This is a genomic window from Streptomyces sp. NPDC045998 (assembly GCF_056430285.1).
Genome location: NZ_JBWKLJ010000006.1, coordinates 115,344 through 170,395 on the forward strand (window position 1 = coordinate 115,344; position 55,052 = coordinate 170,395).

The 55,052-nt window shown below is 74.0% G+C and carries 54 protein-coding genes (2 of these 54 cut by a window edge); 23 read left to right on the plus strand and 31 right to left on the minus strand.

Going from position 1 to position 55,052, the window contains the following annotated elements:
• The 3 genes from AC07FJ_RS19190 to AC07FJ_RS19200 all read left to right on the plus strand — a co-directional run.
• Positions 1-35: the 3' portion of a class I SAM-dependent methyltransferase gene (locus AC07FJ_RS19190; RefSeq protein ID WP_479050376.1), read on the plus strand. 691 nt of this gene lie to the left of the window's left edge; the window shows 35 of its 726 coding nt (coding positions 692-726); the start codon falls outside the window, past its left edge; its stop codon occupies positions 33-35.
• A 35-nt stretch (positions 36-70) separates the two neighbouring features.
• Positions 71-916: an ATP-grasp domain-containing protein gene (locus AC07FJ_RS19195; protein WP_479050378.1), complete on the plus strand. Its 846-nt coding sequence runs from the start codon at positions 71-73 to the stop codon at positions 914-916.
• Positions 917-1,028: 112 nt separating this feature from the next.
• Complete coding sequence (locus AC07FJ_RS19200) at positions 1,029-2,609, plus strand: DUF6056 family protein (protein ID WP_479050380.1); 1,581 nt, start codon at positions 1,029-1,031, stop codon at positions 2,607-2,609.
• Here the strand turns inward: AC07FJ_RS19200 and AC07FJ_RS19205 are convergent.
• From AC07FJ_RS19205 to AC07FJ_RS19215, 3 genes are all read right to left on the minus strand, one after another.
• Positions 2,584-3,087 (minus strand): GtrA family protein, encoded by a 504-nt coding sequence (locus AC07FJ_RS19205; protein ID WP_479050382.1) that lies wholly within the window; start codon positions 3,085-3,087, stop codon positions 2,584-2,586. The genes AC07FJ_RS19200 and AC07FJ_RS19205 overlap by 26 nt on opposite strands.
• Positions 3,084-4,019 carry a glycosyltransferase family 2 protein gene (locus tag AC07FJ_RS19210; RefSeq protein WP_361423495.1) on the minus strand — a complete coding sequence of 312 codons (936 nt, stop codon included), beginning with the start codon at positions 4,017-4,019 and terminating at the stop codon, positions 3,084-3,086. Before AC07FJ_RS19210 ends, AC07FJ_RS19205 begins: the two co-directional genes overlap by 4 nt.
• Positions 4,020-4,337: 318 nt before the next feature.
• On the minus strand, positions 4,338-4,529 hold the full coding sequence (locus AC07FJ_RS19215; RefSeq protein WP_479050384.1) for a DUF2795 domain-containing protein: 192 nt from the start codon (positions 4,527-4,529) through the stop codon (positions 4,338-4,340).
• Between the two features lie 241 nt (positions 4,530-4,770).
• On the opposite strand from AC07FJ_RS19215, the gene AC07FJ_RS19220 reads away from it, so the two are divergent.
• Positions 4,771-5,013, plus strand: coding sequence for a DUF5133 domain-containing protein (locus tag AC07FJ_RS19220; RefSeq protein ID WP_479050386.1), 243 nt, complete (start codon positions 4,771-4,773; stop codon positions 5,011-5,013).
• A 306-nt stretch (positions 5,014-5,319) separates the two neighbouring features.
• Here the strand turns inward: AC07FJ_RS19220 and AC07FJ_RS19225 are convergent, their stop codons facing one another.
• Complete coding sequence (locus tag AC07FJ_RS19225) at positions 5,320-6,360, minus strand: MurR/RpiR family transcriptional regulator (RefSeq protein WP_479050388.1); 1,041 nt, start codon at positions 6,358-6,360, stop codon at positions 5,320-5,322.
• Between the two features lie 201 nt (positions 6,361-6,561).
• Here AC07FJ_RS19225 and AC07FJ_RS19230 point away from each other — a divergent pair, with 201 nt between their 5' ends.
• The 4 genes from AC07FJ_RS19230 (at position 6,562) to AC07FJ_RS19245 (ending at position 13,734) form a co-directional block, all read left to right on the plus strand.
• The gene (locus AC07FJ_RS19230) at positions 6,562-9,624 is read left to right on the plus strand and encodes a SpoIIE family protein phosphatase (protein ID WP_479050390.1); all 3,063 of its coding nucleotides are present in this window, start codon (positions 6,562-6,564) and stop codon (positions 9,622-9,624) included.
• A 171-nt stretch (positions 9,625-9,795) separates the two neighbouring features.
• Entirely contained in the window at positions 9,796-12,216 is a 2,421-nt protein-coding gene (locus AC07FJ_RS19235; protein WP_479050392.1) for a SpoIIE family protein phosphatase, read from the plus strand.
• A gap of 80 nt (positions 12,217-12,296) precedes the next feature.
• A complete protein-coding gene (locus AC07FJ_RS19240; protein WP_479050394.1) occupies positions 12,297-12,635 on the plus strand; it encodes a DUF3140 domain-containing protein in 339 nt (112 codons plus the stop codon).
• Positions 12,636-12,702: 67 nt separating this feature from the next.
• Positions 12,703-13,734: a DNA topoisomerase IB gene (locus AC07FJ_RS19245; RefSeq protein ID WP_479050396.1), complete on the plus strand. Its 1,032-nt coding sequence runs from the start codon at positions 12,703-12,705 to the stop codon at positions 13,732-13,734.
• Between the two features lie 84 nt (positions 13,735-13,818).
• Here the strand turns inward: AC07FJ_RS19245 and AC07FJ_RS19250 are convergent, their stop codons facing one another.
• The gene (locus AC07FJ_RS19250; RefSeq protein WP_479050398.1) at positions 13,819-14,547 is read right to left on the minus strand and encodes an SDR family oxidoreductase; all 729 of its coding nucleotides are present in this window, start codon (positions 14,545-14,547) and stop codon (positions 13,819-13,821) included.
• A gap of 191 nt (positions 14,548-14,738) precedes the next feature.
• Between AC07FJ_RS19250 and AC07FJ_RS19255 the strand changes: the two genes are divergently transcribed.
• Together AC07FJ_RS19255 and AC07FJ_RS19260 are read left to right on the plus strand one after the other, a co-directional pair.
• Positions 14,739-16,205, plus strand: a complete 1,467-nt coding sequence (locus AC07FJ_RS19255) for an MFS transporter (RefSeq protein ID WP_479050400.1) — start codon at positions 14,739-14,741, stop codon at positions 16,203-16,205.
• Between the two features lie 169 nt (positions 16,206-16,374).
• Complete coding sequence (locus AC07FJ_RS19260) at positions 16,375-16,551, plus strand: hypothetical protein (RefSeq protein WP_479050402.1); 177 nt, start codon at positions 16,375-16,377, stop codon at positions 16,549-16,551.
• A 287-nt stretch (positions 16,552-16,838) separates the two neighbouring features.
• Here AC07FJ_RS19260 and AC07FJ_RS19265 read toward each other — a convergent pair whose 3' ends face one another.
• Together AC07FJ_RS19265 and AC07FJ_RS19270 are read right to left on the minus strand one after the other, a co-directional pair.
• Entirely contained in the window at positions 16,839-17,249 is a 411-nt protein-coding gene (locus tag AC07FJ_RS19265; RefSeq protein WP_479050404.1) for a HEAT repeat domain-containing protein, read from the minus strand.
• Positions 17,246-17,680: a glutamate synthase central domain-containing protein gene (locus tag AC07FJ_RS19270; RefSeq protein WP_479050850.1), complete on the minus strand. Its 435-nt coding sequence runs from the start codon at positions 17,678-17,680 to the stop codon at positions 17,246-17,248. The genes AC07FJ_RS19265 and AC07FJ_RS19270 overlap by 4 nt, the downstream gene beginning before the upstream one ends.
• A 456-nt stretch (positions 17,681-18,136) precedes the next feature.
• Between AC07FJ_RS19270 and AC07FJ_RS19275 the strand changes: the two genes are divergently transcribed.
• The 3 genes from AC07FJ_RS19275 to AC07FJ_RS19285 all read left to right on the plus strand — a co-directional run bounded on the left by AC07FJ_RS19275 (position 18,137) and on the right by AC07FJ_RS19285 (position 20,772).
• Positions 18,137-18,847 carry a hypothetical protein gene (locus AC07FJ_RS19275; RefSeq protein WP_479050405.1) on the plus strand — a complete coding sequence of 237 codons (711 nt, stop codon included), beginning with the start codon at positions 18,137-18,139 and terminating at the stop codon, positions 18,845-18,847.
• Between the two features lie 728 nt (positions 18,848-19,575).
• On the plus strand, positions 19,576-20,160 hold the full coding sequence (locus AC07FJ_RS19280; protein WP_479050407.1) for a hypothetical protein: 585 nt from the start codon (positions 19,576-19,578) through the stop codon (positions 20,158-20,160).
• 252 nt (positions 20,161-20,412) lie between these two features.
• Positions 20,413-20,772, plus strand: coding sequence for an RICIN domain-containing protein (locus tag AC07FJ_RS19285; protein WP_479050408.1), 360 nt, complete (start codon positions 20,413-20,415; stop codon positions 20,770-20,772).
• A 73-nt stretch (positions 20,773-20,845) separates the two neighbouring features.
• Here the strand turns inward: AC07FJ_RS19285 and AC07FJ_RS19290 are convergent, their stop codons facing one another.
• A complete protein-coding gene (locus AC07FJ_RS19290) occupies positions 20,846-21,688 on the minus strand; it encodes an alpha/beta fold hydrolase (RefSeq protein ID WP_479050410.1) in 843 nt (280 codons plus the stop codon).
• Positions 21,689-21,830: 142 nt separating this feature from the next.
• On the opposite strand from AC07FJ_RS19290, the gene AC07FJ_RS19295 reads away from it, so the two are divergent.
• Complete coding sequence (locus AC07FJ_RS19295; RefSeq protein WP_479050412.1) at positions 21,831-22,064, plus strand: hypothetical protein; 234 nt, start codon at positions 21,831-21,833, stop codon at positions 22,062-22,064.
• Positions 22,065-22,172: 108 nt separating this feature from the next.
• Here AC07FJ_RS19295 and rfaE2 read toward each other — a convergent pair whose 3' ends face one another.
• The 16 genes from rfaE2 to AC07FJ_RS19375 form a co-directional block, all read right to left on the minus strand.
• Positions 22,173-23,573 carry a D-glycero-beta-D-manno-heptose 1-phosphate adenylyltransferase gene (gene rfaE2 / locus AC07FJ_RS19300; protein ID WP_479050851.1) on the minus strand — a complete coding sequence of 467 codons (1,401 nt, stop codon included), beginning with the start codon at positions 23,571-23,573 and terminating at the stop codon, positions 22,173-22,175.
• Between the two features lie 5 nt (positions 23,574-23,578).
• Positions 23,579-24,256 carry a D-sedoheptulose-7-phosphate isomerase gene (locus AC07FJ_RS19305; RefSeq protein ID WP_479050414.1) on the minus strand — a complete coding sequence of 226 codons (678 nt, stop codon included), beginning with the start codon at positions 24,254-24,256 and terminating at the stop codon, positions 23,579-23,581.
• 81 nt (positions 24,257-24,337) lie between these two features.
• Entirely contained in the window at positions 24,338-25,621 is a 1,284-nt protein-coding gene (locus AC07FJ_RS19310; RefSeq protein ID WP_479050415.1) for a glycosyltransferase, read from the minus strand.
• A complete protein-coding gene (locus AC07FJ_RS19315) occupies positions 25,618-26,595 on the minus strand; it encodes a glycosyltransferase (RefSeq protein WP_479050417.1) in 978 nt (325 codons plus the stop codon). Before AC07FJ_RS19315 ends, AC07FJ_RS19310 begins: the two co-directional genes overlap by 4 nt.
• Before the next feature lie 16 nt (positions 26,596-26,611).
• On the minus strand, positions 26,612-28,279 hold the full coding sequence (locus tag AC07FJ_RS19320; protein WP_479050419.1) for a carbamoyltransferase family protein: 1,668 nt from the start codon (positions 28,277-28,279) through the stop codon (positions 26,612-26,614).
• Positions 28,280-28,374: 95 nt separating this feature from the next.
• Entirely contained in the window at positions 28,375-29,358 is a 984-nt protein-coding gene (locus AC07FJ_RS19325; RefSeq protein WP_479050420.1) for an NAD-dependent epimerase/dehydratase family protein, read from the minus strand.
• Positions 29,359-29,543: 185 nt separating this feature from the next.
• Positions 29,544-30,638 (minus strand): carboxylate-amine ligase, encoded by a 1,095-nt coding sequence (locus AC07FJ_RS19330; protein ID WP_479050422.1) that lies wholly within the window; start codon positions 30,636-30,638, stop codon positions 29,544-29,546.
• 22 nt (positions 30,639-30,660) lie between these two features.
• Positions 30,661-31,557 (minus strand): glycosyltransferase family 2 protein, encoded by an 897-nt coding sequence (locus AC07FJ_RS19335; protein WP_479050424.1) that lies wholly within the window; start codon positions 31,555-31,557, stop codon positions 30,661-30,663.
• The gene (locus tag AC07FJ_RS19340; RefSeq protein WP_479050426.1) at positions 31,554-32,420 is read right to left on the minus strand and encodes a glycosyltransferase family 2 protein; all 867 of its coding nucleotides are present in this window, start codon (positions 32,418-32,420) and stop codon (positions 31,554-31,556) included. The genes AC07FJ_RS19335 and AC07FJ_RS19340 overlap by 4 nt, the downstream gene beginning before the upstream one ends.
• Positions 32,417-33,367, minus strand: coding sequence for a glycosyltransferase family 9 protein (locus tag AC07FJ_RS19345; RefSeq protein WP_479050427.1), 951 nt, complete (start codon positions 33,365-33,367; stop codon positions 32,417-32,419). The genes AC07FJ_RS19340 and AC07FJ_RS19345 overlap by 4 nt, the downstream gene beginning before the upstream one ends.
• Entirely contained in the window at positions 33,364-34,374 is a 1,011-nt protein-coding gene (locus AC07FJ_RS19350) for a glycosyltransferase family 9 protein (RefSeq protein ID WP_479050429.1), read from the minus strand. Before AC07FJ_RS19350 ends, AC07FJ_RS19345 begins: the two co-directional genes overlap by 4 nt.
• On the minus strand, positions 34,371-34,919 hold the full coding sequence (locus AC07FJ_RS19355; RefSeq protein ID WP_361423565.1) for a D-glycero-alpha-D-manno-heptose-1,7-bisphosphate 7-phosphatase: 549 nt from the start codon (positions 34,917-34,919) through the stop codon (positions 34,371-34,373). Before AC07FJ_RS19355 ends, AC07FJ_RS19350 begins: the two co-directional genes overlap by 4 nt.
• A complete protein-coding gene (locus AC07FJ_RS19360; protein ID WP_361423568.1) occupies positions 34,916-35,917 on the minus strand; it encodes a glycosyltransferase family 2 protein in 1,002 nt (333 codons plus the stop codon). Before AC07FJ_RS19360 ends, AC07FJ_RS19355 begins: the two co-directional genes overlap by 4 nt.
• Positions 35,918-36,100: 183 nt before the next feature.
• Positions 36,101-38,149, minus strand: coding sequence for a S9 family peptidase (locus tag AC07FJ_RS19365; RefSeq protein ID WP_479050431.1), 2,049 nt, complete (start codon positions 38,147-38,149; stop codon positions 36,101-36,103).
• Entirely contained in the window at positions 38,122-39,906 is a 1,785-nt protein-coding gene (locus AC07FJ_RS19370; RefSeq protein WP_479050433.1) for an N-acetylglutaminylglutamine amidotransferase, read from the minus strand. The genes AC07FJ_RS19365 and AC07FJ_RS19370 overlap by 28 nt, the downstream gene beginning before the upstream one ends.
• A gap of 68 nt (positions 39,907-39,974) precedes the next feature.
• Positions 39,975-41,288 carry an MFS transporter gene (locus tag AC07FJ_RS19375; protein ID WP_479050435.1) on the minus strand — a complete coding sequence of 438 codons (1,314 nt, stop codon included), beginning with the start codon at positions 41,286-41,288 and terminating at the stop codon, positions 39,975-39,977.
• A gap of 174 nt (positions 41,289-41,462) precedes the next feature.
• Between AC07FJ_RS19375 and AC07FJ_RS19380 the strand changes: the two genes are divergently transcribed.
• Both AC07FJ_RS19380 and AC07FJ_RS19385 read left to right on the plus strand, forming a co-directional pair.
• On the plus strand, positions 41,463-42,464 hold the full coding sequence (locus tag AC07FJ_RS19380) for a sigma-70 family RNA polymerase sigma factor (protein WP_479050437.1): 1,002 nt from the start codon (positions 41,463-41,465) through the stop codon (positions 42,462-42,464).
• Positions 42,465-42,475: 11 nt separating this feature from the next.
• The gene (locus AC07FJ_RS19385; protein ID WP_479050439.1) at positions 42,476-43,075 is read left to right on the plus strand and encodes a hypothetical protein; all 600 of its coding nucleotides are present in this window, start codon (positions 42,476-42,478) and stop codon (positions 43,073-43,075) included.
• 221 nt (positions 43,076-43,296) lie between these two features.
• Here the strand turns inward: AC07FJ_RS19385 and AC07FJ_RS19390 are convergent, their stop codons facing one another.
• The 3 genes from AC07FJ_RS19390 to AC07FJ_RS19400 form a co-directional block, all read right to left on the minus strand.
• Positions 43,297-43,719 carry an acyl-CoA thioesterase gene (locus tag AC07FJ_RS19390; protein ID WP_479050440.1) on the minus strand — a complete coding sequence of 141 codons (423 nt, stop codon included), beginning with the start codon at positions 43,717-43,719 and terminating at the stop codon, positions 43,297-43,299.
• Between the two features lie 91 nt (positions 43,720-43,810).
• Positions 43,811-44,245 carry a cytidine/deoxycytidylate deaminase family protein gene (locus tag AC07FJ_RS19395; protein WP_479050442.1) on the minus strand — a complete coding sequence of 145 codons (435 nt, stop codon included), beginning with the start codon at positions 44,243-44,245 and terminating at the stop codon, positions 43,811-43,813.
• A gap of 135 nt (positions 44,246-44,380) precedes the next feature.
• Positions 44,381-44,698 carry an ArsR/SmtB family transcription factor gene (locus tag AC07FJ_RS19400; RefSeq protein ID WP_479050444.1) on the minus strand — a complete coding sequence of 106 codons (318 nt, stop codon included), beginning with the start codon at positions 44,696-44,698 and terminating at the stop codon, positions 44,381-44,383.
• Positions 44,699-44,787: 89 nt separating this feature from the next.
• On the opposite strand from AC07FJ_RS19400, the gene AC07FJ_RS19405 reads away from it, so the two are divergent.
• On the plus strand, positions 44,788-45,786 hold the full coding sequence (locus AC07FJ_RS19405) for a zinc-dependent alcohol dehydrogenase family protein (RefSeq protein ID WP_479050446.1): 999 nt from the start codon (positions 44,788-44,790) through the stop codon (positions 45,784-45,786).
• 72 nt (positions 45,787-45,858) lie between these two features.
• Here AC07FJ_RS19405 and AC07FJ_RS19410 read toward each other — a convergent pair whose 3' ends face one another.
• From AC07FJ_RS19410 to AC07FJ_RS19420, 3 genes are all read right to left on the minus strand, one after another.
• Entirely contained in the window at positions 45,859-46,029 is a 171-nt protein-coding gene (locus AC07FJ_RS19410) for a hypothetical protein (protein ID WP_361423612.1), read from the minus strand.
• Positions 46,022-47,377 carry an MFS transporter gene (locus tag AC07FJ_RS19415; RefSeq protein ID WP_479050448.1) on the minus strand — a complete coding sequence of 452 codons (1,356 nt, stop codon included), beginning with the start codon at positions 47,375-47,377 and terminating at the stop codon, positions 46,022-46,024. Before AC07FJ_RS19415 ends, AC07FJ_RS19410 begins: the two co-directional genes overlap by 8 nt.
• 372 nt (positions 47,378-47,749) lie before the next feature.
• Positions 47,750-48,541: a DeoR/GlpR family DNA-binding transcription regulator gene (locus tag AC07FJ_RS19420; RefSeq protein WP_479050450.1), complete on the minus strand. Its 792-nt coding sequence runs from the start codon at positions 48,539-48,541 to the stop codon at positions 47,750-47,752.
• Between the two features lie 259 nt (positions 48,542-48,800).
• Here AC07FJ_RS19420 and AC07FJ_RS19425 point away from each other — a divergent pair, with 259 nt between their 5' ends.
• From AC07FJ_RS19425 to AC07FJ_RS19450, 6 genes are all read left to right on the plus strand, one after another.
• Positions 48,801-50,312 carry an FGGY family carbohydrate kinase gene (locus AC07FJ_RS19425; RefSeq protein WP_479050452.1) on the plus strand — a complete coding sequence of 504 codons (1,512 nt, stop codon included), beginning with the start codon at positions 48,801-48,803 and terminating at the stop codon, positions 50,310-50,312.
• Entirely contained in the window at positions 50,305-51,789 is a 1,485-nt protein-coding gene (locus tag AC07FJ_RS19430) for an FGGY-family carbohydrate kinase (protein ID WP_479050453.1), read from the plus strand. The genes AC07FJ_RS19425 and AC07FJ_RS19430 overlap by 8 nt, the downstream gene beginning before the upstream one ends.
• Complete coding sequence (locus tag AC07FJ_RS19435) at positions 51,786-52,409, plus strand: histidine phosphatase family protein (RefSeq protein ID WP_361423621.1); 624 nt, start codon at positions 51,786-51,788, stop codon at positions 52,407-52,409. The genes AC07FJ_RS19430 and AC07FJ_RS19435 overlap by 4 nt, the downstream gene beginning before the upstream one ends.
• A 21-nt stretch (positions 52,410-52,430) precedes the next feature.
• The gene (locus AC07FJ_RS19440; protein ID WP_479050455.1) at positions 52,431-53,474 is read left to right on the plus strand and encodes a 2-hydroxyacid dehydrogenase; all 1,044 of its coding nucleotides are present in this window, start codon (positions 52,431-52,433) and stop codon (positions 53,472-53,474) included.
• A 111-nt stretch (positions 53,475-53,585) separates the two neighbouring features.
• Positions 53,586-54,041, plus strand: coding sequence for a YybH family protein (locus AC07FJ_RS19445; protein ID WP_479050457.1), 456 nt, complete (start codon positions 53,586-53,588; stop codon positions 54,039-54,041).
• Between the two features lie 101 nt (positions 54,042-54,142).
• A complete protein-coding gene (locus AC07FJ_RS19450; RefSeq protein ID WP_479050458.1) occupies positions 54,143-54,607 on the plus strand; it encodes an allene oxide cyclase barrel-like domain-containing protein in 465 nt (154 codons plus the stop codon).
• Here AC07FJ_RS19450 and AC07FJ_RS19455 read toward each other — a convergent pair.
• Positions 54,604-55,052, minus strand: the 3' portion of a protein-coding gene (locus AC07FJ_RS19455; RefSeq protein WP_479050459.1) for an SDR family NAD(P)-dependent oxidoreductase. The gene runs 406 nt beyond the window's last position; the window shows 449 of its 855 coding nt (coding positions 407-855); its start codon lies beyond the right edge, outside the window — the gene reads right to left on this strand; it ends in the stop codon at positions 54,604-54,606. The two genes, AC07FJ_RS19450 and AC07FJ_RS19455, sit on opposite strands and share 4 nt — an antisense overlap.

Here is a 55,052-nt window from a genome sequence, read left to right on the forward strand (position 1 = left end):
CGCCCCGCTGCCGACTGGTGGTCGCACGCCGGTAGGTTGGGTCCTCCACCCCGACCCGACCAGGAGAAACGTGCCCGCCGCCGTGCCCCGCCCCCGCCTGCTGTACGTCACCGACCTCGCCTACCAGGCCCGCGGCCGACGCTACTGCGACGAGGACGTCTTCCTGACCTCCCGGCTCCGCGAGACGTTCGACCTCGCCCTGTGCCACCCGCGCGACGCCGCCGCTCTCATGGGCGCCTTCGACGCGGTCGTCGTCCGCAACAGCGGCCCCGTCCTCCACTACCAGGACGCGTACGACGCCTTCCGCGCCCGCGCGCTCGCCGAGGGCGTGCCCGTCTACAACCAGCTCACCGGCAAGGGCGACATGGCCGGCAAGCAGTACCTCCTCGACCTGACCGCCGCCGGATACCCCGTCATCCCCACCGCCGACCGCCCCGAAGACCTGCACCGCCTGCCCGAGGCGGACGCGTACGCGGTCAAGCCCCGGCTCGGCGCGGACTCCATCGGCCTGGAGTTCGTCCCCCGCGAGCGGCTGCCCCACCTCGCCTACGGCGACATCCTCGTCCAGCCGCGCGTCGACTTCGCCTACGAGGTGTCGTTCTACTTCGTCGACCGCGCCTTCCAGTACGCCCTGTACGCGCCGCGCACCGACCGGCGCTGGGAGCTCGCCCCGTACCGGCCCACCGACGCCGACCTGGCCTTCGCCCAGCGGTTCGTCGACTGGAACGCCATCGACCACGGCATCCAGCGCGTCGACGCCTGCCGCGCCCCCGACGGCGGCCTCCTCCTGGTCGAACTGGAGGACCTCAATCCGTACCTCTCCCTCGACCTCGTCGGGGAGGAGACGCGCGACTCCTTCGTCACGGAGGTGACGGTGTCCCTGCGCCGCCTCCTCGGCGCAACCTCGTCCGTCTGACCCCGCCTGAGGTTGCGCTCCCCGAATCCGTCCGGGCGAATGGAAACGGCACCGTGAGAAATCCCCTCTTGGGTGTCGCACCAGTAGTTTTTCGAGAGGCAGTGAACACAGCATGTCCGTCGGCGCAACGAGTGTCACCATCCCGGGCGACCCGGGCGACAGCCCGGGACCGGGCCGGGAGAAGGACGGAGGAAGACCGCCCCGGCCCTGGACCACGCTCTGGGCGACGGGCCTCGCGCTGCTGCCCCTCGGCCTGCTGGCCGTCGCCTCCTACCTCGGCCGCTACGTCCGCCCCAGCGCCGACGAGTGGTGCTTCCTGCCCGTCGTACGCGACGGGGGCGTCTGGGGCCTCGTCGAGAAGTTCTACGTCACCGACAACGGGCGCATCGCCAACGGCCTGCTCGTCGGGGCGTACGCCAAGGCCCCGGTCGCCGGCCACCAGTGGTACGCCGTGGTCAGCGGCGTCCTCATGCTGGTCCTGCTGTGGGCCGTCACCGTGTACGCGCTGCGCGCCACCGGCCGCACCGCGCCGCGCGGCGTGCCGCTGCTGGCCGCCTCGATGATCACGGCGGCCTTCCTCTTCGCCACGCCCAACACGTACAAGACCTTCTACTGGCCGGCCGCCTCCGTGTCGCACACGCTGGCTCCGGTGCTGGCCGCGGCGGCCGCCCTGCCGCTGCTGCGGTACGGCGCCGGGAGCCGCCGGAGCCGGATCACCGCGCTCGCCGTGGTGCTGGTGGCGGGCGTCTTCATGGGCACGCTCTCCGAGGAGGCGTCGGTCGTCGCCCTGGTGGTCCTCGCGGTGGCCGTGCTGTTCGCCCCGCTCCTGTTCGCCGAGCGGATCCGCCGCTACGTGCGCGTCTGGGCGCTGACCGGCATGGCGGGCGTCGCCATCGGCACGATCCTGCTCGTGACCTCGCCCGGCTCGCGCAACCGCCGCCAGCGCTACGACGCCGAGACCGTCTCCATGCTCGCCCCCGAGTCGCTGATCGCCTCACTGCGCGCGTACGTCCGCATCCTGGAGACCATCCTGACGACCTGGGAGTACGTGGGCGTCGTCGCGGCCGGCGTGCTGCTGGGCCTGCTGGCCCGGCGCCGGGCGGGCCACCGGCCGGCCCTGATGCCGTGCCGCCCGCTGCTGCTGACCGCGCTCGGCGCGCTCACCTTCCTCGCCTGCGGCTACTTGTGCACCGTCATCACCTACCCCGCCTTCGGCGAGCGGGTGGTGCGCACCGAGCGGACCTGGAACGACTACCTGCTGGTGTATGTCCTGCTGCTGGCCGGCGCCGGCGCGCTGGTCGGCCGCGCGCTGCGTCTGCGCGGTGACGCGGGCGTCGACGGCGGCGACGGCGGCGAGGGCGGCGAGGGCGGCGAGAGCCACCGGGGCCCGGGCCGCAACGGCCTGGTGATGGCCCTGGCCGCCGCCGTCTGCGCCGTCTCCGTGGCGGGGATGGCCGTGCCGCTGTACCACCTGGGCCACGACATGAAGGTGCGGGCGCAGAAGTGGGACCACCAGGACCGCTACCTGCGCGAGCAGGCCGCGAGCGGCGCCAGGACGGCCCCGTACACCCCGCTGTCGGTCGGCAAGATGCTGGAGCCGTTCGGCGACCACGGGCGCAAGACCTGGCCCGCCAACTGCGTCGCCGACTACTACCACCTCGACAAGGTCACTTACGCGCCGCGGCTTCCGTGACCCCGGCCTCCGGCGGCGGCTGCGGCCCGGCCCGGTGCCCGGCCCGACGGGTCGCGGCCGCCCCGGAGGTGATGGCCCACCGGGCCAGTACGAAGGAGAGCGGGGTGACGGCGACCCCCGCCGCGAGCGCCGCGAGGTTCTCGTCCATGCCGAGCCGGCTCACGGCCAGGTGCAGCAGGACGCCGCTGCCCACGACGTTCGCCGCGCCGGAGAGCGGGTAGCGGGCGAACGCCCGCCAGGTGGGCTTCGTACGCAGCGTGACGTACGAGTTGAGCAGGAACGAGCCGACGACGCTGACCGCGTACCCCACGACGTGCGCCGCGAGGTAGGGCAGCCAGAGGTTCAGCGTGGCGTACACGGCGTAGTAGACGGCCGTGTTGGCCAGCCCGATCGCGGCGAAGGTGGCGAACTGGCGCAGGGCGGCGCCGCGCCCGCTCGGGGAGCGGCGCCGCCCCGGGTGACCCGTGCTCCGCTTCACGTCTCCTGCCGGGCGCGGCCGGCGGTTTCCAGCGGGGCCGCGGCGCGCGCGGCGGCGGGCTCGTTCGTCTCCCGCACGACGTAGTGCGGCCGGCGCTTGGACTCGTGGTAGATCCGCCCCACGTACTCGCCGATGACGCCGAGCGTGGCGAGCTGGATGCCGCTGAGGGCGACGATGGCGGTGATGAGCGTCGCGTAACCGGGGGTGTCGACGCCGTCCAGGAGGACGTTGGCGATGATCCACAGCGCGTACGCGAACGCCGAGAGGAACAGCCACAGGCCGGTGTGGATGGCCAGGCGCAGCGGGCGGCTGTTGAAGGAGAGCAGGCCGTCGATGCCGTAGTTGAGCAGGCGCCGGCCGCCCCACTTGGACTGGCCCGCGGCCCGCTCGACGTTCTGGTAGGTGAAGCTGACGGTGTCGAAGCCGATCCAGGAGAAGAGCCCCTTGGAGAAACGATTGCTCTCCGGCAGCGAGAGGATCGCCTCCACCGCGCGCCGCGACAGGAGGCGGAAGTCGCCCGCGCCGTCCGCGATCTCGACGTCCATGAAGCGGCGCACCAGGCGGTAGTAGGTGCGGCTGAACGCCTTGCGCACCGCGCCCTCGCCGGTGCGGTCGCGCTGCGCGATGACCTGGTCGTAGCCGTGCCGGTGCAGCTCCAGCATGCGGGGGACGAGCTCCGGCGGGTGCTGGAGGTCGGCGTCCATGAGGACGACGGCGTCGCCGCGCGACATGCGCATGCCGGCGAGCATCGCGGACTCCTTGCCGAAGTTGCGGCTGAAGGAGGTGTAGCGCACGCGGGGGTCCGTCGCCGCGAGCGCGCGCAGCCGGTCCAGGGTCTCGTCGCCGCTCCCGTCGTCGACGTAACACACCTCGAAGGTGGCGTCGGCGGGTTCGAGAGCCGCGGCCAGCGCGGTGTGGAAGGTGTCGATCACCTCACTCTCGTTGAAACACGGAACGACGATTGAAATATGGACCATTACCTACTCACTCCATGCACCGGTGTGCGGCCGGCGGGCCGCATGATCCGTGCCCACCGTTCAGGAAAGATGACAACCGGCTCGTCGTGGTTGCCTGGCCGTGCGGGCGACTTCGGCACGCGCCGGGTCCAGTGCATCGCGGCCGCGCCGCCCGGACAGCCCCACGCCGTCCACTCGGGTGAGGGCGGTGGAGGCCGGGGCTCGGACATGCCTCCGCCCCGCTCCCCCGGGGCGGGGACGGCGGGGCGGAGGTCTTCCCTTGCTCAGGCCCGTTCAGGATTCCTTGCCCACCTCCTTGTTGATGGCGGCCGGCGAGTCGTAGTCCTTCTCCGGCAGCGATTTCAGCGCGTCCATGACCTCCCGGCTGGCCTTGTGCTTCTGCGCCGTGCCGACGATGTCCTTCTTCGACGCGGGGTAGTGCACGCCGCCGAGGGCCTTCTGCATTTCGATGGGGTTCACGTTCATGTGCGACGAATACCCGCCTAAAGGGGAAACATCACCGGAAATCGGACCATCACCTTGTGTGTCCACGCTGCGCGGATCTGTCACGGTTGCATCACAATGTCGGTTGAGGAGCGGACGGCGCGGGCACATCCAAGTGCGGGGATGGCGTCCCGGTCGCGGGACTGGCGCACCCGGCCTCGGGAGGCCGGCATCGGCATCCCTCCCTCTGTGTGCTGTGTGGCGTGGAAAGGCAGGTACGTTCATGCTGTTGGCGCATCCCGCGGTGCTTCAGGAGCTCGTCGCCCGTTACGAATCCCTGTGTGCCGCCGCTCAGGGGCTGTCGATCGCCCCCGACCTCAAACGCCGGCTCGACGACGTGACGTACACGCTCTGCGTGACGACCGGCACCCGGCAGCTCGACCAGGCGCTGGCCGCGGCCCGCGCGAGGCTCGCCGCCACGGCCGCGAGCGCCACGGTCGCCAGTGCCGCGGCCGCAAGTACCTGACCGGCCGAATTAAGGCGGCCCCGGTCCAGGGGTTGACCGGGGCCGCCACGGGCATCCGAGGGGAGACGGAGTGCCCGGCGGGACACCGCGGGACCGGCGCGAGGAGGGAGCGCCGATCGAGGGTGTCCGGCCCAAGGCCCTGTCAGAGGCCTTGAGAGGGGTGTACCGGATGACCGACGTGCTCGGTCCCGGCCGTTCGAGCAGTAAATATATTTACCGTCGAGTAAGCAAGTGCATGAAAAATTTCATGCGAGCCGGTGGCGTGAAAACACCCCCGGCGATGTGTCCGTCGGACGTCGGCGGGGGTCAGTCGTCCAGGAAGAAACTGTGCTGTTCGGCGGCCTGTTCGTACCCTTCCAGCCGCAATTGCGTCCGCTCCGGATGCGCGTCCGCCATCGCCTGGAGCACGGACGCCGCCACCACCCCGGGCGCCGCGTACGAATCGAAGACGAGGCGTGATCCGGTCCCGGCCGTCAGCGTCACCTCCGCCTCGTCGACCAGCGGCCCCAGCGTCAGGTCCGTGATCAGCGCGATCCGCAGTCCCGTGCGGCGCGCCGCGCGCAGGGCGGCCAGCGTCTCCTTGGCGTGCCGCGGCATCGCGAACGCCAGCACCCAGGTGCCCCCCGCCTCCTTCGACTGCAGCAGCGCGTCATAGGCGACGCTGCCGCCCCGGGTCACCAGGCGTACGTCGGGGTGGATGCGCCGCGCCGCGTACGCGAAGTACTCCGCCAGCGACACCGAGATGCGCAGGCCCAGCACCGTCAGCGGTACGGATCCGGCCAGCTCCCGGCCGACGTCGAGGATCTGGCCCGGGTCCGCCACCGCACGGCGCAGCGCCTCCAGGTTCTCGATCTCCGCGTCGATGGCCGCCTGCAGCTCGTTGCGCCGGACCTCGTCGTCGGTGTCCTGCACCCCGGCGACCGCGCCCAGGGCGATGGGCTGCAGCGCCTCGCGCAGCGCCGGGAACCCGCTGTAGCCGAGGGAGGTGGCGAACCGGGTCACCGACGGCTGGCTGACCCCGACCCGCTCCGCGAGATCCGTGATCGACAGGAACGCGGCCTCGGTGACGTGGTCGATCATGTACTGGGCGATGCGCCGCTGGGCGGGGGAGAGGCGGTGGCCGCCGAAGAGCGCCAGCACCCGGTCCGAGGGCGCCTGCCGCTCGTCCCGTTCCGGCCGCGCGTCCCGCCGGTCCGGCCCGGCCGGTTCCGCCGGCTCGCCCGGCCCGGACGACGTCGCCGACCCGCCCGGCTGGGCCGCCTCCGCCGGGCCCTTCCGGCCGCCGGTGGGTCGCCGCCCCGGCCTGATCGCGGCCGCCTGTGCGCGTGCCTGCTGCCCTGATGGCACCGGCGTGCCTCCTTCCAGTCCCGATCGTCCTCAACATACTTCACCTCCCTCGACGCCCTCCGGCCGCCGGAGCGCCCACCGATGTGCACGACCGGGCCCGGCGGGAGCATCCTGGGGGTGTCCCGTGTGTCCCCCCGGTACGGCGCGGGGTCGCGGCGCCGCGACCCCGCGGGCCGGCTCCCGCTGAGAGGTGGGACGACGATGGCAGACGGCCCGCACGGCGAGCCTCGCTCCCGGCTCCGGCCCGACGGGGAAGCCCCCGCCCGGCCGCCGGACGCCCCGCCCCGGCTGCGCGCCCCCGAGACCGGCGGCCCGGCTCCGCGCCCCGCGCACCGCCCGGCCGACGCGGAGGCGCGGCCGGGCGGGGCACCGGCCGCCGGGGGCGCGCCCGCGGTGGGCGACGGGCACGCGGGCGGAGCCGAGGACACCACTGGGAGCGGCCGCGCGTCCGGCGGGCCGGGTGGCGGTCAGACGGCCGACGCGGGACGCGGCCGGGACGCCGGGCCCCCGGCCACCGGGCGGCCCGTCGACGAGCTGTCCCTGGTCGCCGCGCAGGCCGTCGTCGGTGCCGTCGAGGCCGCGGGCGGGTACGCCGGCGCCGTCTATCTGCGCTCGCGGACGGCCGGACTGCTGCGGCTCGCGGTGCTGTGCGGGCTGCCGGGCCCGCTCTTCCGGCCCTGGTGGCGCATGCACGTGAACCGCCCCTTCCCCATCGCCGAGGCGTACCGCTCCGGCCGGACCGTCGCCCTCTCCGACGCCGAGGACGCCATGCGCCGCTTCCCGCAGCTGATGGCGGGGCTGCCGTTCCCCTTCGGGTCGCTGTACGCGCCCGTCGCCGTCGGCCGCGAGAAGTTCGGGGTGCTGGTGGTGCTGCGCGCCGCCACACCGGGCCGCCCCGTCGACGCGGCCGACCGCCACCGGACCGAAAGCGTCGCGCGGCGCCTCGGCGCCCGCCTCGCGGACCTCGCGCGGCGGGGCGCCGACGTCGCGTGGGACCACGAGCCCGTCTGCGTACAGCCGCCCGCCGAGACGACGGCACCGGTGCGCGTCGGCCGGCTCGACTGGGACATCGGCAGCGGAGCCGTCACGGCCGACGCGGGGCTGCGCGCCCTCCTGGGCGGCGAGGGACCCGACGGCTTCCCCGGCACCATCGAGGCCCTGGCGGGACGGCTGTCGCCGGAGGACGCGTACGGACTGTGGGCGCTCGCGGCACAGACGGCAGGGACGGCACAGACGGGGGAGACGGGGGAGAGGGGGGCGGCGGGGGAGACGGAGGCGACGAGTGGGGCGGGGGAGACGGCACAGAGGGCGAAGACAGCAGGGCCGGCACACATGGCGAGGAGGGGAGAGACGGCGGAGACGGGGGAGAGGGCGGAGACGGGGAAGGCGGGTGGGACGGAGGAGACCGGGAAAGCGGCGGAGGCCGAGAACGCGGCGGAGGCCGAGAACGCAGCGGAGACGGAAGAGACCGGGAACGCGGCGGAGACCGGGAACGCGAGGGACGCGGGGGAGCGGCAAGGGCCCGCGACCCGTGGCATCTGGTTGCGCGGGCCCGACGGGCGGCCCTGCCTCCTGGAGCTGTCCGCCCACGGCGGCCCGGCGGGCGGCCGCCGCCTCTCCGGCACCCTGGTCGACGCCGGCACCGGACCACTCGTCGCCGCGGCGGCCGACCGGCTGCCCCGGGGCATGCTCGCCGTCGACCGGCTCGGCCGGGTCACGTACGCAAGCCGCACCGCAGAGACCCTGCTCGGCCTGGACCGCGGCCGGTTGGTCGGACGGGTCCTGTGGGAGGAGGTGGCGTGGCTGGGGCAGCCCGCGCACGAGGACCACTTCCGGGCCGCGCTCCTGTCGGACGAGCCCGTGCACTTCATGGCCCACCGCGCCCCGGACCGCTGGCTGGCGGTCTCCCTCCACCCCGGGCGCGACGGACTGACGATCACCCTCACCGCCGAGGAGCAGCCCGTGTACACACCGGGCTCCGTCACCGCGCCGGGCGCCGGTCTGGGCGCGGGCCTGGGCGGCGCGGGCGCGGCCCTGGGCGCCGGGCTCGGTTCGCCGGCCGACCGGGCCTCCGTCCTCTACCGCCCGGTCGCCCTCGCCATCGCGCTGACCGAGGCCGTCACCATCCGCCAGGTCTCCGCCGTGGTCACCGAGGAGCTGCTGCCCGCCTTCGGCGGCCGCCAGCTCGCGATCTACCTCCTGGGCGAGCGCCACCTCCACCTGGCCTGGGAGACCGGCTTCCCGCAGGGCTTCCTCGACCGGTTCGACGGCGTCGGCCTCGACGCGCGGCTGCCCGGCGTGGAGACCCTCACCTCCGGGCGGCCCCTCTTCTTCGAGTCGATGCAGCGCCTGGCCCACGCCTACCCCGGCATCCCCCTCGACGCCCACGTCGGCGCCCGCGCCTTCCTGCCGCTGATCGCCTCCGGCCGCCCCATCGGCTCCTGCATCCTCGGGTTCGACCAGCCCCGCGGCTTCAGCCCCGAGGAGCGCACGGTCCTCACGGCGCTCGCGGGCCTCATCGCCCAGGCACTCAAGCGGGCCCAGCGCTACGACTCCGAGGCGGCCCTCGCCCGCGGCCTCCAGGGCGCCCTGCTGCCGCACCGCCTGCCGCGGCTGCGGAACGTCGAGATCACCGCCCGCTACCTGCCCGGCACCCAGGGCATGGAGGTCGGCGGCGACTGGTACGACGTCACCGAGACCGGCCGGAGCGTCGCCCTCGTGATCGGCGACGTCCAGGGCCACGGGGTCGCCGCCGCCGCGACCATGGGCCAGCTGCGCAGCGCCGTACGCGCCTTCGCGCTCAGCGGGCACGACCCGCAGGAGATCATGAGCGGTACCAACCGGCTCCTCATCGACCTCGACCCCGGCCAGTTCGCCACCTGCTGCTACGTCGACCTCGACCCGGATACCGGCGCCGCCCGCGCCGTACGGGCCGGACACCCGCAGCCGCTGCTGCGCCACCCCGACGGCCGGGTCGAGGTCCTCGACCTGCCCGGCGGCGTCGTCCTCGGTGTCGCCCCGGACGCCACGTACCCGGTGACCGAACTGTGCCTGCCGCCGGGAGCGGTCCTCGCGCTGTTCACCGACGGGCTGGTGGAGCAGCCCGGCACCGACATCGACCTCGGCATCGAGCGTCTCTGCGGCGTCCTCGCATCGGTCTCCACCGGCTCGCTGGACGACGTGGCGGACCGGCTGGTCCGCGAGGCGACGACGGCCGCCGACCGTCCCGACGACATCGCCCTGCTCCTGGCCTCCCGCCCGTAGGCCTCTTCCGGCGCTCACTCCCCTGGGGGCAGGGGCGGCGCGGCCGGCCGGAGACGGGCCCACCAGGCGACGAGGGCCGTCGGAGAGCCGGGCCGAGCCCCGTGTGGAGTGAGCGCGGTTGTGCGCTCCCCGGGGCCGGGCGAGCATGAGGAGACGACGAAGGCAGGTGCCATGAGCGCGGTGAACGCAGCCGAGGGTGCCGACTTCCGGGGCCCCCTCGACGTCACGAGAGCGGCGACCGCCGTCCTGGACGCCGACGGCACGGTCGTCGGCTGGAGCCCGGCGGCCCAGGCGCTGCTGGGCCACCCGGCCCGGGAAGCGGTGGGCCGCCCCATCGGCAACCTCGTCGTGGACCGCGCCGGGGCGTACCGGATGGCCGCGCGGCTGCCCGGCGCCTCCGAGGCACGCCGCCAGATCCTGCACATGCGCCACTACGACGGCCGCATCATCCGCGTCACCACCGCGACCCTCCCGCTGTTCCACACGAGCGAGGGCCCGGGCGCCGACACCGGCCCCGCCCGGCTCCTCGCGCTGGCCGACGCCGACGAGACCGAGCACTGGGAGGCCCTCCAGTCGATGCTGCGCGGCCTCGCCACCCAGTCGCCCGTCGGCCTGGCCATCTACGACACCGACCTGAGGGTCGTCTGGACCAACCACGCCCTGTTCAAGGAGATGGGCACCGCCCAGTACGCGGGCCTGCGCCCCGACGACATGGTCGCCGACGGCGAGATCCTCTCCCTGGGCTATCCGCCCACGCTGGAGGAGACCATGCGGCGGGTCCTCGGCACTGGAGAGCCCGTCATCGAGCTCCACTACCGCGGCCGCCCGCCCGTCGACCCCCTCCACGACCACGTGTGGTCGTGCTCGTACTACCGCCTCCAGGACGCGACCGGCGCCACCCTCGGGGTGTGCGAGGAGACCGTCGACATCACCGACCGCTACCTCGCCCAGCAGCGCCTCGACCTGCTCGTACGCGCCGGAGGCCGCGTCGGCACCACCCTCGACATGGTCCACACGGCGCAGGAGCTGTCCGCGGTGACCGTCCCGCAGTTCGCCGACGCCGTCACCGTCGACCTCCTCGACGCCGTCCTCGAGGGCGACCACCCCAGCCCCGGCACCGCGCCCGCCCGGCGGGTCGTCCGCGTCTGGGGCGGCCCCGTCGACGGCACGCCCCCGCCCTCGCCGGGCGCACGCCACCCGGTCGACTACCCGCCCGACTCGCCCCAGGCACGCTGCCTGGCCACCGGCCGCCCCGTCCTGGACACCCCGCCGGACGCGGACCCGGCCGCCTCCCGGCTCGTCGTACCGCTGCGCACCGAGGGCACCCCGCTCGGCGTCGTCACCTTCACCCGGGACCGCCACCCCGACCCGTTCGGCGCGGCCGACCTGCCCGTCGCCGACGAACTCGTCGCCCGCGCCGCCGTCTGCATCGACAACGCCCGCCGCTACACCCGCGAGCACACCGCCGCCCTCATGCTCCAGCGCAGCCTGCTGCCCCGCAGCCTGCCCCGGCTCACCGGCGTGGAGCTGGCCTACCGCTACCTGCCCGCCGACATCAAGGCGGGCGTCGGCGGCGACTGGTTCGACGTCATCTCCCTCTCCGGCAAGCGCGTCGGGCTCGTCGTCGGCGACGTCGTCGGCCACGGGCTGCGCGCCGCCGCCACCATGGGCCGGCTGCGCACCAGCGTCCGCGTCCTCGCCCAGCTGGACCTCCCGCCCGACGAGCTCCTCACCCGGCTGGACGACCTCATCACCCAGAGCGCCCACGAACAGATGGCCGTCCCGCACGGCCGCGAGGAGGCGCCCGACGACGCCGCCCTCGGCGTCACCTGCCTGTACGCCGTCTACGACCCGGTCACCGGACGGTGCAGCATGGCCCGCGCCGGCCACCCGCTGCCCGCCCTCGTGGACCCCACCACCGGCACCGTCACCTACCCCGACCTGCCCGCCGGGCCGCCCCTCGGCCTCGGCGGCCTGCCCTTCGAGGGCGCGGAGTTCACCCTCCCCGAAGGGTCCCTCCTGGCCCTCTTCACCGACGGCCTCGTCCAGGGCCGCGAACGGGACCGCGACACCGAGCTCGGCGCCCTGCGCACCGTCCTCGCCGACCACCGCCGCCCGCTGGAGGACCTGTGCGACCGGGCCGTCGCCACGCTGCTGCCCGGCCCCGTCGACGACGACGCCGCGCTCCTCCTCGTACGCACCCACCTCCTCGACGCGCACCAGGTCGTCACCTGGGAGCTGTCCGACAGCCCCGAGATGGTGGGCCGCGCCCGCGCCCTGGCCACCGGCCAGCTCGGGGCCTGGGGCTACGACGGCGACGTCGCCTTCACCACCGAGCTGGTCGTCAGCGAACTCGTCACCAACGCCATCCGGTACGCCGCCGGGCCCGTCCAGCTGCGCCTCATCCGCGACCGCACCCTCATCTGCGAGGTCTCCGACACCGGCCACACCTCGCCCCACCTGCGCCGGGCCGGCAGCGAGGACGAGGGCGGGCGCGGCCTCTTCCTCGTCGCCCAGATGAGCCAGCAGTGGGGCACCCGCTACACCGCCACGGGGAAGACGATCTGGGCCGAGCAGACGCTCCCGCCCTGACGCGGTGACGTTTGTGTCCGGTCGGCACCGGAAACCCGGGAGTCGTCCGCAACGTCGGGAGGAACGCCAGGAGGTACGTCATGGCAGCGTCCGATCAGATCAGCGCGGAACTGTGGGACGAGTTCCACACCGTCGTCAACATGACCTCGCGCGAGCTGCAGGAGTGGCTGAACGTCGCATCGGCCGGCGAGGAGACCGAAGTCGTGCCCGACCAGTCGGGGAAGACCATGGGTCGGCGGGTCCTGGAGATCCTCGGCAAGCGGCGTACCGACCTGACCGAGGACGACGTCGAGGTCATGCGGCGGGTCTGCGAGATCGTCCGCTCCCAGCGCGGCCCGGACATGGAGCCCACGGCCGGCGGCGAGGGATGGCGCCACGGCCTGATGGACATCGGCCACGACCCGCTGAAGCCCGTGTAGCGCCCCACCCCCGCCCTGCTTCACACCGGCGCCCGCGGGTCCTCCGGCGGCGTACGAGGAGGTGCCCTTGCGTCTTCACCACAGCCGGCCCACCGACCCCGGCTACACCCGCGTCCGCCGCGGGCGCGGTTTCCGTTACCTCGACGCGCACGGCGCCCCGCTGCGCGACCCCGCCGAACTGGCCCGGATCAAAGCGCTCGTCATCCCGCCCGCCTGGCGGGACGTGTGGATCTGCGCCCGCCCCAACGGCCACCTCCAGGCCGTCGGCACCGACGCCGCGGGTCGCCGCCAGTACCTGTACCACCCCCGGTTCCGTGCCGAGCAGGAGCAGGCCAAACACGAACACGTCCTCGACGTGGCCGAGGCCCTGCCCGCCGTACGCGAGGCCGTCGAGGGCCACCTGGGGGACCGCGGGCTCACCCGGCGGCGGGTCCTTGCCACCGCCGTCCGCCTGCTCGACCTCGGCTTCTTCCGCATCGGCAGCGACCGCTACGTCGAACTCAACAACAGCTACGGCCTGACCACCCTGCTGCGTGAGCACTCCCGCTGCCAGAGCGGCGCGGTCGTCTTCACCTACCCCGGCAAACACGGCCGCGAGCTCATCCAGACCGTCGCCGACCCCGCCACCTGCCGCAGCCTGACCGCCCTGATGCGGCGGCGCGGCGGCGGCGACCGGCTCTTCGCCTACTGGGAACGCCCCGCCTGGCGCGAGGTGACCGGCGCCGACGTCAACGCCTACCTGAGGGAACTGGCCGGCCTGGAGATCACCGCCAAGGACTTCCGCACCTGGCACGCCACCGTCATGGCCGCCATCGCGCTCGCCGTCTCCCAGTCCGTCGCCCGCAGCGAGACCGCCCGCCGCCGCGCCATCGCCCGCGCGGCGCGCGAGGTCTCCGCGTACCTCGGCAACACCCCCGCCGTCTGCCGCGCCTCCTACATCAACCCGCGCGTGATCGAGCTGTACGAGGAGGGGATCACGGTCGCGGCGGCGCTGCCGCACCTCGGCGACGAGACCACGTACGGCATCCCCGCCACCCAGGGCCCCGCCGAGCGGGCCGTCCTGCGGATGCTGCGGACCGGGCAGGCGCCGCCGGCCTGATCACGGCCGGAGCGGCCCACCAGGGCTCACGGCCGGGGCGGCCCACCAGGGCTCACGGCCGGGGCGGCCCAGCGCCGGGCCGGCTCACGGCCAGGACGGCTCCTTGCGCGGCACCACCACCAGCTCGGAGACGGCACTCGTCTCCGGCACCGACAGCGCGTACAGCACCGTGTCCGCCACGATGTCCGGGCTCTGGAGCAGCGACACGTCCGCGTCCCGGAAGCGCTCCAGGATGAACTGCGTCTCCATGCCGCCCGCGATGATCCCGGTGATCCCGATGCCCGGGCAGTCCCGCTGGGCCTCCTTGAACAGGGTGTGCGTGAACGCCCGCAGCCCCGTCTTCGCCGCCGAGTACGGGCCCGCCTCCGTCCAGGTGCGGTTCGACGCCGTCGACAGGATGTTGACGATGTGGCCGCCGCCCCGGGCGACCATGCGGCGGTAGGTCTCCAGGCACAGGTACATCGGGCCCAGCAGGTTGGTGGTCACCACCCGGGTCACCTCGTCGGCCGTCAGGTGCTCGATCGGCTTGGAGACGTCCACGGCGGCGTTGTTCACCAGCACGTCGACCCGGCCGCCGCCCGCCTCCAGCTCCGCGAACACCTCCGCGACCGCCCGCGCGTCGCGTACGTCCAGCTCCACGAACCGGGCGGCGTCCCCCAGCTCCTCGCACAGCTCGCGGGCCTGCTCCTTGCGGACGTCCGCGATCAGGACGGACGCGCCCGCCCCCGCCAGCTTCCGGGTGATCGCGGCTCCCAGCCCCCGCGCGCCGCCCGTCACCAGCGCCTGCTTGCCCCGAAGGTCGACCCTGCTCATGTCCGTGCCTCCTCCTGCCGAGTCCTGCTCCCTCCACTGTGGCCTGTGCCACTACGCTCGGCATGCCGGACGGTCACTGTGAGCAAGCACACCAGAAGTGCCGTAAGCCCAGGTCAGCGCCTATATCGACGGGCGCTGACGCCCCCGGGGTCGCCGCGAGGCCCCCTCGTCCCACCAGCACTTCTGCCACCATGGTCAACGCTGTGGAACCGCCTCCGACGAGGTGCGCAGCAGCAGACAGATCCGGTGGACCGGCCGTGCAGAGCAGCACGCGTCGTTCTCTTCCGCCGATTCCGCCATCCGAGTCCACCGGCTCGTCACCGAGTAGCCCTCCTGTGCCTTCTTCCTCCGCGCCTTCTTCCTCCACGCCTTCGGCCGCCCCCGCCGACCGTTCCCCCTGGCGTTCGCTCAGGTACCGCAGCATGCGCTGGTGGTCCGTGGCGAACTTCGTCTCGAACGCCGGTACGTGGATGCAGCTCACCGTCCAGAACCTGCTGGTCCTCCAGATCACCGGCTCCGCCGCCGCGACGGGCCTCTCCCTCTCCGTCCAGGCCGCGCCCGGCCTGCTCATGAGCCTCGCCGGCGGCGCCGCCGTCGACCGCTGGCCCCGGAAGCTGACCGCCGCCGTCAGCCAGGGCCTGCTGGGCGCGGTCGCGTTCGTGACGGCGTTCCTCGTCGCGTTCGACCAGCTCAACGTGGGCGTCCTGATGGCTCTGGCCGCCGTGACCGGCCTCATCGCCACCGTCGACGGCCCCGCGTGCTCCCTGCTCGGCAACGATCTCGTCCGCCCGGAGGACGTCCCCTCGGCGATCGGCGTCGGCTCCCTCGTCCACAACGCGGGCCGCCTCGCGGGCGCGGGTCTCGCGGGCCTCGCCGTCGGCGTCTTCGGCACGGCCGCCGCGTACGCCGCGAACGGCGTGTCCTTCCTCTTCGTCGCCGCGGTCATCCCCTTCCTGCGGCCGGTCAAGGCCACGCCCGCCGCCGCGACGCCGGCCGTCCGCGAACCGCGCGACGACATGACGGCACGCGAGGGCCTCGCCTTCTTCGCGCGCCGCCCGCGGCTGGTCGCCCTCGCCGGCATCAGCGGCATCAGCGCGATCTTCGGCCGCAACTACGGCCTCACCCTCGCCGTCCTGGTCACCGGCCCGCTCGCCGGCGGGGCTGGGGCCTTCGGCACGGTCTCCACGGTCCTGGCCGTCGGCGGCATCGTCGGCGCGGTCCTCGGCGCGCGGCTGCGCAAGCCGTCGGTGCGCCTCGTCGGCCTCATGGCCACGGCGGGCGCCCTCCTCCAGGTCCTGGCCGGGCTCTCGCCCTCCCTCGCCGTCCTCCTGGTGCTCGTCCTGCCGATGGCCGTCGTCGAGTCGATCTCCGACACCGCCGGTACGACCGTCCTCCAGACCGACCCGCCCGCCCACATGCGGGGCCGCGTGCTCGGCGTCTGGAACAGCATCCGCACCGTGTGGTCCCTCCTCGCCCCGCCGGCCCTCGGCCTCCTCATGGAGCTCGCCGGCGCCCGCGGCGCCCTGGTGACGGGCGGCCTCCTCATCACGGCGGCCATCGCCGCGGGCCACTTCCTGCACCGCCGCCGCACACCCACGCCGGTACTGGTCCACACGGAGACCCTCACGTCCCGCCCGGCCCTGGGCACGGCGGCGTAGCGACGCGCGTACGCGGCCGCCGAGGCGGCCGACCTCGCGTCAGCGACAGGTGCGGCGGCCTCGCAGCCTGGAGCAGCGGGGGCACGGATCGTTCCCCGGCCAACCCGCGTCGTTGAGCCGCGTGCCATCCGGCCGACAGGCCGGACCACCGCCGGAGAGGTCGCACCTCATGCGGGAGACGATGCTCGCCACACTGCTGGCCCTGGCGATGCCCGCCATCCCACTGGCAACGCCCGGGCCGGTCGGCGCCGAGATGACACACTCGCCCGCCGCCGCCCTCCAGGCCGCCGTGGACCTGACCTACACCGAACCCGTCAGGGACGGGCAGCGCATCACCTGGGAATGAACGGCGGCCCATCACGGCGATACCGCGGCCGCCGACGTCGTCATCACCCACCGGGTCACGCCCGCCGTACCCGTGACACTCACCTCGCCCTGCGAGGGCCCTGCGGAGCAGATCACCTGCGCCGTCGGCGAGTTGGGTGCCGGCGAGGAGTTGACACCCAGGCCCTCCTCCGCCTCGCCCGGCACCGTATCAGCGTGCTCTTCGCGATGCTCAGAGACGTAACCTTCTACGAACCAGACTCCCAGGCGACGGCTGCATGAACGAGCCCGCGGGCAGGTCGATGCAGATCAACACCTTGTGTCGGCTGTCCACGCCGAGATCTCCGCGGCCCCCCGCCGGACAGCGTCTTCCTGGTCCCGGGCGAGCTCCCCGCAGGCCGCGGCGACGTCCAGCACACCGTCCGATTCCACGAGCGCGTCATACACCCCGGTCTGCAGCCAGTCAGCTTGGTTGCCGTCAGCCTCAACAACCGCGAGAGCGATGAGCCTCACGGCGGCCACCGTGCCCACTCGGGCCAGAGCCTCCGCCGTCTGTCGGGTCACCGCCGTGTCCTCGACGTCCAGCAGCAGCTTCACCAGCGCTTCCGCAGCCTCGGGAACATCAGCGAAAGAAGCAAGGTCCTGCCCAGCACGAACGCGTTGAGTCCACGAAGGAGACGACGCTTCAGCCAAGGCCCTGGGGCCGTTCAGGGCGGTCATGGCTCCCGGTCGGCGGAATGTTGGGCGACCGTGATGCTGGCGAGGGTGCGCTGGAGCCGACGGGCCGCTTCTTCGGCTTCCGTGTACTGCTGGAGGGTCGGCCGGACGGCACCAAAGGTGGAGCCGTCGTCGGCAGGAAGGGCGCGCCAGTGTAGGACGGGCGTGAATGCCGTGGCGGCTGCGCCGATGAACCAGGCCAGGCGTCCGTGGACGTGGGCGAGGGCGATGGCCAGGGCGGCGAGCGCTTCCCGGAGGCGTTCCAGCCGGTCCACCGCGGGAAGGCCCTCTTGGAACTGCGAAGTGCCGATGGCTGCTTGTAGGTCGGCGGCGGCCTTCGCGGCGATGTGCTGGTCAGCGAGGGAAACGACCCACGCTCCGTCGCGGATCAGCCGTTCGGCTTCCTCCGCCAGGTCCTCAATAGCCGTCCGCATGTCCACGCCCGCACCCTAGTTCATCAGCGAGATGGGCGGCCAACGCGACTGGACGGTGACCGGCGCCGACGGGGCGGAGCAGGCAAGCCGCCTCTACGGAGCCGACCGGCGCCCTTCCGTCCGAGACCAGATCGCCGCGTCCGTCGCGGAAGTACGACGCGGTGAAGCAGTTGGCTTTCGGGCGATCTGGATGGCATGCGGATCAACAAGCCGGGCCGGATGGGGAAACGCAATCCGGTCAGCAGTCCAGCAGACGGCCGTCGGCGGCGTGGCATCCTTCTGTTCCAGTCCGCGGAGCGACTTGACACCGAAGGTGCATGATCAGCCGAGCACCGAGCTCGCGGCGAACAGGTGGGAAGAGGCTCCGTGTCTCACGTGGTGAGTTCGGCCATCCGAGGCTGATCACGCCCAAGAAATGATTATGCCGCTGCAAGGGCGTCAGCCGATCATGTGGGTATGACCGATCAGCTGGCGATCAGCACCTTGACTTTGCAGCACAGGATCCCGGACGGCTGGGCGGCGGACCCTTGGGCCGAGGTGCGCCCCCTGATCGACGGCGTAGACGTCCTGAAGGGAGTCCACCCAGATGGGTTGGCGCTCAGCTGCCGACACTGGACAGGTCCTGCCGAGAGCTGGCCGCTGGCGGTCACGCAGGAGCCGCGCAGGGTCATGATCACCGAGCCGACCTGCACCGCTGGTTGCTGCGGTGCCCTGTACGTCACCATGCGCCACGAGGGCGATCGGGTGATCTGGGACGCCTGGGAGAACACCAGCAACGTCACTGCCGTGCCCGCGGACATCTGCTTCGATGCTGCTCAGTACGAAGCCGAACTCGCGCGGGCCGCAGCGGACCGCAGTTGGGAAGAGCCGGTGGACACCGTCGCCCGGCTGCTCCGGGAGACCCTTGTGGACAGCGGCTGGTTCGAGCGGTGGGGCTGCGTCCTCACGGATGTCTGGCCACGACGCGAGGAGCCCGACGTCCCCGAGGAACTCACCAGCCCCGAGGGCGTCGATGTCGTGTTCCAGCAGGTCCAGGCAGCGGGGGTGCCTACACGTTCCTACCAGTACGAGCTGCTCACCACCCGCGACCAGCCCGTGGAGGAGCAAGTGCGGCGGCTCGCGGCCCGCATTCTGGAGGACGATCCGCGGAAGGCCGCTGAGCTTTGATAACGCTGGGGACCAGGTTCAGGAACGGCTGAGCTGAGGGTCTCACATGGTGAGTTGGGCGGACGGGACGTGAACCTCGGCAGCAACGGAGCGGTCAGCTCCCCCAGCTCGTCTGGAACCAGCCGACGCGACAGGTCAACCTGCACGATTCTGCATCGTGCCGCAGCGCCGAAGCGCCACGTGAGACAACCTCTTCGCCAGTTCGGCGTCGTTTTGTGGTCACCGTGTGCTGGGCAGGTCGGCTGAACACCTTGCCGGTTAGCGGGGATTCCGCGCGAACTCATTTCATGTCGAACTGTGTTGATAACGCGGACATTTGCGGTCTTTCGTTGCGGTCAGCGGACCGCTGGATCGCAGGGGTCTCCCGTCGAAGTGTTCTGTTGCGGCTGCCCCGGTGGCATCGCGTCCCTCTGGGTGGCAATGCCTACCCATTTCACCGGGTGAAATGGGGGGCGCTAGTCGGATTATCTTCTAAGTTTCCCTTTCGCGCGTCCACACCTCGCGTCCTGTGAGGGTTCTTGATTGACGTGAACATGTATCGGGCACCACATTCGCAAGCCGGATTGCAAAAGCAGCCGGGATTTGTGCGAGGTAACACACCGCCCTGGAAGGGGAATTCCCCGCGCCATTCCCGGTTTCTCTGTGCTCGCGTCCGGTGTCACCCGTCCATGCGCCTGACCGTGCCATCGAGCACGCTTCCTTTCAGGCGGGCAAAGAGGAGGAGAATCGTGTTCTCCAACACGCTCGACACATTCGTCCGGTCCGTGGTCCACGGCAAGGAAATCATGATCATCCACCGGGTGACCGGCGGATACCTGACGCAAAACGGTGACCTGCAGATCGAGTCGGACGAAATCACCAAGATCCCCAACAAGCGGCACCTGTGGGTCGTGCACCTGGTGGGCTACCGCAAGAACAACACGGTGTTCACCTTCGAGAACAAGAGCAGCGGCCAGATGCTGTCCGTCGACCCCAAGGACCCCCGTGGCGGGATGACCTACACCCCGTTTCAGGAGCCCGGGTCACAGGGCTACGACCCCAAAATCGCCGAGCGGCAGCAGTTCTTCGTCCTGCCGCTGTGCAGCGGCGGCTACTCGCTGGTGCCGGTGAAGTATCCCGCGTACTGCCTGCAGCCCAAGGACAACCACCCCGGCCCCGGCTGCGACCGGCCGGCTCCCCACTACGGCAACGACGCCAGCCTGGACTGCGCGCACGACTTCGTCCTGCCCCCGAACAAGCCCCCGCGCAAGGACCCCACCGATGTCGATCTCGACAACCCCGACGGCGGTTCCGGCGGCGGCAACGCCGACTGACGGCAGCCGAAGGCGCGGTCTGCCTCGAGCGCGCCGAACTCGGCCTGGGATACACCGACGAGTGACCGACAACAGACAAGGGCCGGAACCAGGTCTAGTGGTTCCGGCCCCGGCCAGCATAAGGGACGTCACAGCAGCAGAATCACGGTCGGCGCAACCCGTTCAGGATGCCCGTGATCGGTGTCGTACGGGACCGACTGCGTTGTGACGCTGCAACTCCGGGGTGCGGGCGTCGAGTTTGGCATCATGCGGATGTCCACGAGCTCCGCGCGGACATTTCTGACGCGTCTCCGCAAGAGCACCGCAGCGCTGGCCGGCGTCGTCGGAACCCTGTTCACGCTGACGGCCACTCCCGCGCACGCGGCGACCTACTACACATTCAAGAACGCGCACAGCGGCAAGTGCCTCGAAATCGCCGACTGGAGCAGGCAGAGAAGCGCCGTCGCCCAGCAGTGGGGCGGGACGGGGTGGTCCGGGAAGATCGAGTACCTCCAGAACCACCACAGTGGCAAGTGCCTGGAGATGCCCGGCTGGAGCACGGCCAATGGAACGGACGCCACGCAGTGGGGGTGCCACTACGGCGGCAGCCAGCTGTGGAACCAGCTGCCGTAACCCGTGAAGCGGCACGCCACCGACGGCGGAGTGCGCCGTCGGTGGCGAGGCCCTGGCGCGGTGGCGCCGTCCCCTACCCGAGGGCGAGCATCGCCTCGGTCACCTCGTCGACCGCCGCGTCGGGGATCGCCGTGGCGGCGTCGTCGAGGACGAGCAGCCGTGCCCCGGGGATCTCGCGTGCGATCGCCTCGCCGTTGCCGACCGGGAAGAACCGGTTGCGGCGGCCGTGGACGACCAGCGTGGGAACCTCGATCGCGGGCAGGCGCTCGCGCCAGCGGGGTGCGCAGTCGAGCCTGGCGAACACCATGCCCAGCTGGTTGGCCATGTGGACCGGGGGTGCGGCGCCGGGTGTGCGGTCCCAGACGCGTGCGGCGACCGCGCGTGCGGCGGCGGGGTCGTCGCCGAGGATCTCCGCGCCGGCGGCGGCGAACTCCGCGACCGCCTCGCGGTCGGTCCAGTCGGGCGTCGGACGTGCGAACAGCCGGCGCATCGCCACCTGGTCGTGGTCGGGGAGGTCGCCGTCGGGCGGGCCGGGCGCCACCGCGCGGGTGCCGACCAGGGTGAGCGCCGAGAAGGCGCCCGGATGGTCGAGCGCGGCCACCTGGGCGACCATCCCGCCGACGCCGATCCCCGCGAGGTGCGCGGGCCGCCCGCCGAGCGCGTCGGCGAGGGCGGCCGCGTCGGCGGCGAGGTCACGCAGGGTGTAGCCGGGCGCCTCCGGGTTCGCCGTGGTGGACTCCCCGCTGTCCCGCAGGTCGTAGCGCACCACACGGCGTCCGCCGGCGGCGAGGCGCTCGCACAACGCGTCGGGCCAGGAGAGCATCGTCGTCCCGCCCACGAGCAGGACGAGTGGCGCGTCGTCGTCACCGAACGACTCGACGCCCAAGGCGATGTCATGGACGTGGACGGTGGTCATCGGATCACGCTCCGATGCCGGCGGTGAGGCGAGTAGTCATGTCAGGGCAGACCCGATCCGCCGCCCGAACTCATCGCTCCGAGGCGGTGCATCAAGGCGTGCGAGAGCGAGCGGCGGCAGGGCGGGCGCTACAGTGCGCGCCGTGGACATACCCGACTGGCTCCTGTGGACCCTCGTTGGCCTGGCCGTCCTGCAGGCGCTCGCCCTCGTGCCCATCGTCCGCCGGATGGGCGGCACCGACCCCGCGGTGCGCTCCACGGCGCGTTACGACCTGCTGGAGACCGTCGGCAGCCTGCTCCTCTTCGGCGGCCTCCTGCTGAGCGCCGTGGTCACGGAAACTGGTTCTGGCTCGTCCCCGTCGGCTTCGCGCTCGTGACCGCCGTCTACGCCGTGAAGGGCGTCCACAAGCTCCGCGCCCGCCGTCGCCCCACGGTCTGACGCGTGCGGGGGCGGGACCCGGACGGGCCCCGCCCCCGCACGCCCGTCACCGGCCCGGGGGCCGGATCGGCGTCGCCGCTTCGGCCGCGCGGCGGGCCAGCAGTGTCGTCGAGCGGCCGTCGAGGTACGGCAGGACCACCGCCTGGCCGCCCCAGGTGCGGAGGGTGTCCGCTTCCGGGAGGTCCTCGGCGGAGTAGTCGCCGCCCTTGACCCAGACGTCCGGGCGGAGCCGGCTCAGCAGCTCGACGGGGGTGTCGCCGTCGAAGACCGCGACCGCGTCGACGCTGCCGAGCCCGGCCAGGACGCGGACGCGGTCCGCGAGGGGGTTCAGCGGGCGGCCGGGGCCCTTCAAGCGGGCGACGGACTCGTCGGAGTTGACGCACACGATGAGGCAGTCGCCGATGCCGCGCGCGCTCTCCAGCAGCCCGACGTGCCCCGCGTGGAGCAGGTCGAAGCAGCCGCCGGTGGCGACGACCGTGCCGCCCTGCGCGCGGACGCGCTCGGCCAGCGTGAAGGCGTCGGTCTCGGGCAGCTCACGGGCGTGGGCCGGCGGCGGCGTACGCCACAGGGCGGGGTTGCCCGCGCCGCCCGCCGCGACGAACGCCGCGGCCTCGGCGACCGCCTGCTGGATGGCCTCCTCGGGCAGGGCCCCGTCGGCGAGCGCCGCGGCCGTCGCGGCGGCGAAGCAGTCGCCCGCGCCGCACGCGTCGCCCTCCGCGCGGTACGGCGCCGGGACCAGCATCGGCGTACCGGCGCCCGGCCGGGTCAGCAGGACGCCGCGGTCGCCGAGGGTCACGGCGACCGTGGCCACGCGCCACCGCTCGGCGAGATCGGCGCCGCGCTCGGCGTAGGCGCGCAGGGAGTCGCCGTCGCCGCGGCACAGGGCGCGGGCCTCGGCGGCGTTCGGCGTGACGATGCGGGAGCCGGGCACCGGTGCGTCGCCCTTGAGGTGCGGATCCCAGACCACCGGCACCTTGGGGGCGACGGCGGCGAGGTGCTCGCGTACCGCGCTCGCGGTGTGGCGCCCGTAGTCCGCGACGAGCACGGCCTGCGCGTCCGCGAGGGTCTGGCGCACGGCACCGTCGGGTTCGCCGGGATCGCCGCCGCCGCGGTCGATGCGTACGAGGGGCCGGCCACTGGCGAGCACCCGCGTCTTGACGGGCAGGGTGCCGTTCAGCGGCAGCTCCACGACGCGGACCTTGCCGCGCAGGGAGCGGCGTACGGCTTCGCTGGCGGGGTCGTCGCCGAGCGCGGTCACCAGCACCACGTCACGGCCGCCCCGGGTGGCGAGCGCCGCCGCGAGGCCCGCGCCACCTGGGCGGCGCTGATCTCCGGTGACGTCCACGACCGGCGCCGGGGCGTCCGGCGCGAGCCGGCTGGCGACGCCTTCGATGTCCTCGTCGAGGAGTACGTCGCCGACGACGACGAGGGGCTTGCGTCCGGTCACTCCGGTCATGACATCCTCCGATGGGCCGCGACGGGCGCCGCCGCGCCCGCCGCCCGCGAGGGCCGCCCGGCGGCCTCGGCCACCGGTGCGACCGCCGCGTCGAAGCACTCGCACAGCAGGTGTACGGCGAGCAGATGGGCCTCCTGGACGGTCGCCGTGGAGTCGGCGTCGACGCTGAGCGCCTCGTCGGCCGCCTCGGCGAGCGGATTGGGCCCGGGCCCGGTCAGGGCCCACACCCGCAGCCCGGCCGCCCGGCCGGTGACGGCCGCCGCGATCAGGTTGGCGCTGCGGCCGGAGGTGGAGAGCAGGACCAGGACGTCTCCGGGCCGGCCGTGGGCCGCGACCTGGCGGGCGTACACCTGGTCGAAGCCGTAGTCGTTGCCGATCGCGGTGACGCTGGAGGTCTCGGCGTGCAGCGAGATCGCCGAGTAGGCGGGCCGCTCCTGCTGGTAGCGGCCGACCAGTTCGGCGGTGAGGTGCTGGGCCTGTGCGGCGCTGCCGCCGTTGCCCGCGGCGAGCAGCCGGCCGCCCACGGGCAGCACGGCGGCGAGTTCGCCGCCCCACTGAACGATCCGGTCCAGGTTCTGCCGGCGGAAGCGGCCGAGCGCGTCCTGCAGCGACTGGCAGTGGCGCCGCGCGGCCTCGAGGGCGAGAGAAGCGAGGGGATCTGTCGGACCTGTCATGGGCTTTCGGGCGTACCGCGTCCGGGTGGACGACGGCCGGTCCCGCACCTCCTTCGAAGGATCACCAGCGGGCAGGGAGACTCAGGCCACCTCCGTCACGGCGTTCCGCGCGGCGAGCACCGCGCCGTACACCGCCTCCGTGGCCGTCGCGACGCGCGCCCAGCCGTACCGGCTCAGCACCCGCCGCCGCCCGGCCTCGCCGCACGCGGCACGCCGTTCGGGGTCGGCGAGAAGGTCGGCGACCGCGGCGGCCAGCGCCTCGGGGTCGCGGGGCGGGACGAGCCGGCCGGTCGCCGGGTCGGCCACGGTGTCGAGCTGGCCGCCCACGGCGCTGGCCACGACGGGCCGACCGCAGGCCATGGCCTCCAGCGGCACGATGCCGAACGGCTCGTAGTCCGCCGGGCACAGCACCACGTCGGCGCTGCGCAGCAGCGGCGGTACGTCCTCGCTGCCCACGCCGCCGGTGAAGCGGACGCGGTCGGCGACGCCGACGTCCCGGGCCAGCTCGCGCAGCCGGCGTACCTCCGGGTCCTGGTCGATCAGGTGCGGAGCCGGGCCGCCGACGATGACGAGCTCCGCGTCGGGCAGCCGGCCGAGCGCCTCGACCGAGACGGCAGCGCCCTTGCGGGGAACCAGCCGGCCCAGCTGGAGCAGCCGGTACCGCACGGCCGGGTTCCGCTCGGCGACCGGCCCGTCGGGGCGGAACTGGTCGGTGTCGACGCCGCACGGCACGACCGCGACCTTGTCCGGGGGGATGAGCATCCGCGCCAGTTCGAGGACCTCGTCGTGGCAGGTGGCGATCACCCGGTCGGAGCCCATGCCGACCTCGCGCTCGCACGCGACGCGCTGCGGCGGGCTGGTGTCGGCGTCCCTCTGGTGCCGCCGCTTCACCGTGCCGAGCGCGTGGTACGTGTGCAGCAGCGGCACCCGCAGCCCGCGGACCGCCTGGAGGGAGGCGACGCCCGACATCCAGAAGTGCGAGTGCACCACATCGGGCGGCCGGCCCCGCCACTCGCGGGCCATGTAGCGGCCGAACGCGGGCATGTGGGGCGGCAGTTCGTCCTTGGGGATCGGCTCCGGGGGGCCGGCGGGAACATGGCGCACCTCCACACCGGGGCGCAGCGGCACCCGGTCGGGCAGATCGGCGGCGTCGCGCCGCGTGAAGACGGTGACACGGTGGCCGCGGTCCGCCAGGGCGCCCGCCAGGCGCGCGACGTGCACGTTCTGGCCGCCCGCGTCGACGCCGCCGAGCGCGGCCAGGGGACTGGCGTGCTCGGAGACGAGCGCGATGGAGAGGGTCCCCGGCCCGGTTCCGTCCAGGGTGCCGTCGCCGCCCAGCGGTGCCGATGTGGATGCCGATGTCATGAGCGCACCTCCGTCATCACGCGCGTCATCACGCGCTCCCAGTCGTCCAGGAAGCGCTTGAGTCCGTACCGTTCGAGCGCCGCCTGCCGCGCCCGCGCCCCGTCCTCGGCCGCCGCCTCCGGCTCGTGCAGATAGCGGCGGGCCGCCTCGGCCAGCACCTCGGGCCGGGTGGAGAGCGTCCCGGCGCCGGCCGGCACGGCCTCGATGGCCTCGGTGGTGGCCAGGGCCACCACCGGCATGCCCAGGTGCATGGCCTCCAGCAGCGACAGCCCCAGCGACGTCCAGCGCACCGGGTGCAGGTACAGCCGGCGCTCGGCCATCGCCGCGTGCAGCTCGCGCTGCGGCAGGTCGGCGGTGCGGCACCGCTCCTCGGGCAGGCCCAGGTGGGCGGCGAGCCCCTCGGTGCGCATCCCGAAGACGTCCAGCGGCGCCGCCTCGGACAGCGCCGGCAGCAGGTCCGTACCGGTGTAACGGCCGCGCCGTACCGGTTCGTTGACGACGACGGCGGCCCGTGCGACCCGGCCGGTGTACAGGTGGCCGGGGTCGACGATCCCGTGCTCGATCACCTCGGTGCGGGTCGAGCCGTTGTCCCAGAACAGCCGGTTGAAGTGGGTGACGTGGACCAGCGTCAGGTCGTCGCGGTCGGCGAAGGGGTGCCGGGTCTCCGGCACGTTCCCGTCCGGCGCGTTGTGCTCCAGGTAGACGGCCGGTACGTCACGCCCCGGCCGCCGCCCGCCGAGCCACCGCTCGGCGAGGGCGGGTTCGTGGGGCCGCTGGAGGACCACCAGGTCGACCGGCGCCTCGCGCAGCTCCTCGGGCGTGACCTCCCGTACGGAGTCGGGCCAGGCGAAGGTACGCGCCCGGCCGAGCCCGTCCGCGTCGCGGCCGGGGGTCACGGGGACCAGGTAGGTGTGGGGCCCCTGGACGAACGCCGTCGTCCAGGAACCGTGCACGTGCCACAGCAGGATGTTCATGCCGTCCCTCCTGCCGTCACCGGGACGGGCGCCGGGAGGCGTCGTCGGAGAAGAAGGCGCCGCGCCGGACCGCGTACGGCCCGATGGCGAGCAGGTCGACGGGGGAGGAGCCGAAGCACTCCAGCGCGTCGCGCGGGTCGTCGACCATCGGTCGTCCGGCCGTGTTGAGGCTCGTGTTGACGACCACGGGCAGCCCGGTGAGCCGCTCGAACTCGCCCAGCATCCGCGCCACCAGCGGCTCGGCCTGCCGGTCCACGGTCTGGATCCGCGCCGTGCCGTCCACGTGCACCACCGCCGGGATGCGGTCGCGCCACTCGGGCGCCACGTCGTGCACGAAGAGCATGTACGGGCTCGGCAGGACGCCGTCGAAGATCTCGGCGGCCCGGTCGGCGAGCACCATCGGCGCCACCGGCCGGAACTGCTCGCGCCCCTTGACGTCGTTGAGCCGCTCCAGGTTGCCCGCGTGCCCCGGGTGCGCCAGCAGCGACCGGTGGCCCAGCGCCCGCGGCCCGTACTCCGAACGCCCCTGGAACCAGGCGACGATCTGGTTGTCCGCCAGCGCTTCCGCCACGGCCTGCGCGATGTCCGCCGGCCGGTCGAACGGCACCGCGGCCGTCTTCAGCCAGGCGCCCAGCTCCGCGTCCGACCACTCCCGCCCCAGGTCGGCGCCGGGCATCGGCGCGGGGTCGTCCCCGCCGCCCGCGGCCAGCAGCAGCGCGCCGCCCAGCGCGGTGCCCGCGTCACCGGCCGCGGGCTGCACCCACACCCGGTCGAAGGGGCCCTCGCGGGCTATGCGGGAGTTGGCCACGCAGTTGAGGGCCACCCCCCCGGCGAGCGTCAGCACCCGGTCGTGGGTCTGGCCGTGCAGCCAGCGCACCAGGTCCAGCAGCGTCTCCTCCAGCACGGCCTGCGCGCTGGCGGCGATGTCCGCGTGGTCCTGCGTCCACGCCTCGTCGGGCCGGCGGCGCGGGCACAGCTCCGCCCACGGCACCCCGGTCGCGTGGAACCCGCCGTCGCCGGTGGGGTACACGTACCGGCGCAGCTCGGGCAGCATCCGGGGCCTGCCGTGCGAGGCGAGCGCCATCACCTTGAACTCGTCCGAGGAGCGCAGGAATCCGAGGTGCTCGGTGAGCTCCTCGTACACCAGGCCCAGCGAGTGCGGCAGGTCCTGCGCGTACAGCGCCTCCAGCCGGTCGTGGACGCGGCGCGCCGCGAGGTGCGAGGCCCGCTCGCCGCGGCCGTCGAGGACCAGCACCGAGGACATGTCGGCGCCCTCGGCGGCGAACGCGCCGGAGGCGGCGTGCGCCATGTGGTGCGGCACGAACCGCACGGCGGCCGGGTCCAGGCCCGGCAGCGCGGCCTTCAGGAAGCCGGGCGCCTCACGGGCGTAGGTGATCCGCAGGTGGTCCCACGGGTCGTCCAGTCCCATCTCGGCGGTCGGGCGGGCGAGTTCGGGGTCGAAGGAGTACGCGACGGCGTCCAGGTCCTTCGGGCGCAGCCCGGCCCGCTCCAGACACCAGGCGGCGGCCTTCTCGGGCAGTTCCCACGCGGAGAACGGCACCGGGCGCTTGCCGTGCTTGCGCCGGGAGAACCGCTCCTCCTCGGCGGCGGCGACGGTCCGTCCGTCGATGACCAGCGCGGCGGCGGGATCGTGGAAGAGGGCGTTGATTCCGAGAATGCGCATGGCGTCCCTGGCCTTTCGGCGAGTCGGGGTGCGATTCGGGGGTGCGAATCGGGGGTGGGGTGGGGCGTTCGCGTTCGCGTGGGGCCCGCGGCCGGTCAGGCGCGGGTGACCTCCTGGGCGCGGAACCAGTCGATGGTGCGCCGCAGCCCCTCCTCGGCGCCGACGCGCGGCTCCCACTGGAGCTTGTCGCGGGCGAGCGTGATGTCCGGGCAGCGCACCGCCGGGTCGTCCGTCGGCCGCTCGATGAACCGGATCTCTGACGTCGAACCGGCCAACTCGATGACGAGCCGTGCCAGTTCCAGCATGGTGATCTCGTCCGGGTTGCCGATGTTCACCGGCCCCCGCAGCCCGTGGGCGGCCGCCGCGAGGATGCCGCCCACGGTGTCGTCGACGTAGCACAGGGACCGGGTCTGGCGGCCGTCGCCGGTGACGGTGAGCGGCTCCCCGGCCAGCGCCTGCCGTACGAAGGTGGGCACGGCCCGCCCGTCGTGGCCGCGCATCCCCGGGCCGTAGGTGTTGAACAGCCGCACGATGCCGGTGTCCGTGCCGAGCGCCTCCGCGTGGGCGGTGGTCAGCGCCTCGGAGAACCGCTTGGCCTCGTCGTACACGCTGCGCGGCCCCACCGGGTTCACGTTGCCCCAGTACCGCTCGTTCTGCGGGTGCTGCTGCGGATCGCCGTACACCTCCGACGTGGAGGCGAAGAGGAACCGGGCGCCGGCGCGGTGGGCGAGGGCCAGCGCGTGACGGGTGCCGAGGCTGCCGGCCTCCAGCGTGTGCAGCGGGAGGCGCAGGTAGTCGGCGGGGGACGCCGGGGAGGCGAAGTGGAGCACCAGGTCGGGGGCGCGCGGGACGGTGAACGGCTCGGCGACGTTCGCCTCCACCACGGTGAAGCCGGGGCGGCCGCGCAGCTCGGCTATGTTCTCCGGCCGCCCGGTGCTGAAGTCGTCGACGCAGGTGACGGCCGTGCCCGAGTCCAGCAGGGCGGCGCACAGGTGCGAGCCGACGAAGCCGGCGCCGCCGGTGACGACGGCGTGCTCCCAGCTGCGGGAAAAGGCGCTGCGTGAGGAAGCGGTGTTCATGCGATCTCCTCCGTGCGTGCGGACCGAGGACGACGACGTACCGGTCCCCCCTGCGTCTGCGACCAGGCTCGGCCGAACGGGGGCGCGCGGCGCGGTGGTATAGGCCGTCCGAGTGGTTCACGGAGCGTGAAAACGATGCCCTCACGCCGCTGAACACCGTGCTGACCAGCGGGTTTCGGAACTCCTCAGGGCGCGACGGTCTCGGTGGTCAGCAGCTCCGCCAGGGCGGGCAGCCCACCCTCGGCGAGCACCCGCCGCTGCTGGTCCGCCGGGGTGCCCTGCTGCAGCAGCCGGTGCACGAGCGCGGCCACCTCGCGGGTGTCACCGGCCTCGGCCAGCGCGGGCGCCAGCGTGTCCAGCAGCCGGGCGAGGACGTCGCCCGCCCTGCGGGCCGTGCCCTCGGGGTCGACCAGCAGCCCGCTCAGCCCGTGCCGCGCCGCGTGCCAGTTCGCCGCCTGGAGCAGCTCGGGCGCGATCTCCGGCACCGGCTCGCCCGCCTTCTCGTCCCGGATGGCCGTGGAGATCAGGGCGCGTACGAGACCGGCGAACATCACCGCCGAGTCCACCCGCAGCTGCACGTCCGCGCAGCGGACCTCGACCGTCGGGTACTTGTCGGACAGCCGGGCCTGCCAGTAGAGCTGGCCGGTGTCGGTGATGACCCCGGAGTCCAGCAGGGCGCGCACCCGCCGCTCGTGGTCGGCGAGGTCGGCGAAGCGGGGCGGCGGCCCGCCCACCTGCCAACGGCCGAAGATCACGGTGCGCCAGCTGGCGAACCCGGTGTCCCGCCCGTCCCACAGGGGGGAGTTGGCCGACATGGCCACCAGCACCGGCAGCCACACCCGGATCCGGTTCAGGACGGCCACGCCCATCTCCCGGTCGGGCACCGCCGCGTGCACGTGCATGCCGTTGACCAGCTGTTCGGCCACGAGCTGCGGCGCCTGGGAGCGCATCGCGAGGTAACGGGCCTTCTCGGTCACCGGGACCGGCGCCGTCTCACGGAAGGGCGCGGTGCCGCAGGCCGCGATCCGGCAGCCGTTCTTCTCCGCCGCCGAACCGAGCGCGTGCCGCAGCCGCAGCAGATGGCCGCCCACCTCCTCCAGGTCCGTACAGACCGGGGTGGCGACCTCCACCTGCGCCTGGAGCAGCTCCGACTGCACCTCCTGGTCGTCCAGGATCGGCTCCAGGCCGGCCGCGGCCCGCACCTGCTCCCCGCGGGGCACCGGCAGGCAGGTGACCGGGTCGACCAGCAGGTACTCCTCCTCGACCCCAATGGTGATCATGGCGGGCCGGGTACCCGCCTCCTCAGCCGACATAACGCCGCGCCGTCGACTCGCGCTGGGCCTCGGTCAGCGCCCCCAGCCGCGCCTCCACCGGCGGCGGCACCACCCGCCGCTCCCGCAGCACCCACGGCAGCCCCGCCAGCGCCAGGCCGAACGCCCGCAGCGACGCCCGGTCGCGCGGCACGGTCCGGGCCAGGTCCAGCGTCCTGCGCAGCGCGGGCCCCACCGGGCGCCGCAGCCAGCAGAACCACAGCGTGTTGCGCAGCCCGTGCACGCGCCGCAGCGTCGCGTCACGGGCGCGCGACGGAGCGTGATGCACCGTCAGGTCGGACACGTACGCGAGCCACCAGCCACGCGTGGCGAGGTCCGTGGCGAGCAGCTCCTCCTCGCCGCCCAGCCACAGCCGCTCGTGGAACCCGCCCGCCTCCAGGAACGCGTCCCGGCGCAGCACGGTCGCCGCCGCCAGGAACGAGCCCAGCGCCGGGCCGGGCAGCCAGTCCGGCCCCCGCACCGGCGAGTCCCGCAGCTCGGCCACGATCGGGTCCTCCCGGCCGTCCGGCGCGACCAGGATCCGCGCGGTGACCGCCACCAGCCGCTCGTGCCGGTCCAGCAGGTCGGCGGCGCGGCCCAGCGACCCCGGCTCCCACCACGAGTCGTCGTCGCAGAAGGCGATGTACGGCGTACGGGCCCGGCGCACCGCGAGGTTGCGGCCGACGGCGCCGAGGTTGCGGCCCGGGGTCAGCAGCGTGACGTCCGGGTGGAGGCGCCGGACCGCCTCGGCGGTGCCGTCCGTGGAGGCGTTGTCGGTGACGATGACCGGCGGGTTCTCCGGCAGCCGCGCCAGCTTGCCGAGGGTGCGCAGCAGCTCCTCGCGCCGGTTGTGGGTGATGACGACGACGGTCGTGCGGGCATCGCTCACGCCACGGCTCCTTCCAGTTCCAGGCGGCGGGCCGCCGCCTCCACGGCCGCCGGCAGCGGCCTGCGGGCCCGCAGCGCCGCCGGGAGCCGCTCCAGCAGCTCCCGCAGCGCCGCCCGGGCCTGCGGGTCGCGCCGGGCGTCGGCGGCCAGGTCGCGGGTGTGCCGCAGCGCCACCGGCAGCGGGCGGCGCAGCCAGGCGGTCAGCACGGCGTTGCGCAGCTGCCGCGCCGGGCGCCCGGCCCGTACGCCGCCGGTCGGCATGTGCACGGCGACCACGTCGGGGCAGTGGCACACGCCCCAGCCGCGCGCCGCCAGGTCGTAGGCGAGGCAGGTCTCCTCGCCGCCGAAGAACAGGACCGGGTGGTAGCCGCCCGCCTCCAGGTACGCCGTGCGCCGGGCCACCGCCGCGCAGGCCAGGAAGCCCAGCACCTGCGGGCCCGGCAGACCGGGGACCCGGCCGAGCGGGGACGCGGCCAGCATCCCGTTGAGCGGGTCCGGGTCGCCGTCCGGCCCCACCGCGATCCGGGCCGCGATCAGCCCGAGCCGGGGGTGCTCGTCGAGCAGGTCGGCGGCGCGGGTGAGGGCGCCCGGCTCCCACCACGAGTCGTCGTCGCTGAACGCCACGTACGGCGTCCGCGCGTGCCGTACACCCAGGGTGCGGCCGACCGCGCCGAGGTTGCGGCCGGGGGTCAGCAGCGTGACGTCCGGGTACAGCCGCCGGACCGCCTCGGGGGTGCCGTCCGCGGAGGCGTGGTCGACCACGATCACCGGCGGCTGCTCGGGCAGCGCCACCAGTCGTTCCAGGGTGCGCAGCAGCTGCTCCCGGCGGTCCCGGGTGATCACGACGACGCTGATACGGGTCACGGGCGGGACACCTCCGGATGGTCGGAGAGGGCCTTGAGGACGTCGGCCGGACGGATGAGCAGCAGCTGCGGGTCCGGCTCGCGCCCATGGGGATCGCCGGGCGGACCCGGGTGCCACAGCGCCACGTGCCGCGTACCCTCGGGCGGACCCCACAATCCAGGCGATACCGGGCCGAAAAGGGTGACGGAGGGTGTCCCGTACGCCACCGCCAGATGCGCGATGCCGGTGTCCCCGCTCACCACGGCGCGCGCCCCCGCGACCAGCGCCGCGAGCCGCCCGTACGGCAGCCCGCCCCGGAACACCTCCAGGCCGGGGACGGCGATCCGGTCCAGCAGCGCGTCCTCGCCCGGGCCGCCCGTCAGGGCCACCCGGTGCCCCTGGTCCAGCAGGGCGCGGACCACCGCCGCATAGCGGTCCGGGGGCCAGCGGCGGGCCGGCGAGTCGGCGCCCGGGTGGACGACGACCGCGCCCGGGGCGGGGGAGCGGCCCGGTGGCGGCGGGAGAAGCAGGTCGCCGGGGTCGGCGGGGATGCCGTACCACTGCAGCAGGCGGCACCAGCGGCTGCGTTCGTGCTCGTCGGCGGTCCACTCCGGGCCCGCGATCTCCGGCGTGCCCGGATGGGCGAACGCCAGCAGTCGCCCCGGGCGCAGCCTGCGCAGCAGCAGATGGCTGGACGGGCCCTTGCCGTGCAGGTCCACGGCCACCTCGGGCGGCGGGCCCGGCCAGTCCAGGCGTACCGGCACCGCGCGGCCCGGCGCGGAGGCGGGCAGCAGCGAGTCCACCGCCCCCGTCGCGGCGGCGACCTCCGCGAGCTGCGCCGGGGCGGCCAGCACCGTCTCGTGCCCCGGGAACGCGCGCCGCAGCGCCCGCAGCGCGGGCACACCCGTCAGCAGGTCGCCCAGCCCGAGCGCCCGCAGCACGAGCACCCGGGGCGCCGGGCGGCTCACTCGTCCGCCTCCAGCAGCTTCTCCACGGCGGCGACCACGTCCTCCGCGGTGACCTCGTTCAGACACGGATGGCCCGGCACCGGGCACTCCCGCGCCCTGCTGTCCGCGCACGGCGCCCGCTGGTCGCCCAGCAGCACGTGCGGCACCCCGTAGGGGCCCCACCGCTCCGCGGGCACCACCGGCGAGAACAACGACACCACCGGCGTACCGACGGCCGCCGCCAGATGCGCCGGACCGGTGTTGCCCGTCACCACCGCCCCCGCGCCCGCCAGCACCGCCGCGAGCTCCGGCGGCCGTGTCCGGCCGCCCACGTCCAGCCCGTGCCTCCCCGCCACCAGCGCGGTCAGCTCCCGCTCGTCGGGCCCGCCGGTGACCACCACCCGGTGTCCGGCGGCCGCCAGCAGCCGTACCGCCTGCGCGCAGCGGGCCGGACTCCACCGGCGGGCCGCGACGCTCGCGCCCGGATGGACCACCACGTACGGCCCCGGCCCGGTCAGCTCGGGCGCACCGCCGGCCGCGTAGTGGACCCGCAGCCGCCCGTCGTCGCCCGGGGGGCGCGGGAAACCGGCCGCCTCGGCCAGGTCCAGGGCCGCCTCCGCCTCATGGGCGTGCGGCGCCCGCCGGTGGCGCACGTCCAGCAGCGAGCCGGGGAAGTCCACGCTGTCGGCAGCGAGGTGCCGTACGCCCGCCATCCGCAGCAGCAGCGCGGCCGGCAGCGGGCTCTGGTGGTACGAGGTGAGGATCAGCGCCCGGTCCACGCGGGCCGCGGCGATCCGGTTCACCAGCCGGTCGACGTCCGCCCGGTCCACGGGCGGCGGCGTGAACCCCACCCAGGGCGCGTCCCAGACCAGCACCTCGTCCACGCCCGGCAGCATCCGCGCGGCCGGTGCGCCGCGCGGCCCGCACAGCATCGCCACCCGGTCGGCGCCGTGCGCGACCGCGCGCACGGCGGGCCCGGCGAGGACGACGTCCCCGAAGCTGTCCAGCCGGACGACGAGAGCCCTCATGACGGCCTCCTCAGGTGGTTCCCCAGCACGTACCGCACCGCGCTCAGCAGGTCCGGGCAGACGCACGGCGCGGCCGCCACCTCCTCGGGCAGCGTCCGCGCCGTCGGCACCAGCACCCCCGCCGCCCCGGCCGCCCGCGCGGCACCCATGTCCGCGCCGATGTCGCCGATCACCACGCAGTCGGCGGCCCGGACGCCCAGCCGCCGCGCCGCCTCGACCACCAGGCCGGGCGCCGGCTTGCGGCAGCCGCAGCCGTCCTCGGGCGCGTGCGGGCAGTGCACCCAGGCGTCCAGCGGGCCGAGCAGCGCGTCGATCCGGGCGTTGACGTCCCGTACGGCCGCCTCGGTCAGCAGGCCGCGCCCGATGCCGGACTGGTTGGACACCACCCCGACCGGCACGCCCCGGTCGCGCAGCATCCGCAGCGCCTCCCGGGCACCCGGCATGGGCCGCACGCGCTCCGGATCGCCGTTGTAGGGCACGTCCACCACCAGCGTGTCGTCGCGGTCGAACAGCACGGCGGCCGGGAGCGGCCCCGGGCGGTTCACAGGGTGCCGTCCCAGCCCCCGGCCCCCCGGTGGCGCACCGCGCCGCTCAGCCGGTGCCAGGTCGCGACCGCCGGGATCACCGCGCTGGTCACGGTCATCGTCAGGATCTCGTCGGCCGTGCGCGGCCCCGGCGCGATCCGCGCCCGCGCGAACTCCGCCGTGCCCAGCAGCCAGCCCGCCGCCGTCAGCGCGGCGGCGCGCCGCCGCCCGGCCGCCGCCAGCACGAGCGCGCCGAGCCCGGCGGCCGTGACCGCCGCATGGCGCCGGATCCGCCCGCGCGGCGCCGACGCCCGCTCCCACCAGCCGGGCCCGTGCAGCCGCGCCATCAGCGCGTCGTCGGCGTTGCCCCGCTGCACCCGCACCGACACCCACCGGTCGGCGGGCCGCACCGGGTGCTCGGTGCGCCGCTCGCCGCGCCGGATCAGCCAGCCCGCGTCGAGGATCCGCAGCGCCAGGTCCGCGTCCTCGCGGAAGGCGCGCGGGAAGCGCTCGTCGAAACCGCCGACGGCCTTGAGCGCCTCCGTGCGGTACGCCATGTCGGCGGTCGCCCACAGCGCGTCGCGCAGGCCCGCCGTGTTGCGCTCCCAGTCGGTGGGGCGGCGGCCCGCGGGCAGCGGCACCTCCAGCACGCCCTGGACGCCACCGGTGTCAGGGGAGGCCTCCGCCAGGTCGCGGGCCAGCTGCTCGCGCCAGTACGCGCTCACCCGTACGTCGTCGTCGAGGAGGACCGTCCACGGCTCGTCCACCACGCGGATCCCGGTGTTGCGCGCGGCGGCCGGGCCGCGGCCGCCGCTGCGCAGCACGATCGCGCGGTCCGCGAGCGGGCCCAGCGCGCCGAGCGGCAGCTCGTCGCCGCCCGGCGCGGGGCGGTCGTCGACGAGCACGACCTGGCTCGGCTCGGGGCCCGCGCTCGCGGCGAGCGCGGCGAGGCAGTCGGCGAGGCAGGGCCGCCCGATGGTGGGGACGACCACGGCGTACGAGGCGAGCGGGGGAATCATGCGTCTGCGCCTCCAGTTCCGGGTGATCGGTTCCGTAGCGACGTACGGAATGCCCACCTTCCCTCACTTTATGCACATACAGGGCGCGTCGCAGGGGGCAGGGCTCGGCCGGCCCGCGCTCCGGCTCACTCGCCCAGCCCGCCCAGGTGCCGCCCCGGCTCACGCGCCCAGGTGCGGGCCGGCTCACCCGCCCAGGTGCCGCTCCAGCCAGTCGCCCGCCGCCCGGCGGAACAGCCGCCGGCTGTCCGCCCGCCGGAACTCGTGGCCCTCGTCGCGCAGCGTCAGCAGCTCCGCCGTCAGCCCCCGCTCGCGCGCCGCCCGCACGAACTGCTCCGACTCGCCCGGCGGTACGTTCGTGTCGTGCTCCCCGTGCACGGCCATCACCGGCACCCGCAGCGCGTCGATCCGGCTCATCGGGGACAGCGCCCGCAGCAGCTCGCGGTCCCGTTCCGGGTGGCCGTACTTGTGCGCCGCCGACTCCGCGAGCCACGGCTCGGTCCCGGCGAAGAACGTGGTGAGGTCCGACATGCCGCACACCGCGATCCCCGTACGGAACAGCTCCGGATGCCACACCAGCGAGGCGAACGTGAGGTAGCCCCCGTACGAGTGGCCCATCACGGCCAGCCGCCGCGGGTCGGCGCGCCCGCTGAGCACGGCGTGCGCCGCGCAGGCGGCGACGTCCTCGATCGCGGCGAACCGCCCCGTACCGAGATCGGCGTCCACGAAGGACCGCCCGTAGCCCGAGGAGCCGCGCACGTCGGGCGCGAAGACATCCAGGCCCCGGCCCAGCAACTCGTGGTACAGCGGTTCGAACACCGGCCGCTCCTGCTCCTCCGGCCCGCCGTGCAGATGGAGCACGCACGGCGCCGGGTCGGATTCGGCGCGCCCGGGCGCCCGGTAGTACCAGCCGCCGAGCTCCAGCCCGTCACGCGCCGTCAGACGCACCGGCACCGGCCGCACGGGCGGCCGCCCCGCCGGTACCGCGTCCTCGTCCCGCGACGACCACGGCGTGCGCGCGGGCGCCCCGCCGTCGGCCGCCCACCACACGCCGGGCCGCCGCTGCGACCCCGACAGGGCGAGCACCATCCCGGTCGGCCCGCCGCGCGCGACGCGCGTGACGACCTCGTGCGGCAGCCCGACGCGCCGGCCCGGCAGGTCCGACTCCACGTCCAGCAGCTCCAGTTCGCTCGCGCCCCGCACGTTCCACACCAGCGCGGCCGTACGGCCGTCCCCGAGGAACGCCAGCAGCTCCAGGTCGCTCCGCTCGCGCTCCGCGACGACCGCGACGTCCTTCAACTCCCCGCGCTCGTCCAGCCCGACGGCGAGCAGCGCCGCGAACTCCCGCTCGTGGTCGCTGCGCAGCCACACCGTGCGCCCGTCCGCCGAGAAGCGCCCGATCCACGGGTCGGCGTCCGCGACCCGCAGCACACAGGCCGTCCCCAGGTCGTCGGTGCGCAGCACCACCGCCTCGCGGCGCACGCGCGGACCCCGCCGCAGCAGCGCGAGCCGCCCGTCCGGACTCAGGTCGCACACCCGCAGCGTCGCGGCGCCGGTCTCGGTGGCCAGCAGCGTCGCCGCGCCCGGCTCGTCCGGGTCCACCAGGTACGCCGACAGCCGGTCGCGGGTGCCGCGCCGGTGCCCCACCTCGCCGCGCCCGGCGCCGCCCAGCAGCGTGGCGTGCCCGTCGCGCTCGGCCCACCCGGCCGGCAGGCCCGCCAGGCCCGGGTCCGGGTCGCGGTACGCGGACGGCGGCTCCGCCACCGTGACCGCGACGGCCGAGCCGTCCCGCGCCCAGCAGCCGAGGTAGGCCGAACTGCCCGCGTCGGCGCCCGCGACGACCCGGCGGTCGCTGCCGTCCGGCCGCACGCACAGCACCCGGCTGTGCTCGCCGCCGCCCGGGTTGACGGTGTACGCGATCCAGCGGCCGTCCGGCGACCACGCCACCTCCGTCACGGGCTCCGGATCCGCGTCCAGCAGGTGCACCTCGGCGTCCCCGGCCCCGCCCAGGACCGCGGCCGCCGGCCCGGTCCACAGCTGCGGCACGCCGCCGCGGTCGCAGAGGAACGCCACCCGCTCGCCGGTCGGGTCCGCCGACGGGTACCAGCACCCGTGGGACACCACCGGCCGCGGGGCGTCGCCCGGCGCGGCGGCCCCGGCGAGGGCGACCGGCACCGGGCCGGGCGCCGCGGCCGCCGAGCCGAGGGTCAGCGGATGCCGTGCGTCTGCAGCCATAGCTCCAGCAGGGCCACCTGCCACAGGGTGTTCGCGCCCCGGTGCGTACGGTGGCCGTCGGGGTCGGCGAGCAGCTCCGCCACGTACTCCTCCCGGAAGATCCCGCGCGCCCGCGCCTCGGGGGCCGTGAGCGCCTGCCGGACCCGCTCGTACACCGGACCCGCCATGTGCATGATGGCCGGCACGGGGAAGTACCCCTTCGGCCGGTCGATGACCTCGTGGGGCAGCAGCGCCCGGCCCGCGTCCTTCAGGACGCCCTTGCCGCCGTGGGCGAGCTTCAGCTCCGGCGGGCAGGCCGCGGCGAGCTCGACCAGCTCGTGGTCGAGGAATGGCACCCGGGCCTCCAGGCCCCAGTCCATCGTCATGTTGTCCAGCCGCTTGACCGGGTCGTCGACCATCATCACGTGCGTGTCGAGCCGCAGCGCCGCGTCCAGCGCCGTCTCGGCGCCCGGCTCCGCCATGTGCTCGTACACGAAGCGGCGCGAGGTGTCGTGCGCGGGCAGCAGATCGGGCCGCAGCATCCGGGCGAGGTCGCCGTGCGGCCGGTCGAAGTACACCTCGGCGTACGTCTCCGGCTCCTGCTCGCGCGGGACCGCGGCCATCGCCGGGTACCAGCGGTAGCCGGCGAACACCTCGTCCGCGCCCTGCCCGCACTGGACGACGCTGACCTCCTTCGACACCTGCTCCGACAGCAGGTGGAAGGCGACCACGTCATGGCTCAGCTGCGGCTCGCTCATCGCGGCGACCGCGTTGTCCAGCGCCGTCGACACCCGGTCGGACGGCACCATCAGCTGGTGGTGCTCGGTGGCGAAGCGCCGTGCGATCAGGTCCGAGTAGGCGAACTCGTCGCCGTCCTCCCCGCCCTCCGACTCGAAGCCGACGCTGAACGTCGCCAGGTCCCGCTGCCCCTCCTCGGCCAGCAGCGCCACGATCAGCGACGAGTCCAGGCCGCCGGAGAGCAGCACCCCGACCGGCACGTCGGCGACCATCCGCCGCCGCACCGCCGTGCGCAGCGCGTCCAGCACCGCGTCCCGCCAGTCGGTGGCGTCCATGCCCGCGTGCTCCGGGCGACGGGTGTAGGAAGGCTGCCAGTAGCAGTGGTCGCGGTAGGTGCCGTCCGGCTCCACCACCCGCACCGTGGCCGCGGGCAGCTTGCGCACCCCGTTGAGCACGGTACGCGGGGCCGCCACCGTGGCCGACCAGCTGAGGTACTGGTGCAGGGCGACCGGGTCGAGCGAGGTGTCGACGCCGCCGCCCGCGAGCAGGGCGGGCAGCGTGGAGGCGAACCGCAGCCGGCCGGTCCCGTACGACAGGTACAGGGGCTTGATGCCGAGCCGGTCGCGGGCCAGCACCACGCGGCCCGTGTCGTTCTCCACGATCACGAAGACGAACATCCCGACGAAGTGGTCCACGCAGCGCGTGCCCCACTGGTGGTACGCCTTCAGCACCACCTCGGTGTCCGACGTGGAGAAGAACCGGTGCCCCAGGCCCCGCAGCTCTTCCCGCAGCTCGCGGTAGTTGTAGATGCACCCGTTGAACACGCCGGTCAGCCGGGCCTCGCTGTCGGACATCGGCTGCGCGCCGTGCTCCGACAGGTCGATGATCTTCAGCCTTCGGTGACCCAGCGCCACGGGGCCCTGCGACCACACGCCGCGGCCGTCGGGCCCCCGCGCGGCCAGCCGGTCGGTCATGCGCTCGACGGCGGCCAGGTCGGGCCGCCCGTCGTCGAACCGGATCTCACCACTCAGCCCGCACATACGGCACCCCCCGCGCCGCCGGCCGTATCCGGTATCTCGTCCATCCCATCCATCTCATCTGTCACGGTTTACTCCTCAAGAACGGTGACCCTCGGGTTCCCCGTTGATCGCGGGGCATTCCCCGCCGCCCGCCGCCCGGCCATCCGCACCGCAGGGCCCATGGCCAGCCCCGCCCCGAGGAACAGCACCCCGAGGACCAGCCACCCGATCACGCCCCCGCCGATGACCAGCGTCGTCAGCAGCACCGGCCCCACCATCCGCGCCACCGGCATGCCCATACCGAAGAACCCCTGGTACTGGCCCTGCCGCCCGGCCGGCGCGAGGTCGAAGGAGATCTGCCACGCGCCCGCGGACTGCCGCATCTCGCCCCACACCAGCAGCACCGCCCCCGCCACCAGCACCACCAGCGCCGCCCACGCCGCGATGCCCCCGGCGAGCGCGAACACCGCGCACGCGGCGAGCATCAGCGCACCGCCGGAACGCACCGCCCGCACCGCCCCGGGCAGCCCCGTCACCCCGGCGGCCGTACGCACCTGGAAGAGCATCACCGCGCCCGTGTTGAGCACCAGCAGCGCCGACACCGCCCAGCCGGGCGCGGCCGTGTGCTCCGCGACCCACAGCGGGAGGGCCAGGCTGATCAGCGGCATCCGCAGCAGCATGACGGTGTTGAGGAGGGTGACCAGCGCGTACGGGCGGTCCCGGAACACCGTCGCCGACCGCGGCCCGGGGGCCTCGCCCACCACCGCCCCGCCGGCGGGGACCCGCGGCAACCGCCCCAGCAGCACCGCGCACCCCGCGAAGGCCAGCGCGTCGACGGCCAGGACGGAGAGGTACGCGGCCGGCGTGTCCAGGTGCAGCGCGACCGCGCCGATCCCCGCGCCCACCGCGATCCCGGCGTTGCCCGCCGCCTGCAGCCGCGCCAGCACCCCGGTCCGCGCGCCGGGCTCCACGAGCCCCGCCAGCAGCGACTGCCGCGCCGCCGCGAGCCCGCACTGCGCGACCGCGTACGCCACGACGACCAGCAGGAACGCCGCGTACGACCGGACGAACAGCAGGCCCGCGACCGACGCCGAGGTCGCCGCCGCCAGGGCCACGGCCGCACCGCGCGGCCCGCGCCGGTCCGCGAGGTGCCCGAGCGGCACACCCGCGACCGCGCCGACCGCCCAGGCGAGGGTCAGCCCCAGGCCGATCCGGCCGGGCGTGAGCCCCACGACCCGGGAGAAGTAGAGCGCGGAGGAGACGTAGAAAGCGCCGTCACCGACGGAGTTGACCAGCTGCGCGACCGCGAGTCCGCGGGGCGCGGAGCGCCGCGGGCGCGGCAGGGGGCCGGGGAGGGCAGGGGACGGGGACGCCGTGGGCAGGGACTCCGTGGGCAGGGACATGGGGCTCCTCGGTCGGAGGCGCGGCGGGAACGCCCCTCAACCTAGGCGCCCGAGCGGCCCACTCCCTGGTCCATTCCGGGCCGTCGCGACTGGGCCATTGCTCACCCCGTGACCGGCCTCGGATGCGCGTGACGGCGGCCGCCCCGGGTAGGAATGACGGCGGAGGCCGACATCATGACCGCGCAGCCGAGGCTCATCCCGCGCGTCCACCGCCGCGAGCCCGGCGGACCGGACGACGAGCCCGATCTCGTACGCCAGTACCTCTCGCAGATCGCCGCGACCCCGCTCCTCACCGCCGGGGAGGAAGTGGAGCTGGCCAAGCGCATCGAGGCCGGTGTCTACGCCGACGAGCTCCTCCACGAGGCGGACACCGCCGCCGCGTCGGGCCGGCGCCGCCCCCTGCCGCCGCGGCGCAGGCGCGACCTGGAGGCCGTCGCCCGGGACGGGCGGCAGGCCAAGGACCACATGGTCCGCGCCAACCTGCGGCTCGTGGTCGCGGTGGCCAAGCGGCACAGCCGGCGCGGGCTGTCCTTCCTCGACGTCGTCCAGGAGGGCAACCTCGGACTGATCCGGGCGGTCGAGAAGTTCGACTACACCAAGGGTTACAAGTTCTCCACCTACGCCACCTGGTGGATCCGCCAGGCGATCGAACGCGGCCTGGCGCAGCACGCCCGCACCGTACGCCTGCCCGTCCACGTCGTGGAGGACCTCTCCAAACTGCGCCGCGCCGAACGCGCCCTCCAACCGCGCCTCGGCCGCGACCCGACCGTCGCCGAGGTGGCCGCCGCGACCGGCTTCCCGCAGGCGAAAGTCAGCCGGCTGCGCCGCGTCGGCCGTGACGTGATCAGCCTGGACACCCCGGTCGGCGAGGAGGGCGAGACGGTCGTCGCCGACCTCATCGAGGACACCGAGGTCCTCCAGGCGCCGCACGTCGCCGAGTACCGCGCACTGGCCGAACAGCTCCGCGCCGCCATCGGCACCCTGCCGCCCCGCGAGGCGATGATCCTCACCCTCCGCTACGGCCTCCACGACGGCGAGCCGCACACCCGCAAACAGGTCGCCGAGCACATCGGCCTCAGCACCGAACGCGTGCGCCAGCTCGAACGCCACGCACTGGCGCGGCTGCGCGCCCCCGAGGGCGAAACACCCCTGCTGGCCTGGACGGACAGCACCTAGCATCGGCGCCCATGGGGACGTACATCGACGGATTGATCGAGGTCCGCACGGCGGGCGGGGCGTGGAAGTTCGAGGTCAGTCTGCTCGACTTCGACCTCTGGAAGGCACGGGAGGCCCGTGAGTGCCTTTTCGGCTACGGCGGGGCCCTGGGAGTGGACCGGCCGCTGTTCGACCAGCGGGGATGGCCGGAGGACTCCTGCGATGAGGTGCCGAAGGAGTGCGACGAACTCAACCACGGCCACTCGTATGCCACCTGGGCCGAGATCGCGGCGGTCGACTGGGACGCGCCGCTCTGCGACCGCCCCGACGGGAACCGTGTGGGGGTGTGGCGACCGGGGCCGGACGGCGAGCTCGTCCTGGACGACGTGATCTGGGCACCGGTGGAGGTGCACGACGCGGCGGAGGAGCTCTTCGGCGAGGACCTGCACCTGTACGAATGGCCGCCGGGCGGCGAGGTCCATCTGAACGGCGCCGTGTACCGCCCGGTGATCTACACGGCCCGCATGATCGTGCCGCCGGACGGCCGTTGGGCCCCGGTGTGGGCGTCGATGCGCGCGCCGGCCGCCGAGTACGGCGACGAGAACGTCCGCCTGGTCGTCTGGTTCGGCTGAGCGAGCCCGAGCCCGCCCGGAGCCCGAGACCGAGACCGAGCCGGAGCCCGAGCCGGAGCCGGAGCCCGAGCCCGCGCCCGGCCGGAGCCCGAGCCGGAGCCCGCGCCCGGCCGGAGCCCGAGCCGGAGCCGAAGCCGGAGCCCGCGCCCGGCCGGGGCTCGGGGTCCACGCCCCGCGGCCACCCGCCCTTCCTCCTCGTACGGCCCGCTCCTCCAGCCCGCTTACAGCCCGAAGACCTCCGGCCGTTCCGCCAGCTTCCGGAACCGCTCCCGCGGATCGGGCAGGAGCCTGCGCTCGCGGAGGTCCAGCAGGCCGCCCACTCCCGTGATCTCCGCGGCCACCGTGCCGTCCGCCTTCCGGATCTCCTGCTCGATGCGGAACGTCTTCCCCTCGCCCCACGCGAAGGCGCAGGTGACCTCCACCTCGTCCCCCGCCCGCAGCTCGCGGCGGTAGCGCACGGTCACCTCCAGGGCCACCGGCCCCACGCCCTGCTCCAGCAGGTCGCTCTGGCGGATGCCCGCCTCCTGCAGCATCGACCAGCGGGCGTGCTCCGCGTACTGCAGATAGACCGCCTGGTTCACGTGCCCCTGCGTATCGGTCTCGTAGCCCCGCACGACCACCGGCACCGAAAAGGTCTCCGTCACAGCCCGAACTCCTCTCCCCGACGGCGCACGAGCAGCGCCGACCACCTGCGTAACGCGCCGGGGGTGTCCGACCATCCCGGGCGTGATGACGTCAGCCCTCGCTGCGGGGCGCCGTCGCGACCTCCAGCTGATGGTCCGCCCAGACGTAGGTCTCCGGCAGCAGGTCGGTGATGGCGACGGCGCGGATGCGGTCGCCCGTGCCGACGATGACCTTGAGGTCGGGGAAGTAGTCGAGCAGCACCTGGCGGCACCGGCCGCACGGAGGGACCACTCCTCGGTCCCGGTCGCCCACCGCGACGATCGTGTCCAGTTCGTAGGCGCCCTGCGCGGCGGCCGCGCCGATGACGACCAGCTCGGCGCAGGGGCCTCCCGTGAAGTGGTAGGCGTTCACCGCGGTGACGATCCGGCCGTCCCGGGCGCGGGCCGCCGCCGCCATGGTGTGGTTGTCGCCCCGGCAGCGCGTACGGGCGACGTCGGCCGCGGCCTGGATGAGCTCGTGGTCGACGTGGTGTGCCTGGCTGTTCATCTTCTCCGCTCTCGTCGGGTGCGTCAGGCGACGGTGACGCGGGCGACGAGGTACCGCAAGCGAATATCCGCGCCCGGGACCGTCCGCGTGGGACCGGCTCCACCCGGGCGAAGGAGTTGAGCGTCGGCACCCGCGTCAGCCCGCCGCCTCCCGTGCCCCCGTCACCGCGTCCAGCAAGCCCGGGAAGGCTTCCTCCACCTCGGTGCGGCGCAGGGCGTTCATCCGGGAGGTGCCGACGTAGTACTGGCGGATCAGGCCCGCCTCGCGGAGGACCTTGAAGTGGTGGGTGGCGGTGGACTTGCTGACCGGCATGTCGAAGGCACCGCAGGCGATGTCCTCGCCGGCGGTGGCCAGTTGGCTGACGACGCTCCGGCGTACCGGGTCGACGAGGGCCTCCAGGACCTGCTGGAGGGTCACCTCGGACAGCTGGGGGTGGGGCGGCGTGCGTTCCATGGAGACATGGTACGACCGCCATCAAAGTTTGACGGCGGTCGAACTTGTGTGGCACGGTGAACCGCGTTTCCGAGAGGGAGGACGGTTCCATGGCAAGGACGGTGCGGTTCCACGAGCTCGGCGGGCCCGAGGTGTTGCGGATCGAGGACCTGGAGACAGGCGAGCCGGGCCGCGGGGAGGTGCGGATCCGGGTGGAGGCCATCGGGCTCAACAGGGCCGAGGGGCTGTTCCGCAGCGGTCGCTACATCGAGCCGGTCAAGCAGCTGCCCGCCAGGATCGGCTACGAGGCCGCGGGGATCATCGAGGCGGTAGGGCCGGAGGTGGCCGGTTTCGCGGAGGGGCAGGCCGTCAGCGTCGTCCCGAGCTTCTCGCAGAACGATTACGGCGTGTACGCGGAGAGCGCCATCGTCCCGGCGGCCGCGCTCATGCCCCGCCCCGACGGGACGGACCCGGTGGCCGGTGCAGCCGTCTGGATGCCGTACCTCACCGCCTACGGCGCGATGGCCGAAGTGGGCCGGGTTCGGGCCGGAGACGTGGTGGTGATCAACGCGGCCTCCAGCAGCGTCGGCCTCGCCGCCATCCAGACGGCCAACCGCCTGGGTGCCACGCCCGTCGCGGTCACCCGCGGCCGCGCCAAGCGGCAGCGGCTGCTCGACGAGGGCGCGGCCGACGTCATCGTCTCGGACGAGGAGGACGTCGCGGGGCGCGTGCTGGCGCTGACCGGTGGCAAGGGTGCCGCGTACGTCTTCGACGCCGTCGCCGGTCCCGGAGTCGTGGAGCTGGCCCGGGCCGTCGCCGCCGACGGGACGCTGTTCCTGTGGGGCGAGCAGAGCGGGCAGCCGACGCCGTACCCCGGGTTCGACCTCGGCATGCCCGCGTTGAACATGCGTACGTACTCGATGCTGGAGATCACCAGGGACCCGCAGCGGATGCGCCGCGCCACGGCGTTCATCACCTCGGGCCTGCGCACCGGCTTCCTGCGCCCGGTGGTGGACCGCCTCTTCCCGCTGGAGGAGATCGTGCAGGCGCACACGTACATGGAGTCCAACGTCCAGTTCGGCAAGATCGTCGTCACCGTGGGGACCTGACACACCGCTCGCACCGCGACGGGCCGCGGGCCGCACCCGGACGTCTCCGGGTGCGGCCCGCGGACCGGTCTCTCACGCCGGGTCCTCGCCCTTCGCCTCGCGCCCGACCTCCTCCGTCTCGGCGGTGCGCTCGCCCTCCGCCTGCGAGGGCGTCGAGCGGGCCACGTCGGGGTGTTCGTCGACGCCCGGCTCCCGCTCGCCTTCCGCCTGGGAGGGCGTCGGGTAGTCCCACGCATCACTCATCGCTCGCCTCCGGGGAATCGTCCCGCGCCCGCGCTGCCGGGGCGGGAGCCGACGAGTACCCGTCGGCCGCCGGTGATACCGCCTGCGGCAGCTTGAGGAAGAGGGTCATCACGGCGCTCGCCAGGTAGAGCAGGGCGAAGATCCACATCACCCCCTGCACACCGAGCGGCCCGAGGAAGATCCCCACCAGCGCCGGGCCCAGGAAGGTGCTGGCGCCCGCGCCCAGGTTGAGCGCCGACATCGCCTGGCCCTTGTGGGCCGGGTCGAGCGACGGCATGAGGGCCGAGAGCGGTACGTAGCCGGCGAGGGTCGCGCCGAAGAGGCCGACCAGCACCATCGCGAGGGCGTAGTGGTCGCCCGCCGCGACCGTGCCGTAGTAGAGGAGGAGCGTGGTCACCGCGCAGCCGACGCCGCCGCACCAGGCGACGGTGCGCTGCCAGCCGATGCGGTCGCCGACCACCCCGAAGATCAGGTTGAAGAAGATGTTGGTGGCGAACATCGCCGACAGCAGCTGAAGCCACTCGGTGAGCGAGAAGCCCAGCGTGTCGGTGAAGAACACCGGCAGGAAGACCAGGAACCCGAACTGCGGTGCCGTGTTGATCGCCCGCACCACCGCGCCCGTGCCGATCCGCGGGTTGCGCCAGATGATGGCGAGCGAGCCGAGCAGCGTGGCGACCGGGCGCTCCCCGGCGGGTGCGAGGCGGCGGGCGCCCGTGGGCTCGCGCACCAGCAGCAGCGCGATCAGACCACCCGCCAGCACCAGGCCCAGCGAGAGCCACAGCGTTCCGTACGCACCGATCGCGGGCACCGCGAAGCTGGCGACCAGCGAGCCCAGCGTCGGCAGGCCGCCCGTGAAGGCGAACCAGAACCAGCCCACCGCCGAGCCGAGGCGCCGCTGCGGCGTCACCGCCGTGACCCACACCAGGAAGCCGTAAGCGAAGAGCGGATAGCCGAAGCCCCGCAGGCCGTAAGCGGCCAGCAGGAGGCCGAAGTCGGCCGCCGGGACCGCGAAGGCGAGGAACACCACCTGGAACGCCGCCCAGACGGCCAGGCCGAGCATCATGACGCGGCGCGGGCCCCACAGGTCGGACAGCGCGCCGGAGAACCAGGCCGCGACGCTCGCGGTCACGCCGTAGACGGTGAACAGCACCGCCACCCGCTCCTTGGACATTCCCTCGTCCAGGAGGTACGGCGCTAGATATCCGGATTCGACTCCGTCGCCGATCATGAAAATGAGAACACCGAGGAATCCCCATGCGAGGGGCCGGGGAATGCCGATCCTGTCCAGCCAATGCCTCGGGGGTGATTCCTCGGCGGGGGAGGACGAGGGATCCAGAACGACGGCCACGAGAAACCACCTTTTCCACGGGGGACGGGGGAGGGGGGTGGGTGCCTAAGGCGTCACGATGAAACGGCCGCACGGGAGGGCGGTCAATGCGCGGGGAGAAAACCTCGCCGTACGGGGAAGCCGTGGCGTGAAATCGAGGGACACGCGGCCGGGCCCCGCCGCGCGAGGCGGCGGTTCGCCCAGCTCAGCCCGGTGGCCGGGGCGAGACCGGCGCGAGGCTGGCGTCGGGGCCCACGTGAAGCCCATGTGATGTTCACGTGATCTGTGACCACGTCACCACGTCACCGCGTGACCGCGTGACCGCGTGACCGCGTGACAACGTGGCGAGGTGTCCTCGTGGCGCACGGCCGGGGCGGCTCAGCCCGGAGGGACTCAGCCCGGCGTGCCCGACGCGTCGACCGTGCGGACGTCGACGCCTATCTCCCGCAGCCGCCGCACCTCGCCCGCCGGCGCCGCGTCGTCCACCAGCACCAGGTCGAAGTCGGCGAGCGGCGCCAGCGCGTACAGCCCCTGGTTGGCGAATTTCGTGTGGTCGACCAGCAGCACCCGCCGCGCCGCCGACGCCATCATCGCCCGCTTGACCTGCACCGTCTCCGGTGACATGTGGTAGCAGCGGCCCCCGGTCACGGCCGTGGTGGACATGAACAGCACATCCGCGCGGAACGACTCCACGCTCTGCGCCGTGTGCAGCCCCATGAACGCGTCGTACGCCGGGAAGTACGTGCCGCCCAGCGCGATCAGCGACACCCCGGGCTCCCGCGCCAGCGCCGAGATCGCCGGCAGCGAGTTGGTGATGACCGTCAGCGGCGTGTGGCCCGACATCTGCTGCGCCAGGCTCAGACAGGTGGTGGAGTCGTCCAGCATGACGATCTGCCCGGGCGCGAGCAGCCCGGCCGCCGCCCGCGCCAGCCGGTGCTTGGTCCGCGCCATCGTCGTCATGCGCTCGCTGACGCTGCCGTGGAACTGCGTGGACGGCAGGCAGCTCGCCCCGCCCCGCACCTTCCGCAACCAGCCCTGCGACTGGAGCGCGTCCAGGTCGCGGTGCACGGTCATCACACTCACGTCGAACTCCTCCGCCAGGTCCGCGGTGCGGACGAACCCCTTGGCGGTCACCAGATCGCGCAGCCGGCGCCGCCGCTCCTCCTGGGCGTCCATACGGGTCACGGCGTCCGGCTCCTTTCCGGTTCACTCCACCGGCGCGCCGGGAAGGGTGGGGGGTGGGTGGGGTGAGGGATGAGAATCTCACGTGAAGTTAACACGACCGGCGTGCGGCGCCGCCCGGCCGACGGGAACGCCGTCGCCAACGCCCCCGCGTTTTCACACGGTGGCCCCGGCCGGTCACGGGAGGTTTTCCCAGCTGATTGACGCACCGCCCGACGGCACGTTTCCCTGACGTCCGCAAGTGCGAAGGGGCAGGTATTCCATGTCGGTTCTCACCATCGACGTCGGCACGTCGGTCATCAAATCGGTCGTGTTCGACGACCAAGGACAGGAAAGAGCGCTTTCCCGCATAGGGACCGAAGTGCTGCGCCCCCGCCCCGGCTGGGCGGAACAGGACATGGACGCCGTCTGGAACGCGGTCGTCTACACCGTCCGCAGCGCCCTCTCCCAGCTCGGCCCCGGCCACGACCCGGTATGGCTGGTGTCCTTCACCGCCCAGGGCGACGGCTGCTGGCTCGTCGACGCCGACGGCCGCCCCACCGGCCCCGCCGTCCTCTGGTCCGACGGCCGCGCGGGTGACCTCCTCACCCGCTGGGCCGCCGACGGCGTCCTGGAGGAGGCCTACCGCCGCAACGGCTCCCTCACCTGCAGCGGCATGCCCAACGCCGTGATCAGCTGGCTCGCCGCCCACGACCCGGACCGCCTGGCGCGCTCCCGTACGGCCCTGACGGCGGCCGGCTGGCTCTTCCTCAAGCTCACCGGTGTCACCGCGATCGACGAGTCCGACGCGTCGGCACCCTTCCTCGACCACGCCACCGGCGCCTACGACCCGGCCGTCCTCGACCTGTTCGGCTTCGCGGAGCACGCCCGGCTGCTGCCCCGGGTGCTCGGCGAGCACGAACGCATCGCCGAGATCACCCACCGCACCGCGGGCGAGCTGGGCCTGCCCGCCGGGCTGCCCGTCGTCATGGCCCCGTACGACATCGCCTCCACCGCGCGCGGCGCGGGCGTCGTCGACCCCGGGCAGGCGTGCGCCATCCTCGGCACCACCCTCTGCACGGAGATCGTCACCCGCGAGGTCGACACCTCCGGCGAACCCTGCGGCATCAACATCGCGTACCGCGGCCGCGAACGCCTCCTGCGCGCCTTCCCCACCCTCTCCGGCACCGAGGTCCTCGACTGGGCCTCCCGCCTCCTCGCCGTCGACGGGCCCGCCGCCCTCGGGAAGCTCGCGTTCTCCACCCCTCCCGCGCCCGGCGGCCCGGCCTTCCTGCCGTACCTCTCGCCCGCCGGGGAGCGCGCCCCCTTCCTCGACCCGCACGCGCGCGGCACCTTCTGGGGCCTGTCCCTCGACCACACGCCCGCGCACCTCGCCCGGGCCGTCTTCGAGGGCCTGTCCCTCGTCGTACGCGACTGCCTGCGCGCCTCCCGGACCGACGTCCACGAACTGCGCCTGTGCGGCGGAGGCTCCGCCAGCGACGCGTGGTGCCGGCTCATCGCCGACGTCACCGGCGTCCCCACCGCCCGCAGCGCCGACACCGAGCTCGGCGCCAAGGGCGCGTTCCTCACCGGGCTGGTCCTCAGCGGCGCCGAGCCCGGCATGCGCGCAGCCGCCGACAAGTACGTCCGCATGCGCGCCGGCTGGGAGCCCGACCCCGGGCGCGCCGCGCACTACGACGAGCTGTACGAGGCGTTCCTGACCTGGCGCGCCGCCGCCCGCTCCCTCGGCTGGGCACCTGTTCCCGCCACCGCACGGAAAGCGCCCCATGTCTGACGCCCTCACCGCCGACGCCGTCCACCTCGGCCTGGACCTCGGCACCCAGTCCGCCCGCGCGGTCGCCGTCGACGGCACCGGAAGGCTCCTCTCCGCCGCGTCCCGCCCGCTGACCGGCCGCCGCGACGGACCCCGCCACGAGCAGGACCCCGAGCAGTGGTGGTCCGCCCTCGCCGCCGCCTGCCGCGAGGCCCTGACCGGCATCGACCCGGCGCGCGTCCGGGGCCTGGCCGTCGACGCCACCTCCGGCACCGTCCTCCTCGCCGACGAGCGCGGCACACCCCTCACACCCGGCCTGATGTACGACGACGGGCGCGCCCGCGCGTACACCGCACGCGTCAACAAGGCGGGCGCCGCGGTGTGGGAGGCGCTCGGCTACCGCACCATGCAGCCGTCCTGGGCCCTGCCCAAACTGCTCTGGCTCCTGGACGACACCGACTTCCCGGGCGCCCGGCTGCTCCACCAGGCCGACCTGATCACCTGGCGGCTCGCCGGCCGGCAGCTGCCGAGCGACGCCAGCCACGCCCTCAAGACCGGTTACCACCTGGTCGACGACCGCTGGCCCGACGAGGAGCTGGGCGCGCTCGGCGTCCCACCCGGCCTCCTCCCCGACGTCGTACGGCCCGGCACCGTCATCGGCACCGTCTGCGCCGACGCCGCCACGGCGACCTCCATCCCCGCCGGAACGCCCATCGTCGCGGGCATGACCGACGGCTGCGCCGCCCAGATCGGCGCCGGAGCCCTCACCCCCGGCGCCTGGAACTCCGTCCTCGGCACCACCCTCGTCCTCAAGGGCGCGAGCCCCCACCTCGTACGCGACCCCGGGGGAGTGGTCTACTGCCACCGCGGTCCGGGGTCGACGTGGCTGCCCGGCGGCGCGTCCAGCAGCGGCGCGGGCGCCCTCGCGCACCGGTTCCCGGGGGCGGATCTGGAGGCCCTCACCGCCCGGGCCGCCGCCACCGGCTCCACCGCCGTCGCCTACCCCCTCACCGGCGCGGCCGGCGAACGCTTCCCCTTCCGTGCGCCCGACGCCACCCCCTTCGTGCTGGGCGACCCGGCCGGCGACGCGGAGGAGTTCCACGCCCTCCTCCTCGGCGTCGCCTGCGTCGAACGCCTCTGCTTCGACTACCTCGACCACCTCGGCGCCCCCGTCGACGGCCCGCTCACCCTCACCGGCGGCGGCGCCCGCAACCGCTACTGGTCGCAGCTGCGCGCCGACGTCCTCGGCCGCACGGTCGCCCTCCCGGAACACGCCGAGAGCGCCACCGGCATGGCGGTCCTCGCCGCGACCGCCTCGGGAGCCACGCTGGAACAGGCCGCGGCCGCCATGGTGCGCGTCCGCGAGCAGCTGACCCCCGACCCGTCCCGTACGGCCCGGCTGACCCCCGTCTACCTCGGCTTCGTCGACGAACTGACCCGACGGGGCCGACTGGACCCGTCCATGGCGGCGCACGCCCGCAGAAAGGCCGAGCAGTGACCGACTTCATCCTCGTACGCCACGGCGAGACGGAATGGCACGCGGAGAACCGCTACGCCGGCCGCACCGACGTGCCGCTCACCGAACTCGGCCACAAGCAGGCCGCCACGCTCGCCGCCTGGGCCGCCGGGCAGCGGCTCGACGCCGTGCTCTGCTCCCCCCTCTCCCGCGCCCGCCTCACCGCCGAACCCGCCGCCACCGCCGTCGGCCTCACCCCGCGCGTCGACGAACGGCTGTACGAGGTCGACTTCGGGCGCGGCGACGGGCTGACGCGCGCCGAGATGGCCGAGGAGTTCCCGGACGCGCTCGCCGCCTTCCTCGCCGACCCCGTCGCCCACCACCTGCCGGGCGGTGAGGACCCCGCGGCGGCGGCCGACCGGGCGATCGCCTGCCTGGAGGAGGCCGCCCGCGAACTCCCCGACGGGCGCGTCCTCGTCGTCGCCCACTCCACCCTCGTACGCCTCGTGCTGTGCAAGCTCCTCGGCATCCCCCTCGCCCGCTACCGCCAGGTCTTCCCTGCCCTGGAGAACGGCGCCCTGACCGAACTGCGGCTACCGCCCGGCGGACAGGCGTCCCTGCTGCGTCTCAACGCACCCGCCGCCCTCGGCACCACCCACTGAACCCCCGTCTGGAGCACCACCGTGACCACCACCGTCCTCGCCGCCGGCGACCACTTCGTCCTGCCCCGCCTGCTGACCGAGGAACTGCGCGCCGCCACACCCGCCGCCGACCTGGACGTACGCGAGCTCGGGCTGCCGTGGCCGCACACCCCCTTCGGCACGGTCGCCGAGGTCGACGAGGCGTCCGGCACCGAGGACGAGCTGATCGAGGCGCTGCGCGGCGTACGGATCTGCCTGACCCAGATGGCCCCGCTCACCGAGCGGATCCTCAAGGCCTGCCCCGACCTGGAGTTGTTCTGCGTCAGCCGCGGGGGCCCCGTCAACGCCAACCTGGAGGCCGCCACCCGCCACGGCGTCGCCGTCTGCTACGCCCCCGGGCGCAACGCCGTCGCCACCGCCGAGCACACCCTCGCCCTGATCCTCGCCGCCGCCCGCGGCATCGGCGACGTCCACACCGACCTCAGGCACGGCACCTGGCGCGGTGACTACTACGACTACGACCGCTGCGGCATCGAGATCGACGGCGCGGTCGTCGGACTGGTCGGCTTCGGCGCGATCGGCTCGCGCGTGGCCCGCGTCCTGATCGCCATGGGCGCGAAGGTCCTCGTCCACGACCCGTACGTCACGCCCGAGGCGGTGGACGGCATCGCCGACCTCGTGCCGCTCGACGAGCTCCTCGGCCGCTCCCGGATCGTCTCGCTCCACGCCCGGGTGACCGAGGAGACCCGCGGCATGATCGGGCGCGACGAGATCGCGGCCATGCGGCCCGGCTCCGTGCTCGTCAACTGCGCGCGCGGCGCCCTCGTCGACTACGACGCCGTCTGCGACGCCCTCGACGCCGGCCACCTCGCGGGCGCGGGCTTCGACGTCTTCCCCGTCGAACCGGTCCCGGCCGGCGCCCGGCTGTTGTCCACACCGGGCGTCGTCCTGACCCCCCACATCGCCGGCGGCAGCCGCGAGGTCGCCCACAAGGCGGCCCGCATCGTCGCGGCCGAAGCCGCCCGCTTCCTGCGCGGCGAAACCCTCGCCCACTGCGCCAACCCGGAGGTGCTGCGGCGCGGCTAGGTCGTGACGGCGCCCCGTGTCACATTCCGCCGGGCCGTCTCGTCGTACGGGCAGCGGGACGGGACGGAAACAGACGTCCCGGAGGACACCGCACGACCGAAGGAGTACGCGATGACCACCCACGACACGACCACCTGCGAGTCCGAGATCCGGGCGCTCCTGGCGCAGCGCGCCGACGCCCAGCAGACGAAGGACATCGACCGGCTCATGTCGTTCTACGCCCCCGACGCCGTCTACTACGACGTCGTCCCCCCGCTGCGGTTCACGGGCACCGACGAGATCCGCCGCAACTTCCAGCGCTGGTTCGACGGATACGTCGGCCCCATCAGCCTGGAAACGCACGACCTCACCCTCGCGGCCGGCGGGGACACCGCGTTCGCGCACATGCTCCACCTGGACTCGGGGGAGCGGAAGGGCGGGCTCCAGGCGTCGATCTGGGTACGGGAGAGCGTCTGCCTCCAGCGGACCGACGGCAGGTGGTCGATCACACACGAGCACGTCTCGATCCCGATCGACCCGGCGACCATGACGGTCTGGCTCCCGTCCGACCGCGACCAGCTCGCCTGACACAGTGAGGAGCATCCACCATGGTCACCACCGGTTCGGCGCCCACCGCCGTCGCCGTGCGTCGGGGGAGAGGACGGAGTACGCGCGGACGGGCGACGCTCATGAGGTTCGCCGCCGCGACGCTCGCCGCGTCGGCCGCGGTCGGTGCATGGGCCGTTGACAGCGCGAACGCCGGAACTCCGGAGAAGGCGCGTGTCGAGGTCCTCGAAGTCACGGTGCGCAACGACCAGTACACGGCCGTCGATCTCGGCCCCGCGGGGCCGAGCCTGGGCGACATGGACGTCTACTCCGGCACCGCCGTCAAGAACGGGCACGCCATCGGACGCGGCGGCGGGACCTGCCAGGTCATACAGATGAAGGGCGACGCACCGACGTCGCAGTGCCTCATCACGATGGAGGCCGCGCAAGGGTCGGTGACGATGCAGTCGTTGTGGACGAAGGGCGTGGGCTCCCTCGACATGGCCATCACCGGCGGTACGGGCGAGTACAGCAACGCCCGGGGCATCGCTCGCTTCTGGGACATCGCGACACCGAACGAGCGGGCGCGGCTCGAGATCCGGCGCTAGGCTCGCCGCCCCACCTTCCGACGACGGCCTCGCCGCCGCCCGCCCCGCCGGCCCGGTCCGGCCGCGGCGGGCGGCTCCGACAGGTACCGCTGCCCCGCCGCCTTGAGCCGGTCGGGCACGGCCTTGACGGCCGCTCCGAGGACGCGGCTCTTCACCGAGCCCGCGACGACCCGGTTCCGGCCGCGCATCAGCGCCTCGAAGGCGTCCTGGGCGACCCGCGCCGGGTCGTCCTTGTGCCGGAGGCGGCCCAGGCGGGTGTCGTCCATGCCCGCCCGGTGGAAGAAGTCCGTCTCCGTGGCCCCCGGCATCAGCGAGGTGACGGTCACCCCCGTGTCCTTGAGCTCCTCGCGCAGCGCCTGCGCGAAGGACTGGAGGAACGACTTGGAGGCGCTGTAGACGGACTGGAACGGCCCCGGCGCCATCGAGACCACCGAGGAGGTGATCA

Excerpts from the sequence above, each read along its gene's own strand:
- AC07FJ_RS19200 (WP_479050380.1), top strand. The coding sequence starts at position 1,029 with ATGTCCGTCGGCGCAACGAGTGTCACCATCCCGGGCGACCCGGGCGAC.
- AC07FJ_RS19215 (WP_479050384.1), bottom strand. The coding sequence starts at position 4,529 with ATGAACGTGAACCCCATCGAAATGCAGAAGGCCCTCGGCGGCGTGCAC.
- AC07FJ_RS19220 (WP_479050386.1), top strand. The coding sequence starts at position 4,771 with ATGCTGTTGGCGCATCCCGCGGTGCTTCAGGAGCTCGTCGCCCGTTAC.
- AC07FJ_RS19230 (WP_479050390.1), top strand. The coding sequence starts at position 6,562 with ATGGCAGACGGCCCGCACGGCGAGCCTCGCTCCCGGCTCCGGCCCGAC.
- AC07FJ_RS19235 (WP_479050392.1), top strand. The coding sequence starts at position 9,796 with ATGAGCGCGGTGAACGCAGCCGAGGGTGCCGACTTCCGGGGCCCCCTC.
- AC07FJ_RS19240 (WP_479050394.1), top strand. The coding sequence starts at position 12,297 with ATGGCAGCGTCCGATCAGATCAGCGCGGAACTGTGGGACGAGTTCCAC.
- AC07FJ_RS19250 (WP_479050398.1), bottom strand. The coding sequence starts at position 14,547 with ATGAGCAGGGTCGACCTTCGGGGCAAGCAGGCGCTGGTGACGGGCGGC.
- AC07FJ_RS19255 (WP_479050400.1), top strand. The coding sequence starts at position 14,739 with ATGGTCAACGCTGTGGAACCGCCTCCGACGAGGTGCGCAGCAGCAGAC.
- AC07FJ_RS19260 (WP_479050402.1), top strand. The coding sequence starts at position 16,375 with ATGCGGGAGACGATGCTCGCCACACTGCTGGCCCTGGCGATGCCCGCC.
- AC07FJ_RS19265 (WP_479050404.1), bottom strand. The coding sequence starts at position 17,249 with ATGACCGCCCTGAACGGCCCCAGGGCCTTGGCTGAAGCGTCGTCTCCT.
- AC07FJ_RS19270 (WP_479050850.1), bottom strand. The coding sequence starts at position 17,680 with ATGCGGACGGCTATTGAGGACCTGGCGGAGGAAGCCGAACGGCTGATC.
- AC07FJ_RS19275 (WP_479050405.1), top strand. The coding sequence starts at position 18,137 with ATGACCGATCAGCTGGCGATCAGCACCTTGACTTTGCAGCACAGGATC.
- AC07FJ_RS19285 (WP_479050408.1), top strand. The coding sequence starts at position 20,413 with ATGTCCACGAGCTCCGCGCGGACATTTCTGACGCGTCTCCGCAAGAGC.
- AC07FJ_RS19290 (WP_479050410.1), bottom strand. The coding sequence starts at position 21,688 with ATGACCACCGTCCACGTCCATGACATCGCCTTGGGCGTCGAGTCGTTC.
- AC07FJ_RS19305 (WP_479050414.1), bottom strand. The coding sequence starts at position 24,256 with ATGACAGGTCCGACAGATCCCCTCGCTTCTCTCGCCCTCGAGGCCGCG.
- AC07FJ_RS19310 (WP_479050415.1), bottom strand. The coding sequence starts at position 25,621 with ATGACATCGGCATCCACATCGGCACCGCTGGGCGGCGACGGCACCCTG.
- AC07FJ_RS19315 (WP_479050417.1), bottom strand. The coding sequence starts at position 26,595 with ATGAACATCCTGCTGTGGCACGTGCACGGTTCCTGGACGACGGCGTTC.
- AC07FJ_RS19320 (WP_479050419.1), bottom strand. The coding sequence starts at position 28,279 with ATGCGCATTCTCGGAATCAACGCCCTCTTCCACGATCCCGCCGCCGCG.
- AC07FJ_RS19325 (WP_479050420.1), bottom strand. The coding sequence starts at position 29,358 with ATGAACACCGCTTCCTCACGCAGCGCCTTTTCCCGCAGCTGGGAGCAC.
- AC07FJ_RS19330 (WP_479050422.1), bottom strand. The coding sequence starts at position 30,638 with ATGATCACCATTGGGGTCGAGGAGGAGTACCTGCTGGTCGACCCGGTC.
- AC07FJ_RS19350 (WP_479050429.1), bottom strand. The coding sequence starts at position 34,374 with ATGAGGGCTCTCGTCGTCCGGCTGGACAGCTTCGGGGACGTCGTCCTC.
- AC07FJ_RS19360 (WP_361423568.1), bottom strand. The coding sequence starts at position 35,917 with ATGATTCCCCCGCTCGCCTCGTACGCCGTGGTCGTCCCCACCATCGGG.
- AC07FJ_RS19365 (WP_479050431.1), bottom strand. The coding sequence starts at position 38,149 with ATGGCTGCAGACGCACGGCATCCGCTGACCCTCGGCTCGGCGGCCGCG.
- AC07FJ_RS19370 (WP_479050433.1), bottom strand. The coding sequence starts at position 39,906 with ATGTGCGGGCTGAGTGGTGAGATCCGGTTCGACGACGGGCGGCCCGAC.
- AC07FJ_RS19375 (WP_479050435.1), bottom strand. The coding sequence starts at position 41,288 with ATGTCCCTGCCCACGGAGTCCCTGCCCACGGCGTCCCCGTCCCCTGCC.
- AC07FJ_RS19380 (WP_479050437.1), top strand. The coding sequence starts at position 41,463 with ATGACCGCGCAGCCGAGGCTCATCCCGCGCGTCCACCGCCGCGAGCCC.
- AC07FJ_RS19385 (WP_479050439.1), top strand. The coding sequence starts at position 42,476 with ATGGGGACGTACATCGACGGATTGATCGAGGTCCGCACGGCGGGCGGG.
- AC07FJ_RS19395 (WP_479050442.1), bottom strand. The coding sequence starts at position 44,245 with ATGAACAGCCAGGCACACCACGTCGACCACGAGCTCATCCAGGCCGCG.
- AC07FJ_RS19400 (WP_479050444.1), bottom strand. The coding sequence starts at position 44,698 with ATGGAACGCACGCCGCCCCACCCCCAGCTGTCCGAGGTGACCCTCCAG.
- AC07FJ_RS19405 (WP_479050446.1), top strand. The coding sequence starts at position 44,788 with ATGGCAAGGACGGTGCGGTTCCACGAGCTCGGCGGGCCCGAGGTGTTG.
- AC07FJ_RS19410 (WP_361423612.1), bottom strand. The coding sequence starts at position 46,029 with ATGAGTGATGCGTGGGACTACCCGACGCCCTCCCAGGCGGAAGGCGAG.
- AC07FJ_RS19425 (WP_479050452.1), top strand. The coding sequence starts at position 48,801 with ATGTCGGTTCTCACCATCGACGTCGGCACGTCGGTCATCAAATCGGTC.
- AC07FJ_RS19430 (WP_479050453.1), top strand. The coding sequence starts at position 50,305 with ATGTCTGACGCCCTCACCGCCGACGCCGTCCACCTCGGCCTGGACCTC.
- AC07FJ_RS19445 (WP_479050457.1), top strand. The coding sequence starts at position 53,586 with ATGACCACCCACGACACGACCACCTGCGAGTCCGAGATCCGGGCGCTC.
- AC07FJ_RS19450 (WP_479050458.1), top strand. The coding sequence starts at position 54,143 with ATGAGGTTCGCCGCCGCGACGCTCGCCGCGTCGGCCGCGGTCGGTGCA.